Annotated in this window: 46 protein-coding genes, 4 tRNA genes, 1 other RNA gene and 2 pseudogenes; 48 read left to right on the top strand and 5 right to left on the bottom strand. The window is 48.0% G+C overall.

Going from position 1 to position 53,872, the window contains the following annotated elements; genetic code table 11:
• Nucleotides 1-78: 78 nt before the first annotated feature.
• From AC4EVX_RS08690 to AC4EVX_RS08670, 5 genes are all read left to right on the top strand, one after another.
• Nucleotides 79-160 (top strand) — tRNA-Tyr (locus AC4EVX_RS08690).
• 31 nt (nucleotides 161-191) lie between these two features.
• A tRNA-Met gene (locus AC4EVX_RS08685) sits at nucleotides 192-265 on the top strand.
• 6 nt (nucleotides 266-271) lie between these two features.
• Nucleotides 272-344 (top strand) — tRNA-Phe (locus AC4EVX_RS08680).
• A 3-nt stretch (nucleotides 345-347) separates the two neighbouring features.
• A tRNA-Lys gene (locus tag AC4EVX_RS08675) sits at nucleotides 348-420 on the top strand.
• 153 nt (nucleotides 421-573) lie between these two features.
• Entirely contained in the window at nucleotides 574-2,241 is a 1,668-nt protein-coding gene (locus tag AC4EVX_RS08670) for a hypothetical protein (RefSeq protein WP_177977782.1), read from the top strand.
• Between the two features lie 270 nt (nucleotides 2,242-2,511).
• Here the strand turns inward: AC4EVX_RS08670 and AC4EVX_RS08665 are convergent, their stop codons facing one another.
• Nucleotides 2,512-2,739: a hypothetical protein gene (locus AC4EVX_RS08665; protein ID WP_177977783.1), complete on the bottom strand. Its 228-nt coding sequence runs from the start codon at nucleotides 2,737-2,739 to the stop codon at nucleotides 2,512-2,514.
• Nucleotides 2,740-3,055: 316 nt separating this feature from the next.
• On the opposite strand from AC4EVX_RS08665, the gene AC4EVX_RS08660 reads away from it, so the two are divergent.
• The 6 genes and pseudogenes from AC4EVX_RS08660 (at nucleotide 3,056) to rsmI (ending at nucleotide 9,419) form a co-directional block, all read left to right on the top strand.
• Complete coding sequence (locus AC4EVX_RS08660) at nucleotides 3,056-4,756, top strand: aminotransferase class I/II-fold pyridoxal phosphate-dependent enzyme (protein WP_490160000.1); 1,701 nt, start codon at nucleotides 3,056-3,058, stop codon at nucleotides 4,754-4,756.
• Between the two features lie 90 nt (nucleotides 4,757-4,846).
• Entirely contained in the window at nucleotides 4,847-5,428 is a 582-nt protein-coding gene (locus AC4EVX_RS08655) for a guanylate kinase (protein WP_490159999.1), read from the top strand.
• Between the two features lie 235 nt (nucleotides 5,429-5,663).
• The gene (holB, locus tag AC4EVX_RS08650; protein ID WP_177977786.1) at nucleotides 5,664-6,653 is read left to right on the top strand and encodes a DNA polymerase III subunit delta'; all 990 of its coding nucleotides are present in this window, start codon (nucleotides 5,664-5,666) and stop codon (nucleotides 6,651-6,653) included.
• Between the two features lie 38 nt (nucleotides 6,654-6,691).
• Nucleotides 6,692-7,588, top strand: a pseudogene (locus AC4EVX_RS08645) (PSP1 domain-containing protein); the annotation flags it as partial.
• Between the two features lie 4 nt (nucleotides 7,589-7,592).
• Nucleotides 7,593-8,420 carry a tRNA1(Val) (adenine(37)-N6)-methyltransferase gene (locus AC4EVX_RS08640; protein ID WP_490159998.1) on the top strand — a complete coding sequence of 276 codons (828 nt, stop codon included), beginning with the start codon at nucleotides 7,593-7,595 and terminating at the stop codon, nucleotides 8,418-8,420.
• Between the two features lie 99 nt (nucleotides 8,421-8,519).
• Nucleotides 8,520-9,419 carry a 16S rRNA (cytidine(1402)-2'-O)-methyltransferase gene (gene rsmI / locus AC4EVX_RS08635; RefSeq protein WP_490159997.1) on the top strand — a complete coding sequence of 300 codons (900 nt, stop codon included), beginning with the start codon at nucleotides 8,520-8,522 and terminating at the stop codon, nucleotides 9,417-9,419.
• Nucleotides 9,420-9,622: 203 nt separating this feature from the next.
• Here rsmI and AC4EVX_RS08630 read toward each other — a convergent pair whose 3' ends face one another.
• Together AC4EVX_RS08630 and AC4EVX_RS08625 are read right to left on the bottom strand one after the other, a co-directional pair.
• Nucleotides 9,623-10,201 (bottom strand): chromate transporter, encoded by a 579-nt coding sequence (locus tag AC4EVX_RS08630; protein WP_177977789.1) that lies wholly within the window; start codon nucleotides 10,199-10,201, stop codon nucleotides 9,623-9,625.
• An 11-nt stretch (nucleotides 10,202-10,212) separates the two neighbouring features.
• Entirely contained in the window at nucleotides 10,213-10,824 is a 612-nt protein-coding gene (locus AC4EVX_RS08625) for a chromate transporter (RefSeq protein WP_490159996.1), read from the bottom strand.
• A 251-nt stretch (nucleotides 10,825-11,075) separates the two neighbouring features.
• Between AC4EVX_RS08625 and AC4EVX_RS08620 the strand changes: the two genes are divergently transcribed.
• Nucleotides 11,076-12,095, top strand: coding sequence for a LysR substrate-binding domain-containing protein (locus tag AC4EVX_RS08620; RefSeq protein ID WP_177977791.1), 1,020 nt, complete (start codon nucleotides 11,076-11,078; stop codon nucleotides 12,093-12,095).
• Between the two features lie 114 nt (nucleotides 12,096-12,209).
• A complete protein-coding gene (locus AC4EVX_RS08615; protein ID WP_177977792.1) occupies nucleotides 12,210-13,337 on the top strand; it encodes an anaerobic sulfatase maturase in 1,128 nt (375 codons plus the stop codon).
• Nucleotides 13,338-13,346: 9 nt separating this feature from the next.
• Here the strand turns inward: AC4EVX_RS08615 and fsa are convergent, their stop codons facing one another.
• The gene (gene fsa / locus AC4EVX_RS08610) at nucleotides 13,347-14,000 is read right to left on the bottom strand and encodes a fructose-6-phosphate aldolase (protein ID WP_177977793.1); all 654 of its coding nucleotides are present in this window, start codon (nucleotides 13,998-14,000) and stop codon (nucleotides 13,347-13,349) included.
• A 263-nt stretch (nucleotides 14,001-14,263) separates the two neighbouring features.
• Between fsa and AC4EVX_RS08605 the strand changes: the two genes are divergently transcribed.
• From AC4EVX_RS08605 to AC4EVX_RS08505, 21 genes are all read left to right on the top strand, one after another.
• On the top strand, nucleotides 14,264-15,913 hold the full coding sequence (locus AC4EVX_RS08605; RefSeq protein ID WP_490159995.1) for an ABC transporter substrate-binding protein: 1,650 nt from the start codon (nucleotides 14,264-14,266) through the stop codon (nucleotides 15,911-15,913).
• A gap of 179 nt (nucleotides 15,914-16,092) precedes the next feature.
• On the top strand, nucleotides 16,093-17,022 hold the full coding sequence (locus AC4EVX_RS08600; RefSeq protein ID WP_432630650.1) for an ABC transporter permease: 930 nt from the start codon (nucleotides 16,093-16,095) through the stop codon (nucleotides 17,020-17,022).
• Nucleotides 17,023-17,025: 3 nt separating this feature from the next.
• A complete protein-coding gene (locus AC4EVX_RS08595) occupies nucleotides 17,026-17,874 on the top strand; it encodes an ABC transporter permease subunit (RefSeq protein WP_177977795.1) in 849 nt (282 codons plus the stop codon).
• Nucleotides 17,875-18,102: 228 nt separating this feature from the next.
• Nucleotides 18,103-19,182 carry an ABC transporter ATP-binding protein gene (locus AC4EVX_RS08590; protein WP_490159994.1) on the top strand — a complete coding sequence of 360 codons (1,080 nt, stop codon included), beginning with the start codon at nucleotides 18,103-18,105 and terminating at the stop codon, nucleotides 19,180-19,182.
• On the top strand, nucleotides 19,179-20,063 hold the full coding sequence (locus AC4EVX_RS08585) for an ABC transporter ATP-binding protein (protein ID WP_177977797.1): 885 nt from the start codon (nucleotides 19,179-19,181) through the stop codon (nucleotides 20,061-20,063). The genes AC4EVX_RS08590 and AC4EVX_RS08585 overlap by 4 nt, the downstream gene beginning before the upstream one ends.
• A gap of 205 nt (nucleotides 20,064-20,268) precedes the next feature.
• The gene (locus AC4EVX_RS08580) at nucleotides 20,269-21,348 is read left to right on the top strand and encodes a M42 family peptidase (protein ID WP_177977798.1); all 1,080 of its coding nucleotides are present in this window, start codon (nucleotides 20,269-20,271) and stop codon (nucleotides 21,346-21,348) included.
• 165 nt (nucleotides 21,349-21,513) lie between these two features.
• The gene (locus AC4EVX_RS08575) at nucleotides 21,514-22,476 is read left to right on the top strand and encodes a beta-ketoacyl-ACP synthase III (protein WP_490159993.1); all 963 of its coding nucleotides are present in this window, start codon (nucleotides 21,514-21,516) and stop codon (nucleotides 22,474-22,476) included.
• A gap of 54 nt (nucleotides 22,477-22,530) precedes the next feature.
• Nucleotides 22,531-22,764: an acyl carrier protein gene (acpP, locus tag AC4EVX_RS08570; protein WP_177977800.1), complete on the top strand. Its 234-nt coding sequence runs from the start codon at nucleotides 22,531-22,533 to the stop codon at nucleotides 22,762-22,764.
• A 300-nt stretch (nucleotides 22,765-23,064) separates the two neighbouring features.
• Nucleotides 23,065-23,991 (top strand): enoyl-[acyl-carrier-protein] reductase FabK, encoded by a 927-nt coding sequence (gene fabK / locus AC4EVX_RS08565; RefSeq protein ID WP_177977801.1) that lies wholly within the window; start codon nucleotides 23,065-23,067, stop codon nucleotides 23,989-23,991.
• A 17-nt stretch (nucleotides 23,992-24,008) separates the two neighbouring features.
• Nucleotides 24,009-24,941 carry an ACP S-malonyltransferase gene (gene fabD, locus AC4EVX_RS08560; protein ID WP_490159992.1) on the top strand — a complete coding sequence of 311 codons (933 nt, stop codon included), beginning with the start codon at nucleotides 24,009-24,011 and terminating at the stop codon, nucleotides 24,939-24,941.
• Nucleotide 24,942: 1 nt separating this feature from the next.
• Complete coding sequence (gene fabG, locus AC4EVX_RS08555; RefSeq protein ID WP_177977803.1) at nucleotides 24,943-25,683, top strand: 3-oxoacyl-[acyl-carrier-protein] reductase; 741 nt, start codon at nucleotides 24,943-24,945, stop codon at nucleotides 25,681-25,683.
• A 115-nt stretch (nucleotides 25,684-25,798) separates the two neighbouring features.
• The gene (gene fabF, locus AC4EVX_RS08550; RefSeq protein WP_490159991.1) at nucleotides 25,799-27,037 is read left to right on the top strand and encodes a beta-ketoacyl-ACP synthase II; all 1,239 of its coding nucleotides are present in this window, start codon (nucleotides 25,799-25,801) and stop codon (nucleotides 27,035-27,037) included.
• Nucleotides 27,038-27,048: 11 nt separating this feature from the next.
• Entirely contained in the window at nucleotides 27,049-27,567 is a 519-nt protein-coding gene (accB, locus tag AC4EVX_RS08545; RefSeq protein ID WP_177977805.1) for an acetyl-CoA carboxylase biotin carboxyl carrier protein, read from the top strand.
• Nucleotides 27,568-27,645: 78 nt separating this feature from the next.
• Entirely contained in the window at nucleotides 27,646-28,077 is a 432-nt protein-coding gene (fabZ, locus tag AC4EVX_RS08540; protein ID WP_177977806.1) for a 3-hydroxyacyl-ACP dehydratase FabZ, read from the top strand.
• A 77-nt stretch (nucleotides 28,078-28,154) separates the two neighbouring features.
• Nucleotides 28,155-29,510 (top strand): acetyl-CoA carboxylase biotin carboxylase subunit, encoded by a 1,356-nt coding sequence (locus tag AC4EVX_RS08535; protein ID WP_490159990.1) that lies wholly within the window; start codon nucleotides 28,155-28,157, stop codon nucleotides 29,508-29,510.
• A gap of 68 nt (nucleotides 29,511-29,578) precedes the next feature.
• The gene (locus AC4EVX_RS08530) at nucleotides 29,579-31,315 is read left to right on the top strand and encodes an acetyl-CoA carboxylase carboxyltransferase subunit alpha (RefSeq protein ID WP_308451443.1); all 1,737 of its coding nucleotides are present in this window, start codon (nucleotides 29,579-29,581) and stop codon (nucleotides 31,313-31,315) included.
• A 14-nt stretch (nucleotides 31,316-31,329) separates the two neighbouring features.
• On the top strand, nucleotides 31,330-32,439 hold the full coding sequence (locus AC4EVX_RS08525) for a nitronate monooxygenase (RefSeq protein ID WP_177977809.1): 1,110 nt from the start codon (nucleotides 31,330-31,332) through the stop codon (nucleotides 32,437-32,439).
• 94 nt (nucleotides 32,440-32,533) lie between these two features.
• Complete coding sequence (locus tag AC4EVX_RS08520; RefSeq protein WP_177977810.1) at nucleotides 32,534-33,109, top strand: nucleoside recognition domain-containing protein; 576 nt, start codon at nucleotides 32,534-32,536, stop codon at nucleotides 33,107-33,109.
• A gap of 5 nt (nucleotides 33,110-33,114) precedes the next feature.
• A complete protein-coding gene (locus tag AC4EVX_RS08515) occupies nucleotides 33,115-33,627 on the top strand; it encodes a spore maturation protein (protein WP_177977811.1) in 513 nt (170 codons plus the stop codon).
• A gap of 186 nt (nucleotides 33,628-33,813) precedes the next feature.
• Complete coding sequence (locus AC4EVX_RS08510; RefSeq protein WP_490159989.1) at nucleotides 33,814-34,254, top strand: MarR family winged helix-turn-helix transcriptional regulator; 441 nt, start codon at nucleotides 33,814-33,816, stop codon at nucleotides 34,252-34,254.
• Nucleotides 34,255-34,271: 17 nt separating this feature from the next.
• Complete coding sequence (locus tag AC4EVX_RS08505) at nucleotides 34,272-34,856, top strand: hypothetical protein (protein ID WP_490159988.1); 585 nt, start codon at nucleotides 34,272-34,274, stop codon at nucleotides 34,854-34,856.
• A gap of 74 nt (nucleotides 34,857-34,930) precedes the next feature.
• On the opposite strand, the gene AC4EVX_RS08500 is transcribed toward AC4EVX_RS08505, so the two are convergent.
• Entirely contained in the window at nucleotides 34,931-36,799 is a 1,869-nt protein-coding gene (locus AC4EVX_RS08500) for a DUF885 domain-containing protein (RefSeq protein WP_490159987.1), read from the bottom strand.
• A gap of 296 nt (nucleotides 36,800-37,095) precedes the next feature.
• On the opposite strand from AC4EVX_RS08500, the gene metG reads away from it, so the two are divergent.
• The 14 genes and pseudogenes from metG to AC4EVX_RS08430 all read left to right on the top strand — a co-directional run bounded on the left by metG (nucleotide 37,096) and on the right by AC4EVX_RS08430 (nucleotide 53,512).
• The gene (gene metG, locus AC4EVX_RS08495; RefSeq protein WP_177977815.1) at nucleotides 37,096-39,081 is read left to right on the top strand and encodes a methionine--tRNA ligase; all 1,986 of its coding nucleotides are present in this window, start codon (nucleotides 37,096-37,098) and stop codon (nucleotides 39,079-39,081) included.
• A gap of 72 nt (nucleotides 39,082-39,153) precedes the next feature.
• Entirely contained in the window at nucleotides 39,154-39,879 is a 726-nt protein-coding gene (locus tag AC4EVX_RS08490; RefSeq protein ID WP_177977816.1) for a TraX family protein, read from the top strand.
• 111 nt (nucleotides 39,880-39,990) lie between these two features.
• Entirely contained in the window at nucleotides 39,991-40,758 is a 768-nt protein-coding gene (locus AC4EVX_RS08485; protein ID WP_177977817.1) for a TatD family hydrolase, read from the top strand.
• A gap of 197 nt (nucleotides 40,759-40,955) precedes the next feature.
• Nucleotides 40,956-41,822, top strand: a complete 867-nt coding sequence (gene rsmA / locus AC4EVX_RS08480) for a 16S rRNA (adenine(1518)-N(6)/adenine(1519)-N(6))-dimethyltransferase RsmA (protein WP_177977818.1) — start codon at nucleotides 40,956-40,958, stop codon at nucleotides 41,820-41,822.
• A 1,466-nt stretch (nucleotides 41,823-43,288) separates the two neighbouring features.
• A pseudogene (locus AC4EVX_RS08475) lies at nucleotides 43,289-43,687 on the top strand (DUF6128 domain-containing protein); the annotation flags it as partial.
• A 98-nt stretch (nucleotides 43,688-43,785) separates the two neighbouring features.
• Nucleotides 43,786-44,418: a tRNA adenosine(34) deaminase TadA gene (gene tadA, locus AC4EVX_RS08470; protein ID WP_308451435.1), complete on the top strand. Its 633-nt coding sequence runs from the start codon at nucleotides 43,786-43,788 to the stop codon at nucleotides 44,416-44,418.
• A gap of 149 nt (nucleotides 44,419-44,567) precedes the next feature.
• Nucleotides 44,568-44,829, top strand: an RNA gene (gene ffs, locus AC4EVX_RS08465) — signal recognition particle sRNA large type.
• Between the two features lie 416 nt (nucleotides 44,830-45,245).
• On the top strand, nucleotides 45,246-46,322 hold the full coding sequence (locus AC4EVX_RS08460; protein ID WP_308451434.1) for a 6-phosphofructokinase: 1,077 nt from the start codon (nucleotides 45,246-45,248) through the stop codon (nucleotides 46,320-46,322).
• A 15-nt stretch (nucleotides 46,323-46,337) separates the two neighbouring features.
• Nucleotides 46,338-48,059, top strand: coding sequence for a DNA polymerase III subunit gamma/tau (gene dnaX / locus AC4EVX_RS08455; RefSeq protein WP_308451433.1), 1,722 nt, complete (start codon nucleotides 46,338-46,340; stop codon nucleotides 48,057-48,059).
• A gap of 113 nt (nucleotides 48,060-48,172) precedes the next feature.
• Nucleotides 48,173-48,526 (top strand): YbaB/EbfC family nucleoid-associated protein, encoded by a 354-nt coding sequence (locus AC4EVX_RS08450; protein ID WP_177977821.1) that lies wholly within the window; start codon nucleotides 48,173-48,175, stop codon nucleotides 48,524-48,526.
• 1 nt (nucleotide 48,527) lies between these two features.
• On the top strand, nucleotides 48,528-49,124 hold the full coding sequence (gene recR / locus AC4EVX_RS08445; RefSeq protein ID WP_308451432.1) for a recombination mediator RecR: 597 nt from the start codon (nucleotides 48,528-48,530) through the stop codon (nucleotides 49,122-49,124).
• Between the two features lie 88 nt (nucleotides 49,125-49,212).
• Nucleotides 49,213-51,858, top strand: a complete 2,646-nt coding sequence (locus tag AC4EVX_RS08440; protein WP_490159986.1) for a tetratricopeptide repeat protein — start codon at nucleotides 49,213-49,215, stop codon at nucleotides 51,856-51,858.
• 98 nt (nucleotides 51,859-51,956) lie between these two features.
• A complete protein-coding gene (locus tag AC4EVX_RS08435; protein ID WP_177977823.1) occupies nucleotides 51,957-52,790 on the top strand; it encodes a Cof-type HAD-IIB family hydrolase in 834 nt (277 codons plus the stop codon).
• Entirely contained in the window at nucleotides 52,790-53,512 is a 723-nt protein-coding gene (locus AC4EVX_RS08430; protein ID WP_177977824.1) for a CvpA family protein, read from the top strand. Before AC4EVX_RS08435 ends, AC4EVX_RS08430 begins: the two co-directional genes overlap by 1 nt.
• The last annotated feature ends 360 nt before the right edge of the window (nucleotides 53,513-53,872 follow it).

The raw sequence follows: 53,872 nt of genomic DNA, 5'->3' as shown, positions 1-53,872 counted from the left end.
CTCAATTGGCAGAGCAGCTGATTTGTAATCAGCAGGTTATCGGTTCGAGTCCGATTATCGGCTTAGAGTATTAAATATGGGGGAATTCCCGAGTGGCCAAAGGGGACAGACTGTAAATCTGCTGGCTATGCCTTCAGTGGTTCGAATCCACTTTCCCCCACTCAACAATTGAATATTGTTGTCATTATTGTCGCGGGGTGGAGCAGTCTGGAAGCTCGTCGGGCTCATAACCCGAAGGTCATAGGTTCAAATCCTATCCCCGCAATTTTGTGCCTTGGTAGCTCAGTTGGTAGAGCAGAGGACTGAAAATCCTCGTGTCACTGGTTCGATTCCGGTCCAAGGCATATGGGCGTGTAGCTCAGTCGGTAGAGCACTTGACTTTTAATCAAGTTGTCCCGGGTTCGAATCCCGGCACGCTCAGTCGTATGGATGGCGGAAATCCTTGAAAAAGGGTTTCCGCCATTTTTGTCATTTGAATTTTATTATTTGGAAAGCGGTCAGATAGTTAAGATGGTCAAATTGATTGTCAAATTAAGCGGAATCTGATAAGATGAAAGAATGAGGAAAACGCCTATGAGAAATCAGAGTGAACCAGAAAAAGCGGTGTGGCTGATTGAGTTTGAAAATCTTTATATTGTGACATACCAGAAACTTTATCGTCATGCAAAGCTGATTTTTAATCAAGAGGAAAAGATAAGAGAACTCTTGATTTTGACCTATATGGAAGCCTATCAGCGGGGAGAACAGCTTCAGAAAGAGAAATCGCCGATTGACTGGCTGATCAAACGGGAAGACTTTCTCGCGGAGACAAAATTAGATGCAAGCCGGGAGATGCTTGAGGCATCTCATGCAGAGGAAAAGATGCAGTCAAAGGAGGCACAAAAGGAGCGTTTCTCCAATTTGGATGAGACATCTCTTCTGCTGGAAATTGAGGACCGACTTGGAATTGTGGATGACCAGGAGATTCCGGAACGTGTGAGCGCAAGGAAGACTGCGGTGCAGGGAGTTTTCTCTGTCGCCCTCTTTCTTGTGTCGATGGGGATTCTTGCGGTTGGAATTTGGAAAGTGAAACATCAGATCGATGTGCTTCAAGCACCGTTTGAGCGAAAAATCAAGATGGAGTCGGAGAGTGAAGAGACGGAGGACGAAAAGAAGGAGAACTGCATTCAGGTGGGAGCGAAGGCAGTCTATCTGTCCGACAATGGTCAGGTACTCTACTCGCTTCCATTGGAGGAATCTGAGTTTGCAGATTCCGATCCGAGCAATCCGGAGATACAGACTCATGATGGGTGGACCTACTATCTGCCGTGTCAGGAGAGAGAGGACAGTGAACTCAAAAATGTTTGGAGTGAGCTGGATCATACTCTGTATCGGGTAAGTGGAAATGCAGATATGATGGATGAGATTGAGATCATCGCAAGGGATGTCGACAATTATTCGTTCTGGGAAGATGGAATCTATGTTTCCCAGTATGACCGGATTCAGAGGATTGGGGAGAGGGAGACTTTTGAAAAGAAGACCTGCGGATTTTACGCGATAGCAGACGGCGATGATATCATGCTTTATGATATGCTCGGACGAACGCTTCAGACGCAGGAGGATGGAAGTCTGCCTTATGAGGATCGTTTTTTTGTCATGGATGGAAATCGCATCGCAGAGTGCAATCCGGCTCAGCGCGAATATGCAGGAATCTCATATTTCCTGAGTGAAAATGGAGATGGAGAATCTGCGATCTATAAGGAGGAAGCTGGGGAGGAGAGTCTTTTTCTTGAACAGGGAAAAGGAATCGACAGCTTCTGCATTGCGGATGGGCAGATATATTACAGTGTTTTCGTGCGAAAGAGAGATGGAATCCAGTACAGTGAGCTTTATCGCAGACCGCTTGCAAATGTCGGGGAGACGGTAATGATCGGGGAAAGGTTCAAGGGAAGAATCACGGAAATGTCTTATTCGGAATCGGCGGGAGAGATCTATGCGTCTTACAGGCCGAAGAGCTGGGTAAGCAATCGGGGGATCATTGCGGTGATTTCGCCGGCGGGACAGATCAGTTATCTGAATGATGAGGAGCTTCGGAAGCAGGTGGAGACGACGGGAAATGATGATCTGCAATTTGTGATGGAGCAGGATGGAGAAGTCTACTGTTATTGGACGGATAACAACTGGAAACGAGGAAGAGAGCCGGAGCCGATCTGGAGGAAGGTGCTTGTGATTCCGGATAAGGATCGGACGTTTGTGGAGTAAAAAAGGATTACTAACGTATTATTGGAGTAATGTTAAAGTAGTACTTTGGTGATTAATACGGGAGAAATACTAGAAAGAATAAAACAAGAAAAAAATAATAAAAATAGATAGCGCCTACGACAGAATAAGTCCTGCACGGGTTTGCAGTGACTTTTCTACCTCCGGCGCTTTTTCGATCTACTCCTAAATAAAAGTATTTTTTGTGAATCTGATAGAGTTTTTTTTATAATTTTTTCGAGATTTTTGTGTAGACGAGATCCGTATTTAAATTTACTCATCGAATTCTACGATCACATAGAAACCGCGGGAATTCTCGCGGATGTCTTTCACAATCCCTTCTCTGGACTTCAGGCGGTCACGGTTCTTGTAACAGCCGGACATAGCAACCGCAGGCTCAATGATATAGCTGTAATTGAAGCCCTCGCGTTCGATAACTTCTACCTTGTCTCCGATGTTGACGAGTCCCTGACGCTCCATTTTAAATTCCATTTCACGCAATGCAATCATCTCCTTAAATGATAAGATCATGGTTTGAATTCAAGAAATAAATTCCAATAAAATTTTTAATAAAAATCCCAAAATATTATAGTAAAAAGGTGGTGGAATGTAAAGCCGTTCTGTGCTAAAATAAAATGCACTTTTGAGGTTATATTATTGTATACAGGTAGGAAGTTTCTGAACGGAAAATTCTGGGTGATACCGTAAAGATAACCATGTGATCGGAGTTGTATAAAAAGTTTCACTCTTCTTAAAAAATAGGAATTTTGAGAAATGAAAATAGAATGAGTGAAAAAAAGGGAAAAATAAAAAAATTATGAGAAAAGAAGATCTTTTGATTTCCCGTCTCAAGCGTTATGCCAAGTCGGATGCATGTCCGTTTCATATGCCGGGACATAAGCGCCAGAGCGAGGATGGAATGAGAGCGGAATTTCCGAATCCGTTTGCGATTGATATCACGGAGATTGACGGGTTTGATAATCTTCATCACCCGGAGGGAATTCTAAGAGAGTCGATGGAATGGGCATCCGGGGTGTATAAGACAGCAAAGACCTGGTATCTGGTGAATGGAAGCAGTTGCGGGATTTTGAGTGCGGTGAGCGCATGTGTTCATCCGGGTGGACGGATTCTTATCAGCAGAAATTGCCACAAATCGGCTTACCATGGCGTTATCCTCAATCAGTTGAAAACAGACTATGTGTATCCACAAATCCTTTCTGGATTGTGGATACAGGGTGGAATCCTCGCGGATGATGTGGAAAAGATGCTTAAAAAAAATTCGGATACCGAGGCGGTCCTGATTGTCTCTCCGACGTATGATGGGATGGTGTCGGATGTGCAGGCGATTGCGGATGTTGTGCATCGATATGGGCTTCCGTTGATCGTGGATGAGGCGCACGGGGCGCATTTTTCGTTTGGAGGAGAGGAATTTCCGGCTTCTGCGATTGACTGTGGAGCGGATCTTGTAATTCAGAGTTTGCATAAAACATTGCCGTCGCTGACCCAGACTGCGGTGCTTCACCTGACGAGAGAGGGCGAAAAGAGGGTCGATCTCGGAAGGCTTGAGCGTTATCTTCAGATTTATCAGACGAGCAGTCCGTCCTATGTGATGATGGCGTCGATTGAGAGTTGCATCTATGAGATGGAGCAGAGCGGAAGAAAGCAGATGGATGATTTTTCAAGGCGTCTGAGATGCGTTTACAGCCGCTTAGAGCACCTTAAACATTTGAAACCGGTATTGGTCTGCAAACTGCGCAAAAATGGCGTAGAAGGTCGCAGAGAAGGGCAAAAAGCGGAAAGTACGGAGTGTGGCGCGAATGGGAGGAGTTGTTCTCTAAAATCAAGAGCCGGCATTTATGATATGGACCCTGCGAAGATTGTGGTTTCCTGCGGGGGCTGTGTAAAGATTGCGGAAAATACGTTTGAGAATGAAGCGCAGGATTGCGCACAGAGAAGATGTGGAGAAGATGAAAGTCAGAAGATCGAGAAGCGTGTGAGTCGCGAGAAGATGACAGGAGAGATTCTCGGAGACTGGTTGCGAAAAGAGTACAACATTGAAATGGAAATGTGCGGGGCAGATTATGTCGTGGCAATTACAACGTTTTCGGATTCTATGGAAAATCTGGATCGGTTGTGCACGGCGTTTGAGGAGATCGATCGAAAGATTGAGATAACTTGTTCTGAATTTGAGGAAAAGGAAAGTGAGAGCGCAGATCAGAAGGAGATGGAACTCGGAGCAGAGTTTGATCTTCGGAAAAAATGGGAACTTCCGGAAATCTGTATGACACCTGCAAAAGCGGTTGATGCGCCGTGGGAAGAATTGCCACTTGAAGTCTGTGAGGAGAGAATTTCCGGGGAGTTTGTCTATCTCTATCCTCCGGGAATTCCGATCATTGCGCCGGGAGAAAAAATCAAGAGAGAGATGCTTCAGCAGATTTTTTACTATAAAAAAATTGGACTTCCGGTTCAGGGCATGGCGGATAAAGAGGCGAATATTCTGCGCGTCTGTGCAGAGTAGAAGACGTTGATAAAAAACGAGAGTATCTGTGAACATTAGGAGTACCTGTGAAGAAAAAATAGAGAAAATGCAAGATAGAGAGGATGCAAAATGGGAAAGATCTATTATTTGATGGGAAAAAGCGCATCGGGAAAAGATACCATTTATAGAGAACTTTTGAAAAAATGTCCACGACTGCGCAGAGTTGTTCTGTATACAACGCGACCGATGCGGGATGGCGAGTGCGAGGGCAGAGAGTATTATTTTGCAAATCCAAAGACTCTGGAAACATTTGAGAAACAGGGAAAAATCATTGAGATGAGAACGTATCAGACAGTCTGTGGACCGTGGAGTTATGCGACGGTCGATGACGGACGAATCTGTCTGGAGGAAGCAGATTATCTGGCGATTGGCACGCTGGAATCCTACGAGAAACTGAGGGAGTATTACGGGGAAGATGTGGTAAAACCTCTTTATGTGACGGTCGATGATGGAGCTCGTCTCGAACGTGCACTTGCGAGAGAAAAAACACAGAAGAAACCGAATTATGCGGAACTTTGCAGACGTTTTCTTGCAGATGAGGAGGATTTTGCACAGGAGAAGCTGGAGCGATTGGGGATTCAGTCTTCTTTTGTGAATGAGACTCTGGATAAATGCGTGGATGAGATTCTGAGTGCAATTCAGAATGGTTAATTGTCTGAATGAGGTTTGAACAGTAACGCCGAAAGAAAAAACTAGAATACAGAGATACAGAAATTTTGATAAAACCATATATTTGTGCTACAATATTTTTTAATTGAAACAAGCAATAAATAGATTTCACTCAGAACGTATGAAGAAAGATTGGACCGTGCATGGATGGTGATGCATGAGGAATAGGGATCGAGAGAGTGCGTTTTGAACAGATAAAGACTGGGAGGTGCGTGCCATGAAGACATTTCGGGAAATTATCGGACATGAACAGATCAAGGATCATATGCAGACTGCGGTAAGGAATCATAAGGTATCTCATGCCTACATTCTTTCAGGGGAAGCCGGAATGGGAAAAAAGACTCTGGCAGAAGCGTTTGCGATGACACTTCTGTGTGAGCAGGATGGCATAGAGCCATGTATGGAATGCCATGCCTGCAAACAGGTTTTGAGCGGAAGTCACCCGGATCTGGTCTATGTGACACATGAGAAGCCGAATACAATTGGTGTGGAGGATATTCGTACTCAGATCAATGATACAATCATGGTGCGCCCTTACAGCAGTTATTATAAGATTTATATTGTGGATGAGGCAGAGAAGATGACTCAGCAGGCACAGAATGCTCTGCTCAAGACGATTGAGGAACCGCCGGCTTATGCAGTGATTCTTCTGTTGACGACGAATGTGGATGCCTTTCTTCCGACGATTTTGTCGCGCTGTGTTCAGTTGAAATTAAAACCGCTCCGTGATTACATGGTGAAAAATTATCTGACGGAGCAGTTGCATGTGCAGGAGGCAGATGCAGAGATCTATTCGGCATTTGCGAGAGGAAATCTCGGCAAAGCGATTTCTCTGGCATCCTCGGAAGATTTCAAGCATCTTCATCAGGAGATTCTCGGTCTGCTTCGCCACGTAAAACAGGCAGATATTTCCGAACTTCTCGATGAGATTCGCAAGATGAAGGAGGATGGTCTGGATATTTACGAATGTCTGGATTTCATTCAGCTGTGGTATCGAGATATTCTGCTGTACAAGGTCACAAAAGATATTAATCAGCTGATTTTTAAAGAAGAATTCCGCACGGTAAATGAGATCAGCCAGAACAGCGGTTATGATGGAATTGAGCAGATTCTGGAGGCCGTGGACAAGGCGAGGGTGCGTCTCGATGCAAATGTCAATATGGAGCTGGCGATGGAACTGCTTCTGCTGACGATGAAGGAAAATTAAGAAATTAAGGGAGATAATTGAAGGAGATAGAAGAGTCAATGACGAGAGTAATTGGTGTCAGATTTCGTGAGGCGGGAAAAATCTATTATTTTTCTCCGGGCAAATTGGAGATTAAGGCTGGAGAACATGTAATTGTGGAGACCGCCCGAGGAATTGAGTTTGGATTTGTTGTACTGGGAAGCCGGGATGTGGACGACAGCAAGGTAGTACAGCCGTTGAAGACAGTGATTCGCATGGCAAATAAGGATGATGAGGCAAGAGAAGAAAATAATAAAGTCAAAGAGAAAGAGGCGTTCCGGATCTGCAAGGAAAAAATTCGCAAGCACGGTCTTGAGATGAAGCTGATCGATGTGGAGTATACGTTTGACAATAACAAGATTCTGTTTTATTTCACGGCAGATGGAAGAATTGATTTCCGTGAGCTGGTTAAGGATCTGGCGAGCGTCTTTAAGACGAGAATCGAACTGCGCCAGGTCGGAGTTCGCGATGAGACAAAGATCGTCGGCGGAGTCGGTATCTGTGGTCGTGCGCTCTGCTGTCACTCCTATTTGTCTGACTTTATTCCAGTGTCGATCAAGATGGCAAAGGAACAGAATCTTTCCCTGAATCCCTCAAAGATTTCGGGTGTCTGCGGTCGTCTGATGTGCTGTCTGAAAAACGAGGAGGAGACTTACGAGTACTTGAACAGCAAGCTCCCGGGAATCGGAGACTATGTGACGACAGATGATGGTCTCAAGGGAGAAGTGCAGAGTGTCAACGTGCTTCGCCAGATCGTCAAGGTTATCGTCATGGTGGAGCGAGATGAGAAAGAGATTCGCGAGTATAAGGTAGAACAGCTGAAATTCCGTCCGCGTCGAAGAAAAGGAAAAGTCGATGTGGAAGATGCAGAATTAAAGAAACTTGAGGCATTGGAAAAGCGGGAAGGAAAACCGAAGAGTAATGGAAAGAGAGAGTCAGAAAAGTCTGATCGATCAGAGAGACAGGAAAAATCCGAACGGACAGAGAAATCAAAACAATAATAATTTGAAGTGTGACGCAGAGTGTCAGGAAGATGAGCGAATCGATGATCTCCAGCGAAACGGCTATCGAATTATTCAGAAGAAAAACGGATTTTGCTTTGGCATGGATGCTGTTCTTTTATCGGGTTTTGCGCAAGTCAAACCGGGAGGTTGTGCGATTGATCTCGGAACGGGGACAGGCATTATCCCGATTCTGATGAATGCGAAGACACAGGGAGAACATTTCACCGGTCTTGAGATTCAGGAAGAGATGGCAGAGATGGCACAGCGCAGTGTGAATCTCAATGGACTTCAGGATCGGGTTTCGATTGTGAAGGGAGACATCAAGGAGGCCAGCCGAATTTTTGGAAAGGCTTCTTTCGATGTGGTGACTTCCAATCCGCCTTACATGAATGACACGCACGGACTCAAGAATCCGGATCTGCCGAAGGCGATTGCCCGCCACGAGGTGCTCTGTACGCTCGAGGATGTTGTGCGTGAGGCGAGTGCGCTTCTCAAGTCGGGCGGTCATTTTTACATGGTTCATCGTCCGCGCAGACTCACGGAGATGATCACGCTTCTGCACGATTATCGCTTAGAGCCGAAGAGAATTAAGTTTGTGCATCCGTTTATCGATAAGGAGGCAAACATGGTTTTGATCGAGGCAGTGCGCGGAGGCGGTGCAATGATGAATATAGAGCCACCGATTATTGTATACAAAAGCCAGGGCATGTATACGGATGAGATTTATACGATTTATGGATACTAGAAATATGAATTGATACAGGGTATACGAGTCGATATGATAGAATACAAAACGAATAAAGCATGAATCTGGAGCGATAGTAGATGAAGATAAAAAAAGATCATGCGTGAACTGAGAGAGAAGGGAGACGAGGGCATGGAAGAAAACGCAGTCGGAAAGCTGTATCTGTGTGCCACACCGATCGGAAATCTGGATGATATTACCCTGCGTGTATTAAAGACGCTTCAGGAAGTGGATTTGATTGCGGCGGAAGATACCCGCCACAGCATCAAACTGCTGAATCATTTTGAGATCAAGACTCCGATGACGAGTTATCATGAATACAACAAGGTGGACAAGGCTCGTTATCTTGTGGAGCAGATGAAGAAAGGTGTGAACGTTGCAGTCATCACAGATGCGGGAACACCGGGTATTTCTGATCCGGGAGAGGAGCTGGTGCGCCAGTGCTATGAGGCGGGAATCTCTGTGACCTCACTTCCGGGACCGGCTGCCTGCATCACCGCGCTCACGATGTCGGGTCAGCTGACGAGACGTTTCTGTTTTGAGGCATTTCTTCCAGTCGATAAGAAGGAGCGCCAGTGGGTGCTTGAGGAGCTGAAACAGGAGACGCGAACGATGATTATCTATGAGGCGCCACATCACCTTGTCCGCACACTCGAGGAGCTTGCCGGAGTGCTTGGTGCAGATCGCAAGCTGACGCTTTGCCGGGAGCTTACGAAAAAGTACGAGGAAGGATTCCGGAGCACGTTTGCGGGGCTTTTGGAGCGCTTTGAGACCGAAGAACCGAAGGGCGAGTGCGTGCTTGTCATTGCGGGACGCAGTTTTGATGAGATCCAGAAGGAGCAGCAGAAATCATGGGAAGAGATGTCGATTGAGGAGCATATGGATCTCTACCTGAATCAGGGGATCGATCGCAAGGAAGCGATGAAGCGCGTCGCAAAAGACCGTGGAATCCCGAAACGAGATGTCTACCGCTATCTGACAGATGTCAAGGAAGAGTAATTCATTCAAAAAGTGATTGATTCAATAAAAAGAAAAATAATTGATTCAAAAAAGAAAAGATTTAGAAAAAAATTTTCAAAAGAAAACCAGAGAGAATTTCCGAAAATGGAAAACCTCTCTGGTTTTTGCCGTTTTATAGATTTTATTTTATCATCCCTTGATGAGATTGATATATATCTGATCGGGAATAGGGACCGATATTTTTAAATCGGAAGCCACGAGAGTACGAGCTGGTAAAGCACTTCAGCGAAGCCACAGGAGACCATGACCTTGATGGGGTCGATCTTGACTTTTCGCAGGCAGACCATTGCGACTGCAAAGTAGATCAGATAGCGGATTTGCAGGTTTCCGTTCGTGAGGTGAATCGTTCCGTCTCCGAAGAACGTCGGGACGAGAATCGTGATTCCGGCGGTCAGGATCATGGCGACGACAGCCGGGCGAAGCGATTCGAGGATTCCTTTCATCAGGCGAAGATTGCGGTATTTCGCGTAGAGCTTTGCGAGGATCGTGACAAAGATGCAGGACGGGAGAATACAGCCGATCGTTGCGACGATTGCTCCCGGAATTCCGGCAACCTGATTGCCAACGAATGTTGAGGAATTGACGGCGATCGGTCCTGGTGTCATCTCTGCGATTGTGATCAGGTTTGTGAAATCATTTAAAGTCAGCCAGTGGTATTTCTCAATGACCTGAGCCTGAATCAACGGCATGGCGGCATATCCTCCACCGAAACTGAATGCGCCGATTTGCAGGAAGGCGAGAAAAAGTTGAAAGTAAATCATAGGACACTCCTTTATATTTCGTTGGAATCAGAAGCTGCTTCTTTCTTGGCGGAGACGACGGTTCTGATTGCTCCGATCAGGGCAGTGAGCAGAATGATCAGGATTACATTGATCTTGAAATAGTAGTTAGCAAGAAAAGCTGCAATCATAATCATAATCAGGATCGGGGAACGAAGTTTTGCGACACCGCGTCCCATGTCGTAGACAACGGAGATAATGACTGCGCCGACACCGGCTCTCATTCCGCTCAGCATATTCTGAATAAAGAAGTTTTCTTTAAATGCTGTGTAGAATGCGGAGATTGCAGTGATGATCACAAACGGTGGGAGGATCGCTCCGAGGATTGCACAGAAAATTCCGGGCATTCCCGCGAGCTTGTATCCGACGACGATCGCTCCGTTGACGGCAATTGCACCCGGAGAAGACTGTGCGATTGCGATCAGATCGAGCATCTCATTTTCATCGATCCAGTGAAGCTCATCCACGAATTTTGTTTTCAGAAGGCTGACGATGACGTATCCTCCTCCGAAGGTGAATGTGCTCAAATAGAGTGTGGAGAAGAAAAGTTTTTTCAGAATGGCGCGCTTGTCCTGCGCCGTTTTTTCATTTTCCATAGAACTCATAGAACTTGTTGGCTCCTTTCAAGAGTATTTTGTTCTCAGCATTTTTTGAAAGAGGGGAAATCATTCCGATATTTACTATATCACTGAAACGCTTATATGAAAAATAATATAATCATATGAAAATCATATGGAAACTCATATAATATGAGTTATAATAAAAATAAACATTTGCTCTAAACAGAACTTGTTTCCGAGTGGTTTTTATGTTTTTTTCAATTTGAGAGGGGATTGAGAGGGGGACGGACAGAGACATGACAATACGGCATATGCGGATTTTTCTGGCGGTGACGGAAAATGGAAACAACCTGACGCGGACGGCAAATCAGCTTTATATGGCACAGCCGGCGGTGACGGTTGCAATTCAGGAACTTGAGCAGTATTACGGGGTCAATCTCTTTGATCGTCTCGGGAAACGACTCTATTTGACGGAAGCGGGCAAACAGTTTCGAGAGTATGTTGTGCGCATTCTTGGTCTCTTTGACGACATGGAGGAAGGAATGAAAAGCTGGGGAAGCCGTGGAGTTCTCAGAGTCGGGAGCAGTATCACGATCGGTTCGCAATTTATGCCGGGCTATGTTGAGGAGTATGCGAAGACTCACCCGAATATCGACACGCAGGTGCTGATCGGACCGTCAGACCGGATTGAGAAAAAAATCCTGAACAATGAGCTGGACATTGCGCTCGTCGAGAGCCCGGTGCATGAAAGTCATCTGATTGCGGAGCAGTACATGGAGGATTATCTCGTGATTATTGCGCCGGGAAATTCCAAAGAACGAGACTTGTATAATTCGTTCTGTGAGGATCAGCGGGAGACGCAGAGACAGGAGGCATCTGCCAAACAGCAGGAAAGACCGGATGAGATTCAGGATGAATCTCCGAAAGAAATTCAGGAGATGACAGTCGAGGAATTTGCGTCCCAGAGATTGCTTCTCAGGGAACCGGGGAGTGGGACGAGGGAGTCAATTGAGAAAGTTCTGGAACCTTTTTCGATCCAATTAAAAACCTCGTGGGAGGCGACGAGCACGACTGCTCTGGTCAATGCGGTGATCTCCGGACTTGGAATTTCAATTGTTCCGCGCCGGATGGTGGAAGCACCGTTGAGAAGCGGACAAATCCGCGAGATTCATGTGCAGGGATTGGAATTTCAGCGCTATTTTTATATGGTCTATCACAGAGACAAACTTTTGACCGCACCGATTCGTGACTTTATGGAGCTTTGCAGAAATTATGAGAGTCTGCATCCTCAGCCGAGATATAGCGGATTGTTTTGAACACAGCGGATGACAGAATGGGAAAAGTGTGAGGAAATGGTGGAAAACTGTGTGTGAGATGTGGAGAAAGCGGAAAGCGCCGGGGAGTGAGGACGGAGAAGAAGGGGAAAAATTATGCCGATTTTAAATTTATTGATCAAGCCTGCGTCAGGCAGTTGCAATATGAGATGTCGTTACTGCTTTTATGCGGATGAGGGGAAGAACAGGGAGCAGGCGACCTACGGAATCATGAGCGAGGAGACGATGCATGCGATGGTCGACCGTGCGATGAAATTTGCGGATCGGGAATGCATGATGATGTTTCAGGGAGGAGAGCCGACGCTTGCGGGGCTTTCCTTTTTTCGGTCGCTCGTCGAGTATTTGAGCGCGCATCCGAATCCGAAAAACATCCGTGTGCGCTATGCGATTCAGACGAACGGATATGTGATTGATGAGGAGTGGGCAGCATTTCTGGCAAAGCATCGTTTTCTTGTCGGAATCTCGCTTGACGGCGGAAAAGAGGTTCACGATCGGTATCGCGTTGATGCGCAGGGAAAGGGAACGTACAACCGTGTGATGAGCACAATTCGCCTTCTCGAGAAATACCGGGTAGAGTACAATATTCTGACTGTCGTGACGGCGACAACGGCGCGAAGTGGACGGAAGATTTATGAGTTTTTCAAGAAAAATGGATTTGGCTGGCAACAGTATATCGAGTGCCTTGACCCGATCGGGGAGATTCCGGGAAATCAGGAATTTTCGCTGACCCCTCAGAGACTTGAACAGTTTTTGAAGGATGTGTTTGACGCATGGTATCTCGACTGGAAATCCGGTCGCTATGTCTACAATCGATATTTTGAGAACCTGCTGATGATTCTGAACCGACAGATGCCGGAGAATTGCAGTATGCGTGGAACCTGCGGAAAACAGTGGGTTGTTGAGGCGGATGGAAGCGTCTATCCGTGCGATTTTTATGCGCTTGATGAGTGGAAACTTGGAAATCTGAATACGGATGATTTTGAGCAGATGGACAAGATGAGAGAGACACTCGGATTTATAAAATGGTCGGAGCAGGTACCGGACGAATGCCGAACCTGCTCCTGGTATGGTCTGTGCCGAAATGGTTGCCGGAGAAACCGCGAACCGGTCACTGCACAGAGCACAAATGTCAATTATTTTTGCAGCGCGTACAAACACTTTTTTGAGTATGCCTATCCGCGTTTGTTCGAGATCTGGAGGACATCTGTGTCCGGGAGACGATAAAAAGATTTTTTACTCTCCGAATACTTTGCGGTAGTCGTCCTGAAATTTGCGGATTCCCTCGTCGGTCAGCGGATGATGAATCATCTGGAGCAGAACCTTATAAGGAACGGTTGCAATGTCGGCGCCAGCCTTTGCACAGTCGATCACATGGATCGGGTTGCGGATGCTTGCGGCGATGATCTGGGTCTCGATTCCGTGCATCTGGAAGATTTCGGTGATGTCCTCAATCAGGGAGATTCCCGGAGTGGAGATGTCGTCGAGACGGCCAAGAAACGGCGATACATAGTCAGCGCCGGCGCGGGCGGCAAGGAGTGCCTGAGCTGGTGAGAAGATCAGGGTGACATTCGTCTTGATTCCCTCTTTGTGAAGTACCTTTACGGCTTTTAATCCCTCAGCGGTCATCGGAATCTTGACGACCATGTTCGGATGGATCGAGGCGATCTCACGAGCTTCAGCGATCATACCCTCGGCATCCACGGTTGTTGCCTTGACCTCTCCGCTGATCGGACCGTCGACGATCGAGGTGATTTCCTGAATCACCTGTTTGAAATCGCGTCCCTCTTTTGCGATCAGGGATGGATTTGTGGTGACACCACTGATGATTCCCATGTCGTTTGCCTTGCGGATATCGTCTACATTTGCTGTATCAATGAAAAAAATCATAGTTCTTCTCCTCTCTTTGTATTATCTGAAAATTCTCTGTTTCTTTTATTATAGTATCGCACAATCAAATCGTCAAACGAAAAACAGCTGACAAACAGAAGTGAAAATAGGAAATTCTGAGTGCTAGATATAGATAAAATCTATAACTAACTATTAAAATCGTGAATTTGACATTCTATGTAAAATTTATTATGATAAATGCACAATTTGTATAAGTATAAGTATAAGTATAAGTTATAGGAAAATAGAGGGAGAAAACTATTATGAAAAAGAAATTGATGACAGCACTCCTTTCCGCAGGAGTGGCAACTCTGGCGTTGAGTGGATGTGGTGGCTCCTCTTCTGACAGCGCAAACACAGCTGACCAGAAAGATGCAGGCACCGCACAGGAATCTGGAAGCACCGCAGGTAGCGAGGGTGCAAAGAAAGTTCTGAAATTTGGACAGGCAAATGCAGGTGAGGGTCTGGATATGCAGACTTCCACGAACTCAAGATCTGCTTCGATTGCAGACGAGGTGACTGAGAGCCTTCTGCGTTTCGATGATGACAACAACGAGGAGCCGGTTCTTCTGACCGATTTCCCGACGGTTTCCGATGATGGTCTTGTATATACGTTCGAGCTGAAGCAGGGCGTTCATTTCACGAACGGAACTGAGCTTACGAGTAAGGATGTCAAGTTCACATTTGAGCGTATGTTCAACCCGGCAACCGCTGCAAAGAGCACCGCATATTTCAACATGATCAAGGGCGCAAAGGACATGCTCGACGGAAATGCAACGGAGCTGGCTGGATTTGAGATCGTGGATGATTACCACTTCACAATCACTCTGGACTATGCATTTGCTCCGTTCGTAAAGAACCTCGGTACTTCCTACGCAGATATCTTCCCGGAGGATGCATGCACAGAGGCAGGCGAAAACTGGGGACTCGGAACAAACCTGATCGGTACCGGTCCGTACAAGATTCAGGAGAATGATGACACGACGAAGGTGATTCTTGTGAAAAACGAGGATTACCATGGCGGAGATGTCAACCTTGATGAGTTGCAGATTCTGTTTTACGATGATGACCAGACAAAGCTGATCGCATACGAGAACGGTGATATCGATCTGGCAGACTTAAATGCAAGCCTGCTGAGCCAGTACAAGGATAAGTACGCAGATGAGATCACTGCATATTATCCGCTGGGAACTTCCTTCATTTCCATGAACCTCAAGGATGCTTACTTAAGCGATGTGAATGTCAGAAAGGCGATCTCTCTGGCAATCAACCGTGAGGAGCTTGTCGATGCAGTGCTCAACGGCGCAGGCATTCCGGCAACTTCCTACCTGAACAACGGAATTCCGGGACATGATGATTCCCTCTCTGTTTATGAGTATGATCCGGAGGCTGCAAAGCAGTTGCTTGCAGATGCAGGCTATGGTGACGGCATCACGATTTCTTCCGAGGTTCGTCAGGCAGATCAGGCTGTCTACTCTGCAATTCAGGGATACCTTGCAGAGGTTGGAATCACCCTTGATCTGACGGTTGTAGATAATGCAACTTACAACTCTGACAGAACAGCAGGAAAGATTCCGCTGACCGGTTCTACCTGGAATGCTCTGTATCCGGATGGAGATTTCCAGATGTACAACTATTTCTACTCCAGCAAGTCCAATGCACAGGGTGTCTTCTATGACAACGCAGATTTTGATAAGCTGTTAGATGATGCAAGAAAGTCTACAAACGAGGATGAGCGCGCTGACCTGTACAAGCAGGCAGATTCGATTCTCTCTCAGGAAGATTATGCATGCATCCCGCTCTACTATCCGCAGAGCCAGTTCATCGCAAAGCCGTATGTCAAGGACTTCAAGGTCGGCAACCTGATTTACCACTTCTGGAATGTGGATGTTGATCCGTCTGCACAGAACTAAGTAACTGAGCAAATTATTTTGAAATCAAGTCGATAATTGCAAGGACTTGGTGCGTGATTCTGAGTTATATGAAGTTATACAAATTGATGAGTAATTAGTTGATGAGTATACAGCCCCGGCCGGCGCATTGTGCGTCGGCTGTTTGGCTGTATATTTGTCGTAAAAGGAGGAAGAAGAGAGTGGTTCGATACATTATCAAACGGGCATTTCTCGCAGTTGGAATTATCTTCTCGATCTCGCTGATCACATTCTTTATCTTGAATGTCATTCCGGGTGATCCGGTGGCAGCGATGCTCGGAGAGTTTGCAGATGCCGACAAAATTGCCCAGGTAAAAGCACAGATGGGACTGGATGCCCCGCTTCCGGTTCAGTATATCAACTGGCTGACAGATCTTTTGCACGGAAATATGGGAACGAGTTATTTCCAGAAAAAACCGGTTGTGACACTGATTCTTCAGGCGTTTCATTACACCGCAATCATGGCAACAGCTGCCTATATCGTTGCGCTGATTCTCGGTCTGACTGCCGGAATTCTGGCAGCTGTCTATCATGATCGCCCGATTGACCGGATTCTGATGAGCATTTCCGCATTTGGAATCTCTGCCCCGTCTTTCTGGGTGGCAATTCTTTTGCAGATTTATGTAGGTCTGAAATTCAGCATTTTCCCGGTTTCGGGAGTTTCCAGTCCGATCGGATATGTGCTTCCGTCGCTTGCACTCGGAACAAGATATGCGGCATCGATTTCCCGAATTACGAGAGCAAGTATGCTTGAAGTTATGGGTCAGGATTTTGTGAAGACCGCGTATGCAAAGGGACTCTATCAGCGTCGGATCATCTTGATTCATATTTTCCAGAATGCGCTTGTTCCGATCATCACAGTTATCGGTACGGATATCGGTGCTCTGCTGACCGGTTCGATGATCACGGAGAATGTATTTAACATTCCGGGAATCGGAAAACTGCTGATCGACGCAATTCATCGCCGTGACATTCCGCTTGTTCAGGGCGGTGTCATCTATGTTGCCGCTATCTGTGTTTTGATTTACTTTATTGTGGATGTGCTCTATGCGGTGATTAACCCGAACATCCGCCTGACGAAAGGAGAATAGCTGATGAGAAAAAAGAATTACTATTCCGAGAGCCTGAAGCTGTTCTGGAAAAATAAACTTGCCGTTCTGTCTCTGCTGATTCTGATTGTACTTGTGGTTTCTGCCATTTTTGCGCCGGTTTTGACGCCGTATGATCCGAACAAGCAGGTGCTTGCAGATAAACTTCTGTTTCCGAGTTCCAAGCATCCTTTTGGAACGGATGAGTTCGGAAGAGATATTTTGACGCGCTGTCTCTACGGCTGCCGCGTGTCGCTGAGTGTCGGCATTGTTTCTCAGCTGATCGCGTCTGTGATCGGATATTTCATGGGTGTGTGCGCCGGTTATTTTGGAAAGAAGACGGATGATGTGATCTCTTTCCTGATTCAGGTATTTTCAAGTTTCCCGGCACTGCTGTTTGCAATGGCGCTGATGTATGCGCTGGGTTCCGGAATCATGAACCTCTATCTGACACTTGGATTTCTGTCATGGGCAAACACCGCGCGTCTGATTCGCGGTACGGTGCTTCAGCTCAAGGAGCAGGAGTACATTCAGGCGTGCCGGATTGACGGAGGAAGCAATCTGCGTGTCATCTTAAAGCACTTGTTCCCGAACTGCATTCCAATGCTGATTGTCTCCTGTACGCTCGGTATCCCGTCTGCAATTCTGACGGAGGCGAGTCTGAGCTATCTCGGTCTCGGTGTTCCGAGCCCGACAGCGAGCTGGGGGTCAATGATTTCCGGTGCTCAGACTTTTATCCGTACCAATACCTATTACAGCCTGTTTCCGGGAATTTTCATCATTCTCACTGTAATTGCTTTTAACACGCTCGGTGATGGTCTGCGCGATGTGCTTGATCCGAAAATGCGCAAATAAGTCATCGGGCAAGAATGCAAGTTGCAAGTTCGCAAGAATTAAATAATAAAAAAGTGAACTGGCAAAAACGAACTGGCAAAGGCGCAAAATGATAAAAGCAAAAAGTAAAAAATATAAAATTGAGAAATGAAAATCCAAAGAATAAAAATCGAGAGAATGAAGATCGAAAAAATAGAAGTCGAAAGACAGAGTGAACAGAATAACAGAAACAGAATGGGAAAATAAAGGATGGAGAATATGGAGAGAGAAAATATTCTTGAGATAAAAGATCTGGATGTACGGCTCTTCACAGAGCGCGGGGAACTTCCGGTTATCGATCGGCTGAACCTGACACTCAGAGCAGGAGAGACGCTTGGAATCGTCGGGGAGAGTGGATGTGGAAAGAGCATGCTTGCCTCCGCAATCATGGGTCTTGTCGCACGTCCGGGAAAAGTTACCGGCGGTGAGATTCTCTTCGGAAGAGACGAGAAACAGGACTTGACAAAGATGAGCGCAAAGGAACTCAGAAGGATTCGCGGAACAGGAATTTCGATGATCTTTCAGGAGCCGATGACGAGTTTGAATCCGCTGATGAGCTGTGGTCGTCAGATTGTGGAGACGATCGTTGCACATGAGAAAATCGGACGCGCGGGGGCGAAAGCGCGCGCGATCTCGATTATTCGCTCAGTAGGAATCCAGAGACCGGAAAAAGTATACGGCGAAGTGCCGGCACAGCTTTCCGGTGGAATGAGACAGAGAATCATGATTGCGATGGCGCTCGTCTGCAACCCGGAACTTTTGATCTGTGACGAGCCGACGACGGCTCTTGATGTGACGGTTCAGGCGCAGATTTTGGGACTGATTCGTCGTCTTCAGAAGGAGAAGAAGACGTCTGTCGTTTTTATCAGTCACGACATGGGTGTCATCTCCCAGATGGCGGATCGCGTGGCGGTGATGTATGCCGGACAGCTTGTAGAGTATGCACAGGCGGAGGCGATTTTTACAAGACCGCTTCACCCATATACGCAGGGACTTCAGGCAGCAATTCCGAAAATGAATGAGAAGAAAGACAGTCTTGAGAGTATTCCGGGAAATGTGCCGATGCTCTATGAGCTTCCGAAGGGATGCATCTTCTCACCGAGATGTGCTTACGCGACGGATCGCTGTCGCAGTGAGCGCCCGCAGATTGTGGAGGCAGACGGTCACAGAGTTCGTTGCTTCCTCTATGAGCAGGGCGGGGATGCACAGCGAAGAGAGATGAAGGCGACAGATACAAGTGAAACGAAGATTGAAAATAAAAAGAAAATCGGGGAGGAGGGAGAAGGATGAGTGAGGCTGGAAAGAATCAGTTTGAAGAGAATGAAAAATCCGAAAGAGAGACAATTCTTCAGGTCAAGAATCTGAAGAAGTACTACATGGTCGGACGCAAAGGACTGTTCGGAGAAAAAGAGTATGTTCGCTCTGTGGATGGAGTCAGTTTTGAGCTTCATCGTGGAGAGACGCTTGCGATTGTTGGCGAGAGCGGATGTGGAAAATCCACAACAGTCAAGTCTCTGCTTCGCGTTGTGGAGCCGACGGACGGAGAGGTCATTTTAAATAGACAGGATTTTCTCAAGTTAAAGGGTGCAGATCTCAAAAAGGCGCGCAGAAACATCAAGATGATTTTTCAGGATCCGTACAGCTCTTTAAATCCGCGTATGACAGTGCGGGATATTATCGGAGAGCCGGCTGATATTGAGCATGTCTACAAGACGGAGGAGGAGAGGGAGAAGCTGATCCTCGACACGATGGAGATGGTCGGGCTGAACAAGGATTTCGCAGATCGCTATCCGCATGAGTTTTCGGGCGGACAGAGACAGAGAATCGGAATCGCGCGCGCGATTATTCTGAGACCGGAGATCGTTGTCTGTGATGAGCCGGTCTCGGCGCTTGACGTGTCGGTTCAGGCGAAGATTATTAACCTCTTAAAAGAGCTTCAGGCGAAGATGAATATCTCTTATATTTTCATCTCTCATGATCTCGGAGTTGTCAAGCATATTGCGGATCGTGTGCTTGTGATGTATCAGGGGCATGTCGTGGAAGAGGGAACGAGAGACGAGATCTTTGAGAATCCGAAAAATGATTATACGAAGCTGTTGCTTGCAAGTATTCCGGAGATCGGAAAGAAGATGGATTTCGATCAGTTTGAGAGGGCATTTCAGGCGGAGTAGTTTTTGGGCTATGGGTATGGATACAAGTGTAAGTATGAGTACGGCTCCTCCGGTGAAGTAAGTCATGCAAACATAATTAAAAAGTTTCCAAGGATAGTACTCAAGAAGCAGTATATCAATGTATATAGAGTATGATGCAAAAGAAGCCCTGTACAGAAAATAAACGATCAAATAGATAAAAATAAAAAGAAGGGAAGTAGAGGATATGAAATTAGACCGCAGTATGATTGAAGCCGATTTTCGCGCGCTGATTGGACCGCTGTGTGATGCGGTTGGACCGTCTGGATTTGAGGACGAGGTTGCGGATCTGCTGAGAGAGCAGATGGCAGGATATGATGTGGAGCTGTCTGATGATGTGATGGGAAATCTGATTGCTTACAAGAAGGGCAATAAGAAGGGAAGCATGCTGATCTCCGCTCATATGGATGAGATCGGACTGATTATCCGTCACATTGACAAGAATGGTTTTCTGTGGGTGGAGACGCTCGGTGGAATTGCGCCACAGCAGTTTTTCGGAAAGCGCGTGATCATTAAGACCGAGACTGGTCATGTCGATGGAATCGTGCAGTCTCTTCATCCGGGTCGCCCGGACCGTTGTTCTGAGATGCCGAAGTCTGCTCAGGAGTTTTACATTGAGGTTGGAGCGGAGAGCCGTGAGGAAGTTCTCGAGATGGGAATCGAGGAGGGCAATCCGATTTCGATCTGCTATCCGGTGATCTTCCTTGGAAAGCACAGAGTCGGTGCAAAGGCACTTGATGACCGTGCACTTGTGTTTATTCTGCTGGAAGTTGTGAAGCTGTTAAACGGTGATAAGGATGTGCCGGATGTCTATGCACTCTTCTCCACACAGGAGGAGGTCGGTGCGAGAGGTGCGATCACTGCGGCGACACGGATCAAGCCGGACATTGCGATTGCGCTTGATATGAGCCTTGCTGTCGATATTCCGGGTGTGTCGGAGAGCCGTTATATTAATGAACTTGGACGCGGAACTTCGATTAAGGTGATGGATAAGCTCAGCAGTGGTGTGGGTGGCATCCTTGCAAACAGAGATCTTGTGCGCGATATGAAGAAGATTGCGAAGGTGCATGAGATTCCGTATCAGATTGAGGCGTATGCAGCGGGTGCGACCGATGCGAGCTTCATGCAGACGTTAAACGGTGGAATCAAGAGCGGAGGAATCCAGATCCCGATGCGCTATGTACATTCCTATGAGGTGTGCGATGTGAGAGATGTCGTGGATACGGTGGAACTGCTCTACTGGTATGTGAAGGAAGCTGAGATTTAAAAGGAACTTCCTGAACGAGGTTAAAAAAATAAAATAGTCTTCTGGAATGTACGGGTTTTGTCGAAAAAATTTTCTTGACAAAACCCGTTTCTTTATATAGAATACCAGATGAATACTTTGAATATCAAAACATTTGAAAGTAAAAATAAAGTCGGAGAACAGACGATGACGAGCAAAGTGATTGGAACCGGTTCCTATGTGCCGGAACGGGTTGTAACGAATGAGGATTTGGCAAAAGTTGTAGATACGAATGATGAGTGGATCGTCACGCGAACAGGAATCCATGAGCGGCGGATAGCGATGGATGAGGGAACCAGTTTTATGGCAGCGGAGGCTTCACGGCGTGCGCTTGCAGATGCGGGAATCGATGCATCGGAACTGGACCTGATTATTCTGGCCACTTCCTCATCGGATCACTGCTTTCCAAGTACAGCCTGTGAGGTACAGGCTGAGATCAGAGCAAAAAATGCGGTCGCATTTGATATCAGCGCAGCTTGCTCCGGATTTGAATTTGCACTGAGCACGGCTCATGCATTTCTTGCTTCCGGAACTTACCGGACAGCATTGATTGTCGGGGCAGATTGCTTAAGCAAGCTGACGGACTGGACAGACCGAGGAACCTGCGTTCTTTTCGGTGACGGTGCCGGAGCTGCCGTTATTCAGGCAGGAGAGACCGGAGTGATCCACATGGTAATGGGATCAGATGGGGCACGCGGACAGGTACTTACCTGCACCGCCAGAACGGATGGAAATGTTTTTAACGGAAAGACACCGGAGTTTGGATACATCCAGATGGATGGACAGGAAGTTTTCAAATTTGCGGTAAAGAAAGTTCCGGAGTGCATTCGGCAGGTACTTGATGAGTCGGGAACGAGCATAGACGAGATCAAATATTTCGTTCTGCACCAGGCAAATTACCGGATCTGCGAGGCTGTCGCAAAGCGTTTGAAACAGCCACTTGAGAAGGTGCCGATGAACATCGACCGTTTCGGAAATACTTCCGGTGCGACCGTGCCGATTCTTCTCGATGAGTTGAACCGAGAGGGAAAACTTGAGCGGGGAGACAAGATTGTTCTCGCCGGATTCGGAGGCGGACTGACCTGGGGCGCTGTGCTTCTGGAATGGTAGTAAAATAAAGTTATTAAAAAAATTAAAATGATAAATGAAGAGGAGATTGAAATTATGTTAGAGAAGATGAAAGAGATTATTGCAGACCAGCTGAGCGTAGATGCAGACAGCATCACTGAGACCACTTCCTTCAAGGATGATCTGGGTGCAGATTCCCTCGACTTATTCGAGCTGGTAATGGCTCTCGAGGATGAGTATTCCGTAGAGATTCCGTCTGAGGATCTTCAGAACCTTCTGACCGTAGGCGATGTTATGAACTACCTCAAGGGCAAAGGCGTAGAGGCGTAAGCGTCCTTACATTGGAGAAGACGGTGCGGAGGTGAGAAGACTCGCCTCTGCATTCCGGTGTGAGAGTCCGTAAGCGGACTCTTTTTCATTACACAGGAAAATAAATCCGTTTCTGTTTACGCAAGGTGTGAACAGTAGCGGTGCGGAAGTGATCCTGTGCAATGAAAAATGTTTCGCTGGGACAGCGACACGGAACAGGAAAATAAATCCGTTTCTGTTTGCGTAAGGCGTGAACAGCAATAAATGATTTTATATACGGGAAACGCCGGGCTGACGCGATTCCCATATGGAGGAAACAGCATGAAAACGAGAGTGACAGAGTTATTGGGAATTGAGTATCCGATTATTCAGGGCGGAATGGCATGGGTTGCAGAGAATCATCTTGCATCAGCTGTATCAGAAGCCGGCGGACTTGGACTGATCGGCGGAGCAAATGCTCCGGCAGAGGTTGTCCGCAATTATATCAGAAAAGTAAAAGAAGTGACGGACAAACCGTTTGGTGTCAATGTCATGCTGATGAGCCCATATGCAGCTGACGTGGCAAAGGTAGTTGTCGAAGAGGGCGTAAAAGTTGTAACGACCGGTGCAGGTGATCCGTCCAAATACATGGATATGTGGAAGAATGCAGGCGTGAAGGTAATTCCGGTTGTTGCATCGGTTGCACTTGCAAAGCGCATGGAGAGATACGGCGCAGATGCAGTTGTTGCAGAGGGATGCGAGTCCGGCGGTCACATCGGTGAGGCAACGACGATGACACTTGTTCCGCAGGTTGTTGACGCTGTTTCCGTTCCTGTTATCGCAGCAGGCGGTATCGCAGACGGAAGAGGAATCGCAGCAGCATTTATGCTGGGCGCTGAGGCAGTTCAGATGGGAACCCGTTTCCTCGTAGCAAAAGAGTGTACCGTTCATCAGAACTACAAGGATCGCGTCTTAAAGGCAAAGGATATCGACTCCACCGTAACCGGAAGAACCCATGGACATCCGGTTCGCTGTTTGAGAAACCAGATGACGAGAGAGTACCTCAAGTTGGAGAACGAGGGCAAGAGCTTTGAGGAGCTTGAGTACCTGACTCTCGGAACTCTGCGCAAGGCTGTTCAGGAGGGCGATGTGCAGAATGGAACCGTTATGGCAGGACAGATTGCAGGAATGGTAGCAAAAGAGCAGACCTGTAAGGAAATGATCGAAGAGATGATGGCTCAGACAGAGAAACTGCTGGGACATAAGTAAGAGAAAAGGAGCAGAACATGAGCAGAATCGCATTTATTTACCCGGGACAGGGAGCGCAGGTTTGCGGAATGGGACAGGATTTCTACGAGCAGACCGAGACAGGAAAAAAGGTCTTTGATCTGGCAACAGAGATTCTTGGATTCTCCTTACCGGAGCTGTGCTTTGAGAAAAATGACAGACTGGACATCACGGAGTACACACAGGCAGCGATGGTGACGACGAGTATTGCAATGACAAAGGTGCTGGAAGAGAACGGTGTGAAGCCGGATGTGACTGCAGGTCTGAGTCTGGGTGAGTACTGTGCACTCTATGCGGCAGGCGTGATGAGCGAGAAGGACGCGATCGCGACGGTACGTCAGAGAGGAATCCTGATGCAGGAGGCTGTTCCGGTTGGACAGGGTGCGATGGCTGCGGTTCTTGCAATGGATGCTTCTGCAATTGAGGAAGTGATTGCAGACATTGACGGGGTTCAGATTGCAAATTACAACTGCCCGGGTCAGATCGTAATTTCCGGAAAGAAGGAAGCGGTTGAGACTGCATGTGAGAAGCTCAAGGAGGCCGGAGCAAAGCGTACGATCATGCTGAATGTGAGCGGACCGTTTCACTCCAAGATGCTGACAGGCGCAGGTGAGAAGCTCGGCGAGGTTCTTGCTTCAGTTGAGGTTCACAAGCCACAGATTCCGTATGTTGCAAACGTGACGGCTGCCTATGTAACCGAGGCAGATGAGGTAAAACCGCTCCTGACAAAGCAGGTATCGTCCTCTGTCAGATGGCAGCAGAGCGTTGAAACGATGCTCGCTGACGGTGTGGATACCTTCATCGAAATCGGACCGGGAAAGACACTTGCAGGCTTCATGAGAAAGATCGACAGAAGCGCAAAAGTCTACAATGTAGAGAAACTTGAGGATGTGCAGAAAGTAGTTGAGGCGCTGAGCGCTCAGGAGGAATAACATGCTGACGGATAAAATTGCAGTAGTGACCGGCGCAAGCCGTGGAATCGGCAGAGAGATCGCAAAGACCCTGGCTTCAAAGGGTGCTGTGGTGATCGTCAATTACAACGGTTCCACCGCGAAGGCTGAGGAAGTCGTAAAAGAGATTGAGGAGGCAGGGGGACGCGCAGAGGCAATGCAGTGCAACGTCTCCGACTTTGAATCCGCAGGCGAGATGCTCAGCGCAGTTGTCAAGAAATATGGTCGTGTGGACATTCTCGTCAACAATGCAGGAATCACCCGCGATGGTCTTCTGATGAAGATGACAGAGGCTGATTTTGATGCAGTTATGGATACAAACCTTAAGGGTGCATTCAACTGCATGCAGCACGTTTCCCGCCAGATGCTCAAACAGCGTTCCGGACGCATCATCAACATGGCATCTGTTGTCGGTCTGATGGGAAATGCAGGTCAGGCAAACTACGGCGCATCCAAGGCTGGTTTAATCGGAATGACGAAGTGTGTGGCAAGAGAGCTTGCAAGCCGTGGAATCACCTGCAATGCGGTTGCTCCGGGCTTTATTGTGACCGAGATGACCGATGTACTTTCCGACGCTGTGAAGGAGGCAATGGTAGCGCAGATCCCGTTAAAGAAATTCGGTACAACTCAGGATGTCGCAAAGACGGTTGCCTTCCTCGCATCGGATGATGCAAGCTATATTACCGGACAGGTGATCAGCGTGGACGGCGGAATGCACATGTAAGCAAAAAGCCATTGGAATCTGGCGAAATCATTGAATGGAAAATGTAACCGCTCGAATAAAAAATAGAACGAAACAAAAATAAACGATATGCAGAGATAGAAAAGGAGAGTCCCTTATGAGCAGAAGAGTAGTCGTGACTGGTCTGGGTGCAATCACCCCAATCGGAAACAGTGTAGAAGAATTCTGGAATGGTCTGAAGGCGAAAAAAGTCGGAATCGGTCCGATTACCGCATTTGATACTGCCGAGTACAAGGCAAAGCTGGCAGGTGAGGTAAAGGATTTTGATCCGAAGCAGTACATGGAACCGAAGGCTGCAAGAAGAATGGAGCGTTTCAGCCAGTTCGCTGTCGCAGCAGTCAAAGAGGCAATGGAGGATTCCGGAATCGACATGACGAAGGAAGATCCGTTCCGCGTTGGTGTCAGCGTGGGTTCCGGAATCGGAAGCCTTCAGGCTGTTGAGCGTGAGCACAAGAAACTGCTTGAGAAAGGACCGAGCCGTGTAAATCCACTTCTCGTTCCGTTAATGATCTCCAACATGGCAGCAGGAAATGTTTCGATCCAGTACGGTCTCAAGGGTAAGTGCATCAATGTCGTAACTGCATGTGCAACCGGAACTCACTCCATCGGTGAGGCTTTCCGCTCGATTCAGCACGGCGAGGCTGAGGTTATGATCGCAGGTGGTACTGAGGCAAGCATCACCCCGATCGGTGTGGCTGGATTTACTGCTCTGACCGCACTTTCCACCTCTGAGGACCCGATGCATGCATCCATGCCGTTTGATATAAACAGAAACGGTTTTGTCATGGGTGAGGGCGCAGGAATCGTTGTTCTCGAGTCCTTAGAGCATGCACAGGCACGCGGAGCAAAGATCTATGCAGAGATCAGCGGATACGGTGCAACCTGTGATGCATACCACATCACTTCCCCGGCAGAGGATGGAAGCGGTGCAGCAAAGGCAATGGAGTACGCAATCGCAGATGCAGGAATGAAGCCGGAGGATGTCGATTACATCAATGCACACGGAACGAGCACTCATCACAACGATCTGTTCGAGACGAAGGCAATCAAGCTCGTACTCGGCGATCACGCAAAAGATGTTAAGATCAACTCCACGAAGTCGATGATCGGTCATCTGCTCGGAGCAGCAGGCGGTGTTGAGTTCATCACCTGTGTAAAGTCCATTCAGGAAGGTTTCGTTCATGCAACCGCAGGTCTTGAGAATGACGATCCGGAGTGCGATCTCGACTACACTAAGGGCGAGGGTGTATCCATGCCGGTAAATTGTGCAATCTCCAATTCCCTTGGATTTGGCGGACACAACGCAACCCTGCTTGTAAAGAAATTTGAGGCATAAGGAGACAGATCATGACGATTGATGAGATTGTAAAATTAATTGAAGCAGTATCTGAGAATGGTCTGACGAGCTTTTCTTATGAGGAGGGGAATCAGAAGCTGATCCTCAAGAAGAAAAAGAAGAAAAACGTCGCACAGGCTCCGGTTGCTCCGGTTGTGATTTCTCAGCCAGCTCCGCAGATGATGAGTCCGATGGCAGTTCCGATGGCTCAGCCGGAGATTCCAGCCATGCAGAGTGCACCGGCGCAGAGCTCAGAGAGCACTTCCACTCAGGAAGACACGCTCGATATCGGATCAGATAAAGTCGTTCTTTCTCCGCTTGTCGGAACATTTTACAGCAGTGCAAGCCCGGAGGCAGACGCTTTCGTCCAGGTCGGTGACACCGTGAAAAAGGGTCAGGTTCTCGGCATTATCGAGGCAATGAAGCTGATGAACGAGATTGAGAGTGAGTATGATGGCGTAGTCGAGGCAGTTCTCGTAAACAATGAGGATGTCGTAGAGTACGGTCAGCCGTTATTCCGCATTCGCTAAATAATTTTATTTTATCGGAAATTGATTAGGCGATAAATCTGAAAAAGTATTTTTTAGTTAGATGGGAGATACAAAGTCATGAGACTGGGAATTAAGGAAATTCAGGAGATCATTCCGCATCGTCATCCGTTCCTGCTGATCGACTTTATCGATGAGCTTGAGCCGGGTGTGCGTGCAGTTGGATATAAGTCTGTAACATTTAATGAGCCACAGTTCAATGGTCATTTTCCGGGACAGCCGGTTATGCCGGGTGTACTGATGATCGAGGCACTTGCACAGGTTGGCGCAGTCGCAATTTTAAGCCTTCCGGAGAACAAGGGAAAGACCGCATTCTTCGGTGGAATCAACAATGCAAAATTTCGCCAGATGGTACTTCCGGGTGACCGCCTGAAACTTGAGTGCGAGATTATCAAACGCAAGGGACCGGTTGGTGTCGGCAAGGCAGTCGCAACAAACGCAGATGGCAAGGTTGCAGTATCCGCAGAGCTTACGTTCGTTGTAGGTGCGTAAACGATATACGAAAGTCACACGAATGTGCGGTAATTTAGATTGGAACAGAATCAAAGAATCGAGATCGAGGGAGAAACATGTTTGAGAAAATCTTAATCGCCAACCGGGGCGAGATTGCAGTGAGAATTATCCGGGCGTGCCGGGAAATGGGAATCAAAACGGTTGCAGTTTATTCAGAGGCAGACCGCGACAGCCTGCATACCCTGCTTGCAGATGAAGCAATCTGCATCGGTCCGGCACCGGCGGGACAGAGTTATCTAAATATGGAGCGGATTCTGTCCGCGACCGTAGCCATGAAGGCGGAGGCAATCCATCCGGGCTTCGGATTCCTCTCCGAGAATGCCCGTTTTGCAGAACTGTGCGAGAAGTGCAACATTGCATTTATCGGACCATCCGCAGACATCATCAACCGCATGGGAAACAAGTCCGAGGCGAGAAAGACGATGATCGAGGCGGGAATTCCGGTTGTTCCGGGTTCTAAAGAGCCAGTCTACACCGTGGAAGAGGCACTTGAGATGGCAAAGACGATTGGCTTTCCGGTGATGATCAAGGCATCCTCCGGAGGTGGCGGAAAGGGCATGCGCGTCTCCTGGGGCGAGGACGATTTTGCAATGAATTTCGAGAGCGCCCAGTTAGAGTCAATCAAAGGTTTCTCGGACAACACGATGTACCTGGAGCGCTACGTCGAGAAACCGCGCCACGTAGAATTTCAGATCATGGCGGACAAGTACGGCAATGTCGTTCACCTCGGAGAGCGTGACTGCTCGATTCAGCGCCGTCACCAGAAGGTTCTCGAGGAATCCCCGTCCGTCGCAATCTCCGACGAACTCAGACGGAAGATGGGCGAGACCGCTGTCCGCGCTGCAAAGGCAGTCGGATACGAGAATGCCGGCACGATCGAATTTTTGCTTGATAAAAACCGCAACTTCTATTTCATGGAGATGAACACGAGAATTCAGGTTGAACATCCGGTGACCGAGCTTGTGACCGATCTTGACCTGATCAAAGAGCAGATTCGCGTTGCAAGCGGAGAGCGCCTGAGCGTCTCACAGAAAGACATTCATGTGAGCGGTCATGCGATCGAGTGTCGAATCAATGCGGAAAACCCGGAGCGAAACTTCATGCCGTGCCCGGGCACAATCACGAATATCCACGTTCCGGGAGGAAACGGAGTCCGCGTGGATACTCATATTTACAATGACTATAAAGTTCCTGCCAACTATGATTCGATGCTGATGAAGCTGATCGTTCACGGGCGGGACCGCGCGGAGGCGATCGCCAAGATGCGAAGCGCGCTCGGAGAACTGATTATCGAGGGAATTGATACGAATCTGGATTTCCAGTACGAGATTCTGAATAACGAGGCTTATCAGAACGGAGAGGTGGACACGGATTTCATTCCCACTTATTTCCCGCAGTACTGCCGGGAGTAGAGGGTGACCGGAAATTGCCGGAGAGAGGAGTTTTCGGATGCACTCTGGAGAGGACAGGGTAATTTGCTATGCTCAGAAATATGTTTAAAAAAACTTATACCATTATCGATTCTCACTACAAGCATCAGAAAGAGGAACCGTCGATTCCGGAGGGACTCTGGCGCAAGTGCAACAAGTGCGGACAGCCGATCTATGTCGAGGATGTAAAGAATAACTTTTACATCTGCCCGAAATGTGGCGGATACTTCCGCGTGCATGCATACCGCCGTCTCGAAATGCTTTTGGACGAGGGCAGTTTCGAGGAGTGGAATCAGGAGATGCCATTCTCGAATCCATTAGATTTTCCGGGATATGAGAAGAAAGTCGAATCCGCAAGAGAGAAGACCGGACTCAATGAGGCGATTGTCACCGGTAAGGGACGGATCGATGGATTTGAGACTGCTGTCGGTGTCTGCGATGCGCGTTTCATGATGAGCAGTATGGGTCATGTCGTCGGCGAGAAAATCACTCAGATGGTTGAGCGGGCAACGAAGGAAAAACTTCCGGTGATTCTGTTTGCATGCTCTGGCGGAGCGCGCATGCAGGAAGGTCTTGTATCCCTGATGCAGATGGCAAAGACATCCTCAGCGCTTGAGCGTCACCACGAGGCAGGACAACTGTTTGTGAGCGTTTTGACAGATCCGACAACCGGCGGTGTGACCGCAAGTTTTGCAATGCTCGGAGATATTATTCTCGCAGAGCCGGGTGCGCTGATCGGATTTGCCGGTCCGCGCGTCATTCAGCAGACAATCGGTCAGAAACTTCCGGAGGGATTCCAGAGAGCAGAATTTCTTCTTGAGCACGGCTTCGTCGATCAGATCGTCGAGCGTGACCAGCAGAGAGAGGTTCTCGCACAGATTTTGAAACTGCACTGTAAACCGGAAAAAGAAAAATCGGAGACGGCTCAGACAACCATTTCCACAACCTCTGTGGAAGATGTGGATAACACCGTGGAAGAGTCCGGAAAAAAATGGAACAACAGTGGAAAGAGTGCCTGGGATATGGTTCAGCTCTCCCGCGACAGTCATCGCCCGACCGCACTCGACTACATCCATGCAATTTTTGACGGATTCATGGAATTCCACGGAGACCGCTACTTTGGAGATGACGGTGCGATTGTCGGCGGAATCGCGAGTTTTCACGGAACTCCGGTTACGGTCATCGGTCAGCAAAAGGGAAAGACGACGAAGGACAACTTGAAGCGCAACTTTGGTATGCCGTCCCCGGAAGGATACCGCAAGGCACTGCGCCTGATGAAGCAGGCAGAGACGTTTGGTCGCCCGATCATCTGCTTTGTCGATACGCCGGGTGCATTCTGCGGAATTGAGGCGGAGGAGCGCGGACAGGGTGAGGCGATTGCGAGAAATCTGTTTGAGATGTCAGCGCTGAACGTTCCGGTGCTCTCGATTGTGATCGGAGAGGGCGGAAGCGGTGGAGCGCTTGCGATGGCAGTTGCAAATGAAGTCTGGATGATGGAGAATGCAATTTACTCGATTCTGTCGCCGGAGGGATTTGCATCAATTCTCTGGAAGGACAGTAAGAAGGCACCGGATGCTGCGCGCGTGATGAAGATCACAGCGGAGGATCTCTATGAGCGCGGACTGATTGAGGATATTATTCCGGAGGAAAATCCGGCGAATGAGGATACGCTTCCGATGCTTGCACAGACGATGGCAGACAAGATGAAAAACTTCCTCAGAAAATACGAGGGTCTGACCGCAGAAGAGATTCGCAATCAGCGCTATGACCGTTTCCGGGGCATGTAAGGAGAACATAAGATATGACAATGTTAAAACCGTTGAAGATCGGGGATCTGACTGCAAGCATCCCGATTATTCAGGGAGGAATGGGAGTTGGAATCAGCCTTCACTCACTTGCAGGAGCAGTTGCAAAAGCGGGCGGTGTCGGATTGATCTCGACCGCTCAGATCGGCTTTCAGGACCCTGATTTTCTGAAAGCACCGATGGAGGCAAATATGCGGGCAATCCGCAGTGAGTTTGAGAAAGCGCGCCAGATTGCACCGAAGGGAATTCTCGGATTCAACATCATGGTTGCGACGAGAAACTATGCGCAGTACGTCAAGGAAGCAGTAAAAGCAGGGGCGGATATCATCGTCTCCGGTGCAGGACTTCCAGTGTCTCTGCCGGAGTTTGTCGAAGGCGCAAAGACGAAGATTGCACCGATTGTCTCAACGGCAAAATCTGCTTCCGTCATTTGCAAACTCTGGGATCGCAAATACAAGCGAGTTCCGGATCTTGTCGTGATTGAGGGACCACTTGCGGGCGGTCATCTCGGATTCTCAAGGGAGGATCTGAGCAAGTACGGCGCAGACACTGCAGATGTTCCGGATACTTACAATCAGAGTGCATATGACGAGGAAATTCGTGGCATCATGAAAGTAATTTCCCAGTTTGCCGAGAAGTACAAAAAACACATTCCAGTGGCGATTGCCGGTGGCATTTACACGCATGAGGATGTGATGCATGCGATGGATCTCGGCGCAGATGCCGTTCAGGTTGCAACGCGCTTTGTGACGACTGAGGAATGCGACGCTCCGATGGCTTATAAGCAGGCATATATCGATGCAAAGAAGGAAGACATCGTGATCACGCAGAGTCCGGTCGGAATGCCGGGACGCGCGATTAAAAATACGTTTCTTGACAAGATCACCGAGTGCAAGGCGCGCGGGGAAAAGGCAAAGATTACGCACTGCTATCAGTGTCTGGAACACTGCAATCCGGCGGATATTCCATACTGCATCACGAAGGCACTCTCGAATGCAGCCGAGGGTAAATTGTCGGAGGCACTTCTGTTTTGCGGAAGCAATGCCTACCGTTGTGACTGCATTGAGACGGTGGACGCAGTGATGCGTGATCTCGCAGGAATTTAGAAAATCTAAGAGAAGCGAGTGGAATGGACTTAAAGTTCTGTCGCCTGAGATTTCTTCATAAAGTTTAGGGAGATCAAAGTGTCAGGATTTGCATATGCTGAATTATTTATGGAGTTTTATGATTCTTGCGGGATTACTCTTTGGAGCGGTCTGCGGGAATTTAGGAGAGGTAACCCAGGGTCTGATCGAATCTGCACAGGATGCGGTGGCTCTGGGTATTACTATGCTCGGAATGATGACGTTCTGGTGCGGAATCATGGAGATCGGGAAGCAGGCGGGACTTTTGGAATGGTTTACACAGAAAATGAATCCGCTCTTAAATTTCCTTTTCCCGGATCTGAAACCGGATCATCCGGCACGCGCTCCGATTGCAGTTAATATCGTCGCCAATGTGCTCGGACTCGGCATGGCAAGCACACCTGCGGGGCTTCTCGCAATGCAGGAGCTGGATGAGAAGAGGGACGGGAGGGCGACGAATGCGATGTGTACGTTTCTGGTGCTGAATATCTCATCTCTCCAACTGATTCCGGTGAGTATGATTGCGTACCGGAGCCAGTACGGTTCGCCTGATCCCGGTGCAGTCATCGGACCGGCGCTTTTAGCGACCTCGTGTTCCACGCTGACCGCTGTGATTTTCTGCAAAATCATGCAGAAAATTTCCGGGAGGTGAGAGTGATGCTTGTGTGGATTTCTCAGATGATTCTGCCACTTACAGTCGGATATATTGTCGGCTTCGCCGTGCTCGCCCGCCGTCCGGTGTTTGAGGATTTTCTTGGTGGAGCAAAGGATGGAATGAAGATGACGGCGGAGATTCTGCCGACTCTCGTCGGTCTGATGATCGCCGTCGGAGTTCTGCGAAGATCGGGATTTCTCGATGCAATCGCAGGACAGCTTCAGGGAATCGCAGGAATCTTGCATATACCGAGAGAGCTGATCCCACTTACGCTTGTCCGCCTTGTCTCAAACTCCGCAGGAACCGGACTTCTTCTCGACCTGTTTGAGACGTTTGGACCGGACTCAAGGATCGGAATGGCGGGTTCGGTGCTGATGAGCAGTACGGAGACGGTCTTTTACTGCATCAGCGTCTATTTTGGGGCGGTAAAGATCAGAAAGACGGGGTGGACGCTACCAGGTGCTCTTGTGGCGACGCTTGCCGGAATTATCGCGAGTTTGTGGGTTACGCGGTGATTCTGTGATGATTTCATGACGATTCCATGACAGGAAATCGAAAAAAACAAGGCTGATTTGATGGGTGGTTCACAAAAAAATCACAGAGATGTAAGGATTTTATAACAATCTGGCTGTTGTCGAAAAAAATAAAATCATGTATAATCAGGAAGAAGCTCTAGTCTTCATGGATAGCGAGGGAAAATTGTGGATACTTATGCGACTCTGAATGATGCGTTGGTAAATTTGTTCCGGGATGTGATGGACCTGGAGGAGAAAGCGATTATCACGCAGGAATATAAAGATATTACCAATAATGATATGCACGTCATTCAGGCGATCGGACTGGATGAGCCTAAAAATATGTCAACGATAGCACGCGAGCTGTCGGTGACAGTCGGAACGCTGACAATCGCGATGAACAGCCTTGTGAAGAAGGGGTATGTGAATCGAGAGCGCGGAACGGAGGATCGGAGAGTGGTCTACATCTCTCTGTCGGAAAAGGGAAGAAAGGCCTACCGACACCATGAAGAATTCCATCATCAGATGATCAATGCCATTTTGGAGAATCTGACACAGGAAGAAACGGAGAGTCTGGTAGAAGCGATGGCAAAGCTGAACCGATGGTTTCGCGGTCAGCAAAAGTAGAAGGAGGCACTTTGAAAATGAAAAGAGCAATCATGTGTTTCATCGGAGCCATGATGGTTTTCTCGTTAGCAGCATGTACACCGACGACAGAGAAGAATAAGACCGGTGAGGTAAAGCAGACAGAGGCACAGGGACCGACATCCACACAGGGTCCGGGTGTTGTGACAGACAAGAATCCGGATATGGACGCTCCGCAGTTGGAGGTCGTATCGATTTACGCACCGGCTGAGGACGGAAGCAAGCTGAACGTAAAGATGGAGTCCGTTGAGACTCTCGATGCGCAGTCACTTGTCGATCTGCTGATTCAGTATAACGTTCTTGCAGATGGAACGAAGGCCGTTTCCTACAAGACAGAGGGAAGCGTGGCAAGCGAGGAAGCTGGACCTGGAATTGCAAAGCCACAGCCGGGTATGCCGACGGAGGCACCGACACAGCAGGATGAGTACGGCACTCTTGAATTAAGCCAGTTCCCGGATGATGCAAAGGATCAGACGGTACAGGCCATTGTAAACACATTTACCGAGAACCTGAATGTGCAGTATCTGACGATCAAAGCCGGAGACAAGACAATTGCCGACAATCAGGGATTCAGCGATAAGTAAGAGAAAAATCAAAAAAGAAATTAAAAGAGAGAGCAGAGATCTAAATATGAGATTAGATCTTAGCTCTCTCTTTTTTAGAATTTCTGGTCGTTCAGCCATGCGGAGAAATAAGGCCCAATCACATCGAACGGGGCATTTCCCATATCAAGAAGAAAACGGTGAAATTCCATCAGTGAGAATCGTTCCCCGAGTTTTTTCTCAGCGGTCTTTCTCATCTGGTCAAACTCGAGAAATCCGACGTAGTAGGAGAGTGCGTTTGCCGGATTGTCGACAAGAGTTTCAAACAGTGCAGAGGCAACTTCTTCCGGCTTCTCGTAGTAGTCGGAGAGATACTCCTCGATCTGAGGAATTTCCCAGCCGTAGGCATTGACATAGAGATCGAGGCACGCCTGAATGCCAAGTGAGGCACTTGCATTCGCAGAGATTAGCTTTCCAAGATCGGAATCAAGCCCGTTGTCGAGTGTGTAGGCATACTGTTCGACATAGGTTGCCCACCCCTCTGTATATCCCGGAAATGAAAGGATTTTCCGCAGGGACGATTCATTTTGAGAGTGAAAATAAACGGTCTGATAGAGATGCCCCGGGTAACCTTCATGAGCGATCAGAGAGTAGAGTGGCTGGGAGGCATAGCGGTCACTGTGATTGATGTAGATCACATTGTTCTCAATGTCGTCGATCGCGGAGGTCAGGTAAAATGCAGGACTTAAAGAGAGCTCCAGTGCCTTCGGGACTTCCCGGATTGTGTAGTTGCATTCCGGAAGTGCGGGGAAATCTTGAAGCGTTTGCGCTTTAATCTCCTCCATGATTGCGGGAGCGTCTTTCTGCCGAAATTCCGGATTCAGAAAAGATTCCTGAAGTTCCGGTCGTCTCTTTAAGATCTCTGAACTTTCAAGCAGGGAGTCGCGAATGCTGTCCTCGATTGCCGACAGAAGATCAGAGAGTGAGGAATAGGAAGTTCCGGTAGCAGAGAAAACCTGATACTCATAATATCTCCTGCCGTTCGGGTATCCGCACTGTCCCTTCTCATTTTTGCCGGTTCCTTTGAGTGCAGTCAGACCGTCAATCAAAGTCTGATAGGCGGGGACAAAATCACTCTCGAGAAGTTCTGCATTTTTCTGTCGGAAAGTCTGTTTTTCGTCCTCGCTCAAATCGCCGATATCGTCGAGACGGCTGTTAAACGAGTCGATCATAAAGTTGTTCCCCGGAACGAGAAGGTAGCCCTCACACGATGAAATGACGCGCTCTAAAGAAGCATCACTCATCATCAGTCCGGCTTCTGCCTTCTGCTGTTCAAATGCGAGAATCTGTCCGTAGTAATCCCCGAGTTCGCCGAGAAGTTTAAAGTAATTTTCAACATCCTCACGCGAGTAAAACGGGTACTCGCAGAGAAGAACTGGAAGCTGTGCCTGAATGCCGATTGTCGGCGCGAGAGGCTGGGCGTAGAGTTCAAGTCCATCGCTCTTTGACTCTGTTCGCAGAAAGCTTTGAAGGATCTGAAGTGTGAGTTTCTGCTCATCGGTGAGAAGAGACGGGGAGAACGAATCAAGGGTCTCTTTGATCGTTTCGCGATCAGTGCGGTTTTGCTTCAGTTCCGAGAGAGAGACCGGCGCATAGAGATGCCTGGCGCTGTCAATACCGGCATCTGACGGATTTCTCAGAAGAAAATGAAGGTCGAGCAGGGAGCGGGAGGCTTCCCACTTAAAAAGTTCGTCCTCGACCTCGGAAAAATGTTTCTGCTCTGCAAGCTTTTGTTCATCATACTGCTCGTACTCTCTGGAGGAAGACTCTGGACTGTCGAGTGTCGAGGCGGTCTGAGAAGAGTTCTGAGAGGAGTGCGAATTCTCAGATGGTCTGAAAATCTGAGGCAGACAGCCGGTCATACAGACGGCGGTCAGAAGAATCGCAAGTACTCGATAAAAAATCCGTTTTCGTGATTGCTTCATAAAAATAAAATCCTTTCGTGTTATTTATAGTGTATTCACTGTGATTTTTTCCATTCCTTTGGATTTCTTTAATTTCCAGATATTATCATGTATCACTGAATATTTCCAGAACGTATTATAAGCGCAGAAAACGAGATTTGGCAAGATTGGGTTAAATTCCTGCGTTTTACAAATGGTATAAATGAGAACGGATTTTTTCGGCACTTCAGATTCCCAATCGCTTGTTTCTTGAGTTTTGTCACGGATTGTGATATAGTTTGAGTACTTTAGTTTATATATTTGGAGGAAAATGGCTCATGTGTCAGAATCAGGATTGTAATTGTAAGAAACCATATTATATCACAACTGCCATCGCCTACACATCCGGTAAGCCTCATATCGGCAATACCTACGAGATTGTGCTGGCGGACAGCATTGCCCGTTATAAGAGGGCTCAGGGCTACGAGGTACGGTTCCAGACCGGTACGGACGAGCACGGTCAGAAAATCGAGCTGAAAGCGGAAGCAGAGGGCATTACACCAAAGGAGTTCGTAGACAAGGTGGCAGGACAGATCAAGACAATCTGGGATCTGATGAACACCTCCTATGACAAATTTATCCGCACAACGGATGAGGATCACGAGAAGCAGGTACAGAAGATTTTCAAGAAGCTCTATGATCAGGGTGATATTTACAAGGGCTACTACGAGGGCATGTACTGTACTCCGTGTGAGTCTTTCTGGACTCCGTCTCAGCTTGTAGACGGCAAGTGCCCGGACTGTGGACGCGAGGTACAGCCGGCAAAGGAAGAGGCATACTTCTTCAAGATGAGCAAGTACGCAGATCGCCTGATTGCTTATATCAACGAGCATCCGGAGTTCATTCAGCCGGTATCGAGAAAGAATGAGATGATGAACAACTTCCTGCTCCCAGGTCTTCAGGATCTGTGCGTATCCCGTACTTCCTTCACCTGGGGCATTCCGGTATCCTTCGATCCGAAGCATGTCACCTATGTATGGCTGGATGCACTGACCAACTACATCACCGGTCTCGGCTATGATTGCGACGGTGAGAGTGGTGATCTGTTCAAGAAGTACTGGCCGGCAGACCTTCATCTGATCGGAAAAGACATCATCCGCTTCCATACGATTTACTGGCCGATCTTTTTGATGGCTCTCGATCTTCCGCTTCCGAAGCAGGTATTCGGTCATCCGTGGCTGTTACAGGGTGATGGCAAGATGAGTAAGTCCAAGGGAAATGTGCTTTACGCAGATACGCTTGTAGACTTCTTCGGTGTGGATGCCGTTCGTTACTTCGTTCTTCATGAGATGCCGTTCGAGAACGACGGTGTGATCTCCTGGGAGCTGATGGTAGAGCGCATGAATTCCGACCTTGCAAACATCCTCGGAAACCTTGTAAACCGCACGATCTCCATGACGAACAAGTACTTCGGCGGAGAGGTCAGAAACGGTGGGGCCAGCGAGGCTGTCGATGAGGATCTGAAGAATGTAGTTCTCGAGTCCGTGAAGAAGACTGATGCAAAGATGAACGATCTGCGCGTTGCAGATGCGATCACTGAGATTTTCAACATCTTCCGTCGTTGCAACAAGTACATTGATGAGACGATGCCGTGGTCTCTTGCAAAGGATGAGGAGAAAAAGGATCGCCTTGCGACCGTTCTCTACAACCTGACTGAGGCAATCACGATCGGCGCTTCCCTGCTTGAGTCCTTCATGCCGGAGACCTCCGAGAAGATCCTGAATCAGCTCCATGCACAGAAGCGTGAGCTGGCTGATATGAACCAGTTTGGTCTGTATCCGTCAGGTGAGCATGTGACCGACAAGCCGGAGATTCTGTTTGCCCGTATGGATCTCAAGGAAGTGATGGAGAAGGTTGAGGCAATGCAGACAAGTGCAAAGGCTGAGGCAGAACCGGATAAGACCGACGAGGAGCCGGTGATCGACATCGAGGCAAAGCCGGAGATCACCTACGATGATTTTGCGAAACTTCAGTTCCAGGTTGGCGAGATCATCAAGTGTGAGGCAGTGAAAAAGTCCAAGAAACTGCTGTGCTCTCAGGTAAAGATTGGAAGCCAGGTAAAGCAGATTGTCAGCGGAATCAAGGCTCACTACTCACCGGAAGAGATGGTCGGAAAGAAGGTTATGGTTGTCGTAAACCTGAAGCCGGCAAAGCTCGCCGGTGTACTCTCTGAGGGTATGCTTCTGTGCGCAGAGGATGCAGATGGAAATCTGTCTCTGATGGTTCCGGAGAAGAAGATGCCGGCAGGAGCGGAGATCTGCTAAATGACTGTGCAAAATAGAAAAAGCAGTCAAATCAGATCATACAGACCGCAGACGAACCAGAAGAACGGGAGAATGGGAACACCCGGCACGGTTTATCTCAGTGGAAATGTGCTCAAGTGGATTGCAATGATCGCGATGTTCATCGACCACAGTGCGGTTGTGCTGATTGAGAACCGTTTCCTCGGCGGACAGACAGCGGGGGTGGATTATGCCCTCGCTCTCGCCCAGCCGGGACCGTGGTGGAAGTTGGATCTGGTGATGCGCCTGATCGGGCGCCTTGCCTTTCCGATTTTCTGTTTTCTCTTAGTTGAGGGTTTTGTTCATACGAGAAGTGTCAAAGATTATGCGATGCGCCTTGCCCTGCTCGCCTGCGTCTCGGAGATTCCGTTTGATCTGGCAATTTTTGGGAAAGCGTTTTACTGGGATTATCAGAATGTTGCCTTTACGCTTTTGCTTGGAATCGGTGCGATGAGCGCGTGGAAAAAGTGTGAGGGAAAATCAGTCTTTCAGGTACTCTCGGCAGGGGGCTTTTGTCTGATGGCGATGATGGTCGACTGTGATTACGGAGCGTTCGGAGTCTTTTTGATTGTGCTTCTCTATGCGCTCAGGGAAAATCGTCGCTGGCAGGCAATCTTTGGTGCATTATCTGTTCTCTGGGAGAATTCCGCACCGCTTGCGTTTATTCTGATCTATTTTTATAACGGGGAGCGGGGAAAAGCAAACTGGAAATATCTTTTCTACACGTTTTATCCGCTCCATCTTTTGATTCTCGCAGGTATTGCAAGAATCCTCGGATAGGAATGCTCTGGCTTGGAAGGTATGGTATCATGAGGTATCATTCTGAGTCAGAGTATTTTTTTACCCCAGTTATTGAAGCTGATTGAAATAATTTTACAGGAGGGAAAAAGGATGATTTTTGATACCCACGCACACTATGACGATGAAGCCTTTGACGCTGACAGAGATGAACTTCTTCGCAGTTTTCCGGAAAATGGAATCGAGGCGATTGTCAATGTCGGAGCGAGCATCCAGACGACAAAAAATACACTGGAACTGATAAAAAAATATCCGTTTGTCTACGGAGCAGTCGGTGTTCATCCGAATGAGACCGGAGAGTTAAACGATCATCTGATCGATTGGCTGAAGCATGTCGCAAAAGAGCCGAAGGTTGTTGCAATCGGGGAGATCGGTCTTGACTATCACTGGGAAGAGCCGGAACCGGAGGTGCAGAAGCACTGGTTTGTGCGCCAGCTTGAGATTGCGAAAGAGACAAAACTTCCGGTGATCATTCACAGCCGTGAGGCAGCAAAAGATACGATGGATCTGATGAAGGCGGAGAAGGCGGGAGAGATCGGCGGTGTGATTCACTGTTATTCATACAGTCTCGAGCAGGCAAAGGAATATTTGAACATGGGATTTTATCTCGGAATCGGCGGAGTCCTGACGTTTAACAATGCAAAAAAACTGAAAGAGGTTGTGGAGTACATGCCACTTGACCGGATTGTGCTTGAGACTGACTGCCCGTACCTCTCACCGGTTCCGAATCGCGGAAAGAGAAACTCGTCGCTGAATCTGCCATATGTGGTCGCAGAGATCAGCCGGATCAAGCAGATCCCGGAGGAAAAGATTATTGAGGTGACAAATCAGAACGCAAAGAAGATGTATCGTCTGGTGTAATTATGTAATTGCCGGATATAATTGTCAGCTATAAGCGTCAGACCGTTTGTGATGGTCTAATCATTGGGCGTAAGTGTCTAGCATAAGTAGCTGTCATAAGTGTCTGTTGCAATCTTGCACTGGGGCATAAAAGCTGATACAATGAAAACGCATTTTGGATGGGAAAAACCGAACACAAGAAGGAGTAAAAATTGCCGATGGGAGAAAAACTTGGAAACCCGAAAAATACGATAGAAGTAATACAGAAATATGGATTTGCATTCCAGAAAAAGTTCGGACAGAACTTTCTGATTGATCCGCATGTACTGGAAAAAATCATCGCGTCAGCAGGCGTTACGAAAGATGATATGGTTCTCGAGATCGGACCGGGAATCGGAACGATGACGCAGTATTTGGCGGAGTCAGCCGGTCGTGTGGTTGCAGTCGAGATCGATAATAACCTGATTCCGATTCTTCAGGAGACGCTCAAGGACTATGATAACGTGACGGTGATTCACAATGATATTCTGAAAGTGGATATTGCAGAGCTTGCAGAGAAGTACAACGGCGGACGTCCGATCAAGGTTGTCGCAAATCTGCCGTACTACATCACGACGCCGATCATCATGGGACTTTTTGAGAGCCATGTCCCGATTGACAATATCACAGTTATGGTGCAGAAGGAAGTTGCAGACAGAATGCAGGAGGGTCCGGGTTCCAAGAATTATGGAGCACTTTCTCTTGCTGTTCAGTACTATGCAGAGCCATATATCGTTGCAAATGTTCCGCCGAACTGTTTTATTCCGCGCCCGAGTGTAGGTTCTGCGGTGATTCGTCTGACGCGCCACAAGGATGCACCGGTTCAGACGAAGGATGAGCAGATGATGTTCCGCCTGATTCGTGCGTCATTCAATCAGCGCAGAAAGACGTTGCAGAATGGACTTAACAATGCATCTGATCTGCATTTCACAAAGGAGCAGATTGCAAGCGCAATCGAGAGCATGGGACTTCCGCCGGCAGTCCGTGGAGAGACGCTGACACTTGAACAGTTTGCAAAACTGACAGATCTTCTTGTCGAATTATAATTTAAAAGAAAAATCATAAATGAGATATGCCACTCATACACTTGATATGTAGGGGCGCAGGACGGTATCGGTTCTGTGCGAAAAGCAGAGCGTTGTCCATAAAAATGACAGCATAAGAAACAGAGAAAGTGGTTTGCAGTCATGAAAAAATGGACGCTGGATGGACGGCAAAAAGGGGTGAGTGCATGTCTCATTATCGAAGACTTATTTCATACATCTATGCGTATGAGGGCAGTGTAAAAGGAAAAAATATCGGGTATGCAAAGATCGAGATCCGTGGTGGACAGTGCCGGATTCAGGCGAATGTCAAACACATCTATGTGGGCGGAGGTGAGATCGGCGTGTATCTTTTGACCCCGGGAGAGGAATTGCTTCTGGGGCGAATTTTTATCCGGAATGGGGCGGGAGAATATCGGACTCAGGTGAATCCGGATAATATTGACGGGAGCGGATGCCGGATTGATCAGTGCTATGGACTCACAATTCACGATGTGGAGAATGCGTGGCAGTGCTGGACAACGATCTGGGAAGATGCAGTTGCTCAGACTGCGGAGCTTGAGCTTGCGGATGTGACTGCAGAGAATCAGAGAAAGATTGACGAAGAGCAGAAAAATGCGAGTCGGATCGAGGAAAATCAATCCGAGGAAGAACGGATGGAAGTGAAGCAGAGCGAGCCAAAGCCAGAAGTAGATTTGGCGCAGAGGGAAGAGGAGAACGACGCCGGCGAGAGGGCTTCTGAGACGAAGAACCTTCCAGACCATGCAGATCAGAAGTATACAGATCAAAGTTCAGAAGGTTTGGAAAATCCGGAAGTCTCGGAGGATCAGAGCCAGCAGAATCCGGTTGACCAGACGGACGTTGACGACGAGAGGCTTCCGATTTCGAGTGAGATTGAGCGAGAATTGACTGCACAGGAAAAATGGCAGGACGAGGCTGCTCCATGGGGGGAAATGAACGAAACATTGACGGTGTTGTCCGAAGAAAATCTCAAAAAAGAAAGTTATGGAAAAGAAGATTTAAAAAAAGAGGAGCAGAGTGCGATGCAAGCAAATTCCACCCAGAATACGCTCGGGCAGGTGGATACGGTTGCCCGTCTGATGGCGGGAATTCGCACTGCAATTTCCGGAAACGGGACGGCATCGGGGCTTCTCTCCTCCGCAATTCGCACGGTACAAAATGTCGCGATGGAAAATAATTTTGGAAACGACATTCCGAATGAGATGGATGCAGAAATTTCTCAATCGGGAGCGCCAAAATCGGAGTCCCAAAAACCTGAAAGAAATGTTCTCGAAGAAAAGCTGAAAGAGCGGTGGAAGGAGACGAAGAAAAACACTTTACAAGAGGGAGAAAATTCCAAAAACACTCAAAAGAATGATGATAAAAATCAGAAGAATGATGATAAAAAAAGGGAGAAGAAACCGGCGGAGACAGAGCCATTTCCGGAACTTGAAAATTCCGATTTTCTCAGAGAACTTGATCGCCTTGAGCGCGAGAATAATGGAGCGGATCATCTCTGGAAACAGCTTCAGCACAGATACGTTCGCGTGCTTGCATTTGACTATGAGAAGGGCTGTGAGATCCTTTCCATTCGCCCACAGGACATTGGACTTTTACCGCGTGAGATCTGGCATTACGGGAATAACAGTTTTCTCTTGCACGGCTATTACAATTACCGTCATCTGATTCTTGCGAGGATGAACAATCCGCAGGGACCGTACCGCTATCTGCTTGGAGTGCCGGGACATTATTTCAGCAATGAAAAATATCTTGCATCGATGTTTGGATTTCCGCACTTTGTGCTGGCAAGAAAACAGCCGGATCAGGACGGTCGTTTTGGTTACTGGTACACGGAAATTCGTCTGTGAAAAACTGAGAAAATAAAAAGAGAAAACGTTAAGAGAATTCAGGAATACATCAGGGAAAATAAAAAAAGAAATGGCACAGAACGAGGATGGAATTAAGGATGGATCAGAAAAAACAGGGTGATAAAAATCTGGCTGTGGAGACTGTAATTTTGACAGAGGAACAGAAGCGGGCAGAGAGAAAAAAGGGCGAAGCGACGAGGCAGAAACGCTGGGAGCAGAGACAGGAAAAAAAGCGTCAGGAAGAACAGCGTCGACTGCAGGTTTTGGAAGCGCAGAGAGAGATGGATGAAGGCTTTATGAGAGAGGCAGTTCGTCAGGCGAAAAAGGCAGGAAAACTTGGCGACGTGCCGATCGGCTGTGTGATTGTGAAAGACGGGAAAATTATTTCCCGCGGATACAACCGCCGAAATGCCGACAAGACCGTGCTCTCTCATGCGGAAATCACAGCGATCCGACGCGCGTGTGCGAAACTCGGTGATTGGCGCCTTGAAGACTGTACGCTCTACGTTACACTTGAGCCGTGCCCGATGTGCGCGGGGGCAATTGTGCAGGCGCGGGTTCCGACGGTTGTGATCGGGAGCAGAAATCCGAAAGCAGGCTGTGCCGGATCGGTGATGGATCTCTTTCACCAGAAAGGATTGAATCATCAGGTGGATTTGAGAGAGGGAATTCTCGGAGAAATCTGTTCCGATCTCCTGACGAATTTCTTTTTGAGTCTGAGAAAAAAGTAGAAATGAGGACAGGAACGTTTTTCTTGACAAAATGAGGACGGAACGGTATACTAAAAAAACAGCGTTCATAAAACAAAATGATCGCAAGACGAGACAACGTGAAAGAGATGAGAATACGTTGTCGTCCAAATGACTACGTTATAAAGTTTCCGCGCAGCCGGGGAGATAGCGGTGCCCTGTATCTGCAATCCGCTCCAGCAGAGGTGATATCCCGCCTCGGATATGGACTTGCAGGGCTGCCCCTGATAAGTGGCGTTGACGTTTGGGTCTTACGCAACAGAACCTCATGAACCGTGTCAGGGCAGGAATGCAGCAGCACTAAGTGGGACCTTCTGTGTGCCGTAAGGGAGCCTGGGCCGAGCTGGCTGTCAGGGTAACGCCTGTGAGCCTTATACAAAGCGGGATGCGCGGATTTAATTATAAAAATGGGTGATTGTGGGAGGACAGATTGACCGTGCAATCACAAAAAATAAGACATAGAAATACGAAACTGAGAGAGGAATCTGATCGACCGGGAGGTTGTCAGGTTCCTCTTTTGCACTCGGCGCAAGAATGCGCCAAGGCACATTCTTTTTTGGTTTTATTCAAGAAACCGTAAGAAACGAAGATAATAATTGATAGACAAACGGGAATTTGTTGGAGTATAATATCAAAATGGGTGGAGTCTCGCCCATTTTAAAAAGAATTTGAGTAAATAAGCAAAAGCATCAAGAGAATCAAATATCGGTCGGAATCTATCGATCGAGGAAAGTGCCGTAAGATAACATTGTAACACCGATAGGACCAGATAACATTCAAAGAGAGTGAAGAGAAAGGATGTGTCTTCCATGAGAGTAGGAATGCTGACAAGTGGCGGAGATTGCCAGAGCCTGAATGCAACCATGCGTGGTGTGGCAAAGGCTTTATACAAGATGTATGAGGATGTGGAGATTGTAGGATTTGAGGATGGTTACAAGGGTCTGATGTATGCAGATTATAAAATCATGAAACCATCTGATTTTTCAGGAATTCTGACAAAGGGAGGCACGATTCTCGGAACTTCCAGACAGCCGTTTAAGCTCATGCGGACTCCGGATGAGAATGGTTTAGACAAGGTGGAAGCGATGAAGCACACCTACCGCAAGCTGAAGCTCGAGTGTCTTGTGGTTCTTGGTGGAAACGGAAGTCAGAAAACTGCAAATCTTTTAAGACAGGAGGGACTTAACATTGTATCCCTGCCAAAGACGATTGACAATGACCTCTGGGGAACCGATATTACCTTTGGTTTTCAGAGTGCGATTAATGTGGCGACGAATGCAATCGACTGTATTCACACCACGGCAGCTTCCCATGGACGTGTCTTTATCGTTGAGGTCATGGGACATAAGGTCGGCTGGCTGACTCTCTATGCAGGAATTGCCGGAGGCGCAGATATTATTCTTCTGCCGGAGATTCCATATGATATCAATGTTGTCATCAGCGCACTCAGAGAGAGAACCCGTCAGGGCAAGCGTTTTTCGATCCTTGCTGTCGCAGAGGGCGCAATCTCAAAAGAGGATGCCGGACTGACAAAGAAAGAACTGAAAGAAAAGAAAAAGAGCGGACTGGTTTATCCGTCTGTTGCTTATGAGCTTGGTGCAAAGATCACCGAGATGACCGGTCAGGAAGTCCGAGTGACAGTTCCTGGTCACATGCAGAGAGGTGGAGAGCCGAGTCCTTACGATCGTGTGCTTGCGACCCGCCTTGGAGCAGAGGCAGCAAAGCTCATTCAGAATAAAAAATATGGCTATATGGTAGCTGTGAAAAACAACGAGATCGCAGAGGTTCCGTTGGAGGAAGTTGCCGGACGCTTAAAGACCGTTGATCCGAACTGCGCTATGATTCAGGAAGCGAAGATGGTGGGAATCAGTTTCGGAGACGAATAGAATTGAGGGAACATTATGTCATACACCGCACTTTACCGCAAATGGCGTCCTGTCCGATTTGATGATGTTTACGGGCAGGATCATATTGTACAGACACTGAAAAATCAGATTATCAGCCAGAGAATCGGTCACGCCTATCTGTTCTGCGGAACGAGAGGAACCGGAAAGACTTCGATTGCAAAGATTTTTTCGAGAGCTGTCAACTGTGAACATCCGGTCAATGGAAGCCCGTGCAACGAATGTGAGACTTGCAGGAGTATTCTGACCGGAAGTTCCATGAACGTGGTGGAGATTGATGCGGCATCCAACAATGGTGTAGAAAATATCCGTGAAATCCGTGAGCAGGTTCAGTACCCACCGACGGAGGGAAAATACCGGGTCTATATCATTGACGAGGTGCATATGCTTTCTGTCGGGGCATTCAATGCACTTTTAAAAACACTTGAGGAACCGCCGTCGTATGTGATTTTTATTCTGGCGACGACGGAGGTACACAAGATTCCGATCACGGTGCTCTCGAGATGTCAGCGCTATGATTTTAAGCGAATTACGATTGACACGATTGCGACGCGCCTTCGCGAGCTTGTGACTGCGGAGAAAATCGAGGTCGAGGAGAAGGCACTGCGCTACATCGCGAAGGCCGGAGACGGTTCGATGCGAGATGCGCTGAGTCTGCTCGATCAGTGCGTGGCATTTCACTATGGCACGCTTCTGACTTATGACAATGTTCTCGATGTGCTCGGTGCCGTCGATACGTCCGTTTTCAGTGCCCTTCTGCGCGCTGTGATTGCGAAGGACACGACTGTGTGCATGAAACAGCTCGAGGAGATGGTGATTCAGGGACGCGAGCTCGGACAGTTTGTCATCGATTTTATCTGGTATCTGCGAAATCTGTTGATCCTAAAGACGACGGACGATGCAGAGAGCATGCTTGAAATGTCGGAGGAAAACTTGAATCAGCTTCGGGAAGAGTCGCAGATGATTGAGGGGGAGACCCTGATGCGCTACATTCGTATTTTCTCGGAACTCTCCGGTCAGCTCCGCTATGCGAGCCAAAAGCGAGTGCTGATTGAAATTGCGCTGATCAAGCTGACAAAACCTCAGATGGAGCAGAATCTCGACTCGATCCTGCAACGCTTAAATGAGCTTGAGGAGCGTCTTGACGAGACACCGGTGATGACCGAGGCGATGATGCAGCAGATGAGCGCCCGGATGAGTGCGCAGATGAATGTTCAGATGGCGGAAATGGCAAATGGAAATCCGGGAAATAGTATGGTCGGCGCACAGGCTGGCGCTGGCGCAGAGATTTCTGGACTTTCAGATAATCCGGTCGCAGGCGGTAACGGGATGCAGATGATTTCCCAGCCTGCTTTGATTGCGCCTGAGCAGGTCGCGATTCCGAAGGCACAGCTTGAAGATCTGAATCTGATCCGTCAGGAGTGGGGGAAGATTATCCGCGAGCTCGGCGGAGCGATCCGACCGAGTTTTCGCGACACGATTCTTGAGCCGAGTGGAGAGAGCTGTCTTTGCATCGTCTTTTCGATTCGCGACAATTACGAGATTGGAAGCAGACCGACGATTCTCGGTGAGCTTGAAAAGCATGTAAAAGAGCGATACGGGAAAGACATTTATTTCAAGACCCGTCTCAGAGAGGAAGGCGAGCGCTTAAACACGATTTACGTCAGCGACGAGGAACTCAAAGAGGCGATCCACATGGAGATCCAGGTGGAGGATTAGACTAGAGACAAGTCTCAGATTTCATTTGAAGAAAAGGTTTTAAAGAAAAGATTTAAACAAAAACAATAAAGAAAAAGAAAAATAAAAAAGAAAAGAAAGAGAAGGAAAGACACATGGCAAAGCGTGGTGGATTCCCGGGCGGAATGCCGGGCAATATGAATAATCTGATGAAGCAGGCACAGAGAATGCAGAGACAGATGGAGGAGACGACGAAAGAGCTTGAGGAGAAGCAGTACTCTGCATCCGCAGGTGGCGGAGCTGTGACCGTGACTGTTACCGGAAAGAAGGAGGTTCTCTCCGTAGCACTCTCTGAGGAAGTTGTAGATCCGGACGACATCGAGATGCTTCAGGATCTGATTGTCGCAGCGACAAACGAGGCAATGCGCAAGGCAGATGAGGAGTCTCAGGCAATGATGTCGAAGCTGACCGGTGGACTCGGCAGTCTGGGCGGAGGATTCCCGTTCTAAGATGGATTATTACAGCAGTCAGATTACGCGGTTAATGGAAGAACTGTCAAAGTTGCCGGGCGTGGGAAATAAATCCGCCCAGCGACTTGCTTTTCATATCATCAATATGCCACAGGAGCAGGTGGATAGCCTTGCTTCGGCGATTACAGAGGCGAAAGCTAATATCCGGTATTGTAAGGAGTGCTGGACACTGACTGATCAGGAACTCTGTCCGATTTGCAGCAGTGATCGGAGAGATCATAAAACGATTATGGTAGTGGAAAATACCAGAGATCTTGCTGCATATGAGAAGACCGGAAAGTATGACGGTGTCTATCATGTGTTGCACGGAGCGATTTCCCCGATGCTGGGAATCGGACCGAATGATATCAGGTTAAAAGAGCTGATGCAACGTCTTCAGGGCGATGTGAAGGAAGTGATCATTGCGACCAATTCCAGTCTTGAGGGCGAGACGACAGCGATGTATATCAGCAAACTGGTGAAACCGACGGGAATTCGCGTAACGCGGATTGCGAGCGGAGTGCCGGTTGGCGGAGATCTGGAATATATAGATGAGGTGACCCTTTCGAGGGCGCTGGAGGGCCGTATTCCACTTTGATTTGAGATGCAAGAGCGCGAATAGGAAGTGCAGGTTTAATAAAAATCGCAATGTAAGGAAAATGGAATGCGGATGAGGAGTGCATAAGATGGATAAGTATGAGTTTAACATAAAAATAGAGCAGATGAGAAAGCTCGTCAATCGTGGAGATTATGAGACGGCAATGAAGATTGCAGACACGATTGACTGGAAGAAGGTTCGCAATGCCAATCTGCTTTCAATGGTTGCGACAATTTATGAGAAAAACGGAGAGTATCAGGATTCCAAGGACATTCTGCTTCTGGCATTTGAGCGTGCCCCGATCGGAAAACGTCTGCTGTACAAGCTGACGGATCTGGCTCTCAAAGAGGGCAATATCAAGGAGGCAGAGGATTATTATCGGGAGTTCTGTGATTTAGCAGGAGATGATCCGCGCCAGCAGTTATTGCGCTATAAGATTTTGAAGCAGATGAACGCACCGTTGGAACAGCAGATTCACTCTCTCGAAAGCTACAATGCAGAGGAGCTTGATGAGAAGTGGCTGTACGAACTTGCCGAGCTTTACCAGAAGGCAGGAAATGCGGAGCGCTGTGTTGCAACCTGCGATAAGATTATGCTGATGTTTGGTCTGGGCAAGTATGTGGACAAGGCGATGGAACTGAAAGTTCAGTATGCACCGCTCAACAAGTACCAGACAGATCTTGTGGAGAACCGTGACAAATATGAGGAGAAACTGCGCGCTGTGGAGCAGTCCTTTGCATCAGGTGATGGAATGGCATCTCTTGAGATGGAGAATGATTCTGATGAGGTGGACGATGCAGATCTTCTTCCTGATGAGCAGTTTGAGGAGAATGAGGAAGCTGTTGCAGAGGTAGAAAACACAGTGATGGATGAGCGTGATAAAACTGCTGAGACGGTTGAATCTGTTCAAGCTGAGAATCAGGTCAAGAATCTGATCGAGAATCAGGTTCAGGTGCCTGAGAAGGCAGAAGAAGAAGCTGTGGCTTCTGTGGAGACTGTGGATACAGAATCGGCAAAGAAAGCGGAGCAGACGGCGACAAAGAAGACAGAGCCGGTTGCAGTGGTAAGTGCAGAGGCAGCAGATGTAGATGGAAACGTGGATGCTGAGGCTGAGACACAGAGCACAGTGGCAGAATCCGAAAGTTTGCTTGGTGAGTCTGCAAATGCGGTTGCTGGGGATGAGTCTGCCCCGAGTCAGGATATGGGTATGGATGTTCGGGAAGAAGTTGAGCCGGAGACTGCACAGAGAGTGACCGCACCGACTATGGTTGCAGAACCGGAAGAAATCTCGGAGGAGATTCCGCTTCCGAAGCCGGATCTGCCATATGAGAAGGAGAACATTGCGGTTGCAGTGAAGCAGGCGGAGGTTGAGCAGAGTCTGGCACGGGAAATGTCACGTTTAAAAGATCTTCCGGTTCAGGAAGATTCTGATCTTGGAAAGACCAGAGTGCTCAGCGAGATTCGCCGTGCTCCATCTCCGGTACCGGCAACATCATCCGCTCCGGGATCTTCTTCATCGAGCGCGTTTTCTGCAACTTCAAAAATCGCAGAGAAGGCAGTTAAGATCGAGGAGCCAGAGATGATAGTCGAAGATCTCGACGAGGAGGATGAGGCAGAGCCGAGCATCAAGAATTATCTGATGATTGAGGCGCGCACTCCGGAGAAGGGACTCGAGCTTGCAGTCAAGACACTCAAGGAGATTCACAGAGAGAGCGGAAGAAAGAACCCGGTTGCAAAGATTACAGGTTCTCGCTTAAACAAGAGAGGAATCCTTGCGAGTGCTTCCAAGCTGGCAGGAAAAGATCTGATTGTCGAGGAGGCAGGCGATCTGACATCTGCAATGCTGAAAGAACTGGATCAGATGATTGAGCGTGATACGACGGGAATGAGAATTCTCCTGATTGACAACCCGAAGCAGATGGAGACGATGAACCGCCAGAATCCATTCCTCACGGCTCGTTTTGAGCGCATTTCCTGTGAGAGTGGAAGAGAAGAAGATAGCTTGCATCACGTTTCCGGAACCTCAGCAGTGCGTCCGGCAGAAAAGTCAGTTTCTCAGGCACAGTCAGCGCAGATGACAGAAGTTCATCCGGCGAAGCCTCAGCAGGCAGAGGTTGATGTGGAGATTTCGCCGATTGATGGTGGTGGAAGTAGAAAATCCGAAGGCAGAGGTGCAGAGCCAGATTATTACGAGGATGGCAGAAGATACGCAGAGGCGCAGAAGGCAAAAGCGAAGGTGGGTGCAACTGCAACCGTAAAACTTTCCAAGAAGGAAGAGCCGGAGAGACTCGAGAGATCAGAAAAATCAGAAAGGCCGGAAAAAAATGACGGCTTTGAGTTTGAGAGGGAAGAGGAGCGTCCGGTGAGACAGGTTGAGCCGGTAACCGACGGTGCAATGCGCGCTCCGGACCCGGAGCCGGAGTATGAGCAGGAAGAGTATCAGGAGGATGATGGTGCAGAGATGGATATCGATGAATTTGCACAGTACTGTTGCAAATATGCGTCGGACATCGATTGTAGCATCACCGGAAAGAGCATGCTTGCACTCTATGAAAGAATCGAGATCATGGAAGAGGATGGGATTGCGTTGACGAAGACGGCGGCGGAGGATCTGATTGAGGAAGCCGCAGATCGCGCAGAGAAACCTTCGATGGGAAATCGTTTAAAGGGATTGTTTTCCTCCAAGTATGACAAGGATGGTCTGCTGATTCTGAAGGAAGAGCATTTTATTTAAGCAGGAAGCTTCGACTTCTGTAAGTCGGGTGAGTTCAGGCTAAGTGTATGCACTAGGTGTACGCTGTAAGATTATTTGTATCATATAAGGGGAGAAAGATGGATATCAAGTTAATTGCTCTGGATTTGGATGGAACTCTTCTGGACAGTCAGAAGAGGCTGTCCGACCGAAATCGGTCGGTTCTCGAGGAATGTGTGCGCCGTGGGATTTATGTAGTGCCATGTACCGGACGAATTTGGGGAGGAATCCCTGATTTCATCCGAGAATTCCCGGGTATTCGCTATGCGATCACGACAAATGGAGCGGTCGTGGAGGATGTCAGGGAGCATCAGATCATTGATGAGAGAAAATTAACCTGCACGCAGGCGCTCGAGATTCTTGAGATGGCACATCAGTTTCATACCATGTATGATGTCTATGTAAATGGAGAGGCGTTCGGTGAGGAGAGATTTCTCAAAAATCTGGAGTCATTCTTGATTCCGGCGACGCTTCAGGGAATGATCCGTGCTACAAGAAAGGTTGTGCCGGATGTGGCGGAGAAAGTGCGCCAGTTAAATATTCCGGCGGAAAAAATCAATTACTTTTTTGATGATCTTGAGGAGAGAGCGCGCGCAAAGAAGGCACTTGAGGCGAGAGGTGACGTAGTCATCAGCTCTTCATTTAAGGATAATCTGGAAATCAATGCGCTCGGAGCGACGAAGGGAGATGCAATTCTGCGTCTTGCCAGGTATCTGGGACTCAAACCGGAGGAGACGATGGGATTTGGTGATGGCGGAAATGATTTGACGATGATGAAAAAGGCTGGCGTCGGAGTCGCAATGGGAAATGCAGAAGAGGAGATCAAGGAAGCATCCAATTATGTGACTGCATCGAATGATGAGGATGGAGTTGCATGGGCAATTGAAAAACTGGTGCTGAGAAGAGAGGGCTGATGATGAAGGAAATCATGGATCATTGGCTTTTCTGGTTGGTAGTGATTTTTTTGCTTGGAATGATTCTGTATGGTCATTACCGCGGTTTGATTCATAAGATCCTCACGGTGTCTTCTCTGATTGTCGGGATGGTTTTTGCACGCATTGCAGTCCCCTATGTGACGGGATTGTTGCGGAAGCATACCAATCTCTACTCCGTGATAGGAAAGGCACTGCTGAAAGTTGCGGGAGGTCCAGGGGCGGAGCTCGGGGATCTGCTTCCGGCACAGCAGAGAGAACTGATCGGACGGCTTCATCTTCCGTCCCAGATGAAAGATGCACTTCTGGCAAACAACAACTATGAGATTTATAAATTACTCGGGGTGGATGCGTTCCGGGGGTATTTGGAGCGCTCTCTATCGAATATGATGTTGAATCTGATTGTTTCTGTGCTGGTCTTTATGGTGGCGTTCTTTCTTCTGCGGGGAATCGGAATCTGCCTGAATCTGGTCTCGAGACTGCCGATTCTGTCTGGAGTCAATCAGCTTGCAGGAGCAGTTGTTGGAGGACTTGAGGGACTTTTTATCCTGTGGACGCTCGCGCTTCTTGTGCGCGCCTGTTCGTCTGCCGGGTGGGTACAGCCAATTCTCGGACAGATTCAGGAGAGCGTGTGTCTGACTTTTCTCTATGAGCATAATCTGTTTAACTGGTTGATGATGAGTATTCTGAACTGTCTGGGGTAGGCAGTTCAGAATATGTTATTGTTTATGTCTTACACAAAAAATAAAAAAGTGAAAGAGAGTGCTTGACAGAATTTGACAGACATGGTATAGTATATACCACTGCGAGAGCAGTGAAGAACAGCAAAAAAGATAGGATAAAAAAGTTGTTGACAAAGCGAAGACAACATGATATACTATCAAAGTTGCTGTTGAGCAACACGAAAAGCGAAACGGAAACGCTTCGGAAAAAACTTTTCAAAAAAGTGCTTGACAAAATCAAACAGCTCTGATATAATGAACGAGTTGCTGATGAGAACAGGCAACAGACTGAACCTTGAAAATGAAAGATTGAACAGTGTTTAAAACCCTGAAAATTCTTAT

Source organism: Brotaphodocola sp., from assembly GCF_983179755.1.
Note: the sequence above shows the minus strand (reverse complement) of the source record. Positions and strands in the feature narration are given on the sequence as shown.

What these genes read in the sequence shown, in the direction of transcription:
- AC4EVX_RS08670 (WP_177977782.1), top strand. Translation starts at nt 574, where the DNA reads ATGAGAAATCAGAGTGAACCAGAAAAAGCGGTGTGGCTGATTGAGTTT.
- AC4EVX_RS08660 (WP_490160000.1), top strand. Translation starts at nt 3,056, where the DNA reads ATGAGAAAAGAAGATCTTTTGATTTCCCGTCTCAAGCGTTATGCCAAG.
- AC4EVX_RS08655 (WP_490159999.1), top strand. Translation starts at nt 4,847, where the DNA reads ATGGGAAAGATCTATTATTTGATGGGAAAAAGCGCATCGGGAAAAGAT.
- holB (WP_177977786.1), top strand. Translation starts at nt 5,664, where the DNA reads ATGAAGACATTTCGGGAAATTATCGGACATGAACAGATCAAGGATCAT.
- AC4EVX_RS08640 (WP_490159998.1), top strand. Translation starts at nt 7,593, where the DNA reads ATGGAAAGAGAGAGTCAGAAAAGTCTGATCGATCAGAGAGACAGGAAA.
- rsmI (WP_490159997.1), top strand. Translation starts at nt 8,520, where the DNA reads ATGCGTGAACTGAGAGAGAAGGGAGACGAGGGCATGGAAGAAAACGCA.
- AC4EVX_RS08630 (WP_177977789.1), bottom strand. Translation starts at nt 10,201, where the DNA reads ATGATTTACTTTCAACTTTTTCTCGCCTTCCTGCAAATCGGCGCATTC.
- AC4EVX_RS08625 (WP_490159996.1), bottom strand. Translation starts at nt 10,824, where the DNA reads ATGAGTTCTATGGAAAATGAAAAAACGGCGCAGGACAAGCGCGCCATT.
- AC4EVX_RS08620 (WP_177977791.1), top strand. Translation starts at nt 11,076, where the DNA reads ATGACAATACGGCATATGCGGATTTTTCTGGCGGTGACGGAAAATGGA.
- AC4EVX_RS08615 (WP_177977792.1), top strand. Translation starts at nt 12,210, where the DNA reads ATGCCGATTTTAAATTTATTGATCAAGCCTGCGTCAGGCAGTTGCAAT.
- fsa (WP_177977793.1), bottom strand. Translation starts at nt 14,000, where the DNA reads ATGATTTTTTTCATTGATACAGCAAATGTAGACGATATCCGCAAGGCA.
- AC4EVX_RS08605 (WP_490159995.1), top strand. Translation starts at nt 14,264, where the DNA reads ATGAAAAAGAAATTGATGACAGCACTCCTTTCCGCAGGAGTGGCAACT.
- AC4EVX_RS08595 (WP_177977795.1), top strand. Translation starts at nt 17,026, where the DNA reads ATGAGAAAAAAGAATTACTATTCCGAGAGCCTGAAGCTGTTCTGGAAA.
- AC4EVX_RS08590 (WP_490159994.1), top strand. Translation starts at nt 18,103, where the DNA reads ATGGAGAATATGGAGAGAGAAAATATTCTTGAGATAAAAGATCTGGAT.
- AC4EVX_RS08585 (WP_177977797.1), top strand. Translation starts at nt 19,179, where the DNA reads ATGAGTGAGGCTGGAAAGAATCAGTTTGAAGAGAATGAAAAATCCGAA.
- AC4EVX_RS08580 (WP_177977798.1), top strand. Translation starts at nt 20,269, where the DNA reads ATGAAATTAGACCGCAGTATGATTGAAGCCGATTTTCGCGCGCTGATT.
- AC4EVX_RS08575 (WP_490159993.1), top strand. Translation starts at nt 21,514, where the DNA reads ATGACGAGCAAAGTGATTGGAACCGGTTCCTATGTGCCGGAACGGGTT.
- acpP (WP_177977800.1), top strand. Translation starts at nt 22,531, where the DNA reads ATGTTAGAGAAGATGAAAGAGATTATTGCAGACCAGCTGAGCGTAGAT.
- fabK (WP_177977801.1), top strand. Translation starts at nt 23,065, where the DNA reads ATGAAAACGAGAGTGACAGAGTTATTGGGAATTGAGTATCCGATTATT.
- fabD (WP_490159992.1), top strand. Translation starts at nt 24,009, where the DNA reads ATGAGCAGAATCGCATTTATTTACCCGGGACAGGGAGCGCAGGTTTGC.
- fabG (WP_177977803.1), top strand. Translation starts at nt 24,943, where the DNA reads ATGCTGACGGATAAAATTGCAGTAGTGACCGGCGCAAGCCGTGGAATC.
- fabF (WP_490159991.1), top strand. Translation starts at nt 25,799, where the DNA reads ATGAGCAGAAGAGTAGTCGTGACTGGTCTGGGTGCAATCACCCCAATC.
- accB (WP_177977805.1), top strand. Translation starts at nt 27,049, where the DNA reads ATGACGATTGATGAGATTGTAAAATTAATTGAAGCAGTATCTGAGAAT.
- fabZ (WP_177977806.1), top strand. Translation starts at nt 27,646, where the DNA reads ATGAGACTGGGAATTAAGGAAATTCAGGAGATCATTCCGCATCGTCAT.
- AC4EVX_RS08535 (WP_490159990.1), top strand. Translation starts at nt 28,155, where the DNA reads ATGTTTGAGAAAATCTTAATCGCCAACCGGGGCGAGATTGCAGTGAGA.
- AC4EVX_RS08530 (WP_308451443.1), top strand. Translation starts at nt 29,579, where the DNA reads ATGCTCAGAAATATGTTTAAAAAAACTTATACCATTATCGATTCTCAC.
- AC4EVX_RS08525 (WP_177977809.1), top strand. Translation starts at nt 31,330, where the DNA reads ATGACAATGTTAAAACCGTTGAAGATCGGGGATCTGACTGCAAGCATC.
- AC4EVX_RS08520 (WP_177977810.1), top strand. Translation starts at nt 32,534, where the DNA reads ATGCTGAATTATTTATGGAGTTTTATGATTCTTGCGGGATTACTCTTT.
- AC4EVX_RS08515 (WP_177977811.1), top strand. Translation starts at nt 33,115, where the DNA reads ATGCTTGTGTGGATTTCTCAGATGATTCTGCCACTTACAGTCGGATAT.
- AC4EVX_RS08505 (WP_490159988.1), top strand. Translation starts at nt 34,272, where the DNA reads ATGAAAAGAGCAATCATGTGTTTCATCGGAGCCATGATGGTTTTCTCG.
- AC4EVX_RS08500 (WP_490159987.1), bottom strand. Translation starts at nt 36,799, where the DNA reads ATGAAGCAATCACGAAAACGGATTTTTTATCGAGTACTTGCGATTCTT.
- metG (WP_177977815.1), top strand. Translation starts at nt 37,096, where the DNA reads ATGTGTCAGAATCAGGATTGTAATTGTAAGAAACCATATTATATCACA.
- AC4EVX_RS08490 (WP_177977816.1), top strand. Translation starts at nt 39,154, where the DNA reads ATGGGAACACCCGGCACGGTTTATCTCAGTGGAAATGTGCTCAAGTGG.
- AC4EVX_RS08485 (WP_177977817.1), top strand. Translation starts at nt 39,991, where the DNA reads ATGATTTTTGATACCCACGCACACTATGACGATGAAGCCTTTGACGCT.
- rsmA (WP_177977818.1), top strand. Translation starts at nt 40,956, where the DNA reads ATGGGAGAAAAACTTGGAAACCCGAAAAATACGATAGAAGTAATACAG.
- tadA (WP_308451435.1), top strand. Translation starts at nt 43,786, where the DNA reads ATGGATCAGAAAAAACAGGGTGATAAAAATCTGGCTGTGGAGACTGTA.
- AC4EVX_RS08460 (WP_308451434.1), top strand. Translation starts at nt 45,246, where the DNA reads ATGAGAGTAGGAATGCTGACAAGTGGCGGAGATTGCCAGAGCCTGAAT.
- dnaX (WP_308451433.1), top strand. Translation starts at nt 46,338, where the DNA reads ATGTCATACACCGCACTTTACCGCAAATGGCGTCCTGTCCGATTTGAT.
- AC4EVX_RS08450 (WP_177977821.1), top strand. Translation starts at nt 48,173, where the DNA reads ATGGCAAAGCGTGGTGGATTCCCGGGCGGAATGCCGGGCAATATGAAT.
- recR (WP_308451432.1), top strand. Translation starts at nt 48,528, where the DNA reads ATGGATTATTACAGCAGTCAGATTACGCGGTTAATGGAAGAACTGTCA.
- AC4EVX_RS08440 (WP_490159986.1), top strand. Translation starts at nt 49,213, where the DNA reads ATGGATAAGTATGAGTTTAACATAAAAATAGAGCAGATGAGAAAGCTC.
- AC4EVX_RS08435 (WP_177977823.1), top strand. Translation starts at nt 51,957, where the DNA reads ATGGATATCAAGTTAATTGCTCTGGATTTGGATGGAACTCTTCTGGAC.
- AC4EVX_RS08430 (WP_177977824.1), top strand. Translation starts at nt 52,790, where the DNA reads ATGATGAAGGAAATCATGGATCATTGGCTTTTCTGGTTGGTAGTGATT.